The 54,731-nt window shown below is 58.1% G+C and carries 60 protein-coding genes (1 of these 60 running past the window's edge); 31 read left to right on the forward strand and 29 right to left on the reverse strand.

Translation table 11 applies throughout. The features are described from left to right. Nucleotides 1-114 precede the first annotated feature (114 nt). Nucleotides 115-627 carry a GNAT family N-acetyltransferase gene (locus RUESEDTHA_RS11300; protein ID WP_180886913.1) on the forward strand — a complete coding sequence of 171 codons (513 nt, stop codon included), beginning with the start codon at nt 115-117 and terminating at the stop codon, nt 625-627. Between the two features lie 176 nt (nt 628-803). Beyond that, nucleotides 804-971 carry a hypothetical protein gene (locus RUESEDTHA_RS11305; RefSeq protein ID WP_180886915.1) on the forward strand — a complete coding sequence of 56 codons (168 nt, stop codon included), beginning with the start codon at nt 804-806 and terminating at the stop codon, nt 969-971. A 48-nt stretch (nt 972-1,019) separates the two neighbouring features. Here RUESEDTHA_RS11305 and RUESEDTHA_RS11310 read toward each other — a convergent pair whose 3' ends face one another. The 3 genes from RUESEDTHA_RS11310 to mazG form a co-directional block, all read right to left on the reverse strand. Beyond that, complete coding sequence (locus RUESEDTHA_RS11310) at nt 1,020-1,469, reverse strand: GNAT family N-acetyltransferase (RefSeq protein ID WP_180886921.1); 450 nt, start codon at nt 1,467-1,469, stop codon at nt 1,020-1,022. Then, entirely contained in the window at nt 1,466-2,407 is a 942-nt protein-coding gene (locus tag RUESEDTHA_RS11315; RefSeq protein ID WP_180886922.1) for a nucleoside hydrolase, read from the reverse strand. Before RUESEDTHA_RS11315 ends, RUESEDTHA_RS11310 begins: the two co-directional genes overlap by 4 nt. A 64-nt stretch (nt 2,408-2,471) precedes the next feature. Beyond that, entirely contained in the window at nt 2,472-3,329 is an 858-nt protein-coding gene (gene mazG / locus RUESEDTHA_RS11320) for a nucleoside triphosphate pyrophosphohydrolase (RefSeq protein ID WP_180887300.1), read from the reverse strand. A gap of 66 nt (nt 3,330-3,395) precedes the next feature. Here mazG and RUESEDTHA_RS11325 point away from each other — a divergent pair, with 66 nt between their 5' ends. The 4 genes from RUESEDTHA_RS11325 (at nt 3,396) to RUESEDTHA_RS11340 (ending at nt 7,021) form a co-directional block, all read left to right on the forward strand. Then, the gene (locus RUESEDTHA_RS11325; protein ID WP_180886924.1) at nt 3,396-4,559 is read left to right on the forward strand and encodes a M20 aminoacylase family protein; all 1,164 of its coding nucleotides are present in this window, start codon (nt 3,396-3,398) and stop codon (nt 4,557-4,559) included. 12 nt (nt 4,560-4,571) lie between these two features. Next, nucleotides 4,572-5,537 (forward strand): agmatinase, encoded by a 966-nt coding sequence (gene speB / locus RUESEDTHA_RS11330; protein ID WP_180886925.1) that lies wholly within the window; start codon nt 4,572-4,574, stop codon nt 5,535-5,537. 63 nt (nt 5,538-5,600) lie between these two features. Continuing rightward, nucleotides 5,601-6,548, forward strand: a complete 948-nt coding sequence (gene speB / locus RUESEDTHA_RS11335) for an agmatinase (RefSeq protein ID WP_180886927.1) — start codon at nt 5,601-5,603, stop codon at nt 6,546-6,548. A gap of 65 nt (nt 6,549-6,613) precedes the next feature. Further along, nucleotides 6,614-7,021 (forward strand): DUF1499 domain-containing protein, encoded by a 408-nt coding sequence (locus RUESEDTHA_RS11340; RefSeq protein ID WP_180886928.1) that lies wholly within the window; start codon nt 6,614-6,616, stop codon nt 7,019-7,021. Here RUESEDTHA_RS11340 and RUESEDTHA_RS11345 read toward each other — a convergent pair. Beyond that, entirely contained in the window at nt 6,962-7,249 is a 288-nt protein-coding gene (locus RUESEDTHA_RS11345) for a hypothetical protein (protein WP_180886930.1), read from the reverse strand. The two genes, RUESEDTHA_RS11340 and RUESEDTHA_RS11345, sit on opposite strands and share 60 nt — an antisense overlap. Nucleotides 7,250-7,313: 64 nt before the next feature. On the opposite strand from RUESEDTHA_RS11345, the gene prfA reads away from it, so the two are divergent. The 3 genes from prfA to RUESEDTHA_RS11360 all read left to right on the forward strand — a co-directional run bounded on the left by prfA (nt 7,314) and on the right by RUESEDTHA_RS11360 (nt 10,024). Beyond that, nucleotides 7,314-8,369 carry a peptide chain release factor 1 gene (prfA, locus tag RUESEDTHA_RS11350; protein WP_180886931.1) on the forward strand — a complete coding sequence of 352 codons (1,056 nt, stop codon included), beginning with the start codon at nt 7,314-7,316 and terminating at the stop codon, nt 8,367-8,369. Next, the gene (gene prmC, locus RUESEDTHA_RS11355; protein ID WP_180886932.1) at nt 8,366-9,211 is read left to right on the forward strand and encodes a peptide chain release factor N(5)-glutamine methyltransferase; all 846 of its coding nucleotides are present in this window, start codon (nt 8,366-8,368) and stop codon (nt 9,209-9,211) included. The genes prfA and prmC overlap by 4 nt, the downstream gene beginning before the upstream one ends. Before the next feature lie 237 nt (nt 9,212-9,448). After that, on the forward strand, nt 9,449-10,024 hold the full coding sequence (locus RUESEDTHA_RS11360; RefSeq protein WP_180886934.1) for a DUF4167 domain-containing protein: 576 nt from the start codon (nt 9,449-9,451) through the stop codon (nt 10,022-10,024). Nucleotides 10,025-10,080: 56 nt separating this feature from the next. On the opposite strand, the gene rsmA is transcribed toward RUESEDTHA_RS11360, so the two are convergent. From rsmA to lptG, 5 genes are all read right to left on the reverse strand, one after another. Next, complete coding sequence (gene rsmA / locus RUESEDTHA_RS11365) at nt 10,081-10,923, reverse strand: 16S rRNA (adenine(1518)-N(6)/adenine(1519)-N(6))-dimethyltransferase RsmA (RefSeq protein ID WP_180886935.1); 843 nt, start codon at nt 10,921-10,923, stop codon at nt 10,081-10,083. Between the two features lie 84 nt (nt 10,924-11,007). After that, nucleotides 11,008-11,973: a 4-hydroxythreonine-4-phosphate dehydrogenase PdxA gene (pdxA, locus tag RUESEDTHA_RS11370; RefSeq protein WP_180886937.1), complete on the reverse strand. Its 966-nt coding sequence runs from the start codon at nt 11,971-11,973 to the stop codon at nt 11,008-11,010. Continuing rightward, nucleotides 11,970-13,223 (reverse strand): peptidylprolyl isomerase, encoded by a 1,254-nt coding sequence (locus RUESEDTHA_RS11375; RefSeq protein ID WP_180886938.1) that lies wholly within the window; start codon nt 13,221-13,223, stop codon nt 11,970-11,972. The genes pdxA and RUESEDTHA_RS11375 overlap by 4 nt, the downstream gene beginning before the upstream one ends. After that, nucleotides 13,214-15,376 carry an LPS-assembly protein LptD gene (locus RUESEDTHA_RS11380; protein WP_180886940.1) on the reverse strand — a complete coding sequence of 721 codons (2,163 nt, stop codon included), beginning with the start codon at nt 15,374-15,376 and terminating at the stop codon, nt 13,214-13,216. Before RUESEDTHA_RS11380 ends, RUESEDTHA_RS11375 begins: the two co-directional genes overlap by 10 nt. Then, nucleotides 15,376-16,476, reverse strand: coding sequence for an LPS export ABC transporter permease LptG (lptG, locus tag RUESEDTHA_RS11385; protein WP_180886942.1), 1,101 nt, complete (start codon nt 16,474-16,476; stop codon nt 15,376-15,378). Before lptG ends, RUESEDTHA_RS11380 begins: the two co-directional genes overlap by 1 nt. A 240-nt stretch (nt 16,477-16,716) precedes the next feature. Here lptG and RUESEDTHA_RS11390 point away from each other — a divergent pair, with 240 nt between their 5' ends. Genes RUESEDTHA_RS11390 through RUESEDTHA_RS11400 form a run of 3 tightly spaced genes read left to right on the forward strand, consistent with a single transcriptional unit; the run spans nt 16,717 to nt 19,729 of the window. Further along, complete coding sequence (locus RUESEDTHA_RS11390) at nt 16,717-18,183, forward strand: leucyl aminopeptidase (protein WP_180886944.1); 1,467 nt, start codon at nt 16,717-16,719, stop codon at nt 18,181-18,183. 4 nt (nt 18,184-18,187) lie between these two features. Continuing rightward, nucleotides 18,188-18,646 (forward strand): DNA polymerase III subunit chi, encoded by a 459-nt coding sequence (locus RUESEDTHA_RS11395; protein WP_180886945.1) that lies wholly within the window; start codon nt 18,188-18,190, stop codon nt 18,644-18,646. Between the two features lie 36 nt (nt 18,647-18,682). Further along, nucleotides 18,683-19,729, forward strand: a complete 1,047-nt coding sequence (locus tag RUESEDTHA_RS11400) for an aldo/keto reductase (protein ID WP_180886946.1) — start codon at nt 18,683-18,685, stop codon at nt 19,727-19,729. Between the two features lie 73 nt (nt 19,730-19,802). On the opposite strand, the gene RUESEDTHA_RS11405 is transcribed toward RUESEDTHA_RS11400, so the two are convergent. Continuing rightward, a complete protein-coding gene (locus RUESEDTHA_RS11405; protein ID WP_180886948.1) occupies nt 19,803-20,789 on the reverse strand; it encodes a GlxA family transcriptional regulator in 987 nt (328 codons plus the stop codon). A gap of 132 nt (nt 20,790-20,921) precedes the next feature. Between RUESEDTHA_RS11405 and RUESEDTHA_RS11410 the strand changes: the two genes are divergently transcribed. From RUESEDTHA_RS11410 to RUESEDTHA_RS11420, 3 genes are read left to right on the forward strand one after another with little or no spacing between them, the layout of a single operon-like run. Then, nucleotides 20,922-21,836: a 3-keto-5-aminohexanoate cleavage protein gene (locus RUESEDTHA_RS11410; protein ID WP_180886949.1), complete on the forward strand. Its 915-nt coding sequence runs from the start codon at nt 20,922-20,924 to the stop codon at nt 21,834-21,836. Between the two features lie 48 nt (nt 21,837-21,884). Then, complete coding sequence (locus RUESEDTHA_RS11415) at nt 21,885-23,366, forward strand: carnitine 3-dehydrogenase (RefSeq protein ID WP_180886951.1); 1,482 nt, start codon at nt 21,885-21,887, stop codon at nt 23,364-23,366. Next, nucleotides 23,363-24,124 (forward strand): SDR family oxidoreductase, encoded by a 762-nt coding sequence (locus RUESEDTHA_RS11420; RefSeq protein ID WP_180886952.1) that lies wholly within the window; start codon nt 23,363-23,365, stop codon nt 24,122-24,124. The genes RUESEDTHA_RS11415 and RUESEDTHA_RS11420 overlap by 4 nt, the downstream gene beginning before the upstream one ends. Here RUESEDTHA_RS11420 and RUESEDTHA_RS11425 read toward each other — a convergent pair whose 3' ends face one another. Together RUESEDTHA_RS11425 and RUESEDTHA_RS11430 are read right to left on the reverse strand one after the other, a co-directional pair. Next, a complete protein-coding gene (locus RUESEDTHA_RS11425; protein WP_180886954.1) occupies nt 24,125-24,307 on the reverse strand; it encodes a hypothetical protein in 183 nt (60 codons plus the stop codon). It abuts the gene before it with no gap. Between the two features lie 71 nt (nt 24,308-24,378). Then, on the reverse strand, nt 24,379-25,239 hold the full coding sequence (locus RUESEDTHA_RS11430) for a helix-turn-helix domain-containing protein (protein WP_180886956.1): 861 nt from the start codon (nt 25,237-25,239) through the stop codon (nt 24,379-24,381). 107 nt (nt 25,240-25,346) lie between these two features. Between RUESEDTHA_RS11430 and RUESEDTHA_RS11435 the strand changes: the two genes are divergently transcribed. The 3 genes from RUESEDTHA_RS11435 to RUESEDTHA_RS11445 are packed head-to-tail and all read left to right on the forward strand — an operon-like array spanning nt 25,347 to nt 27,351. Next, a complete protein-coding gene (locus RUESEDTHA_RS11435) occupies nt 25,347-25,550 on the forward strand; it encodes a DUF2061 domain-containing protein (protein WP_180886958.1) in 204 nt (67 codons plus the stop codon). Then, a complete protein-coding gene (locus tag RUESEDTHA_RS11440) occupies nt 25,543-26,427 on the forward strand; it encodes a fatty acid desaturase (RefSeq protein ID WP_180886959.1) in 885 nt (294 codons plus the stop codon). The genes RUESEDTHA_RS11435 and RUESEDTHA_RS11440 overlap by 8 nt, the downstream gene beginning before the upstream one ends. A 21-nt stretch (nt 26,428-26,448) precedes the next feature. After that, a complete protein-coding gene (locus RUESEDTHA_RS11445; protein ID WP_180886961.1) occupies nt 26,449-27,351 on the forward strand; it encodes a DMT family transporter in 903 nt (300 codons plus the stop codon). Here the strand turns inward: RUESEDTHA_RS11445 and RUESEDTHA_RS11450 are convergent. From RUESEDTHA_RS11450 to RUESEDTHA_RS11465, 4 genes are all read right to left on the reverse strand, one after another. After that, the gene (locus RUESEDTHA_RS11450) at nt 27,348-28,706 is read right to left on the reverse strand and encodes a DEAD/DEAH box helicase (RefSeq protein ID WP_180886962.1); all 1,359 of its coding nucleotides are present in this window, start codon (nt 28,704-28,706) and stop codon (nt 27,348-27,350) included. The genes RUESEDTHA_RS11445 and RUESEDTHA_RS11450 overlap by 4 nt on opposite strands. Nucleotides 28,707-28,890: 184 nt before the next feature. Further along, entirely contained in the window at nt 28,891-29,820 is a 930-nt protein-coding gene (locus RUESEDTHA_RS11455) for a glycosyltransferase family 2 protein (protein ID WP_180886964.1), read from the reverse strand. Then, nucleotides 29,817-30,575, reverse strand: a complete 759-nt coding sequence (locus RUESEDTHA_RS11460; RefSeq protein ID WP_180886965.1) for a hypothetical protein — start codon at nt 30,573-30,575, stop codon at nt 29,817-29,819. The genes RUESEDTHA_RS11455 and RUESEDTHA_RS11460 overlap by 4 nt, the downstream gene beginning before the upstream one ends. Nucleotides 30,576-30,611: 36 nt before the next feature. Next, the gene (locus RUESEDTHA_RS11465; RefSeq protein WP_180886967.1) at nt 30,612-32,216 is read right to left on the reverse strand and encodes a peptide chain release factor 3; all 1,605 of its coding nucleotides are present in this window, start codon (nt 32,214-32,216) and stop codon (nt 30,612-30,614) included. Nucleotides 32,217-32,325: 109 nt separating this feature from the next. Between RUESEDTHA_RS11465 and RUESEDTHA_RS11470 the strand changes: the two genes are divergently transcribed. The 8 genes from RUESEDTHA_RS11470 (at nt 32,326) to RUESEDTHA_RS11505 (ending at nt 39,748) form a co-directional block, all read left to right on the forward strand. Next, a complete protein-coding gene (locus tag RUESEDTHA_RS11470) occupies nt 32,326-32,688 on the forward strand; it encodes a nuclear transport factor 2 family protein (RefSeq protein WP_180886969.1) in 363 nt (120 codons plus the stop codon). Nucleotides 32,689-32,761: 73 nt separating this feature from the next. Further along, on the forward strand, nt 32,762-33,541 hold the full coding sequence (locus RUESEDTHA_RS11475; RefSeq protein ID WP_180887301.1) for an SDR family oxidoreductase: 780 nt from the start codon (nt 32,762-32,764) through the stop codon (nt 33,539-33,541). Nucleotides 33,542-33,544: 3 nt separating this feature from the next. Continuing rightward, on the forward strand, nt 33,545-34,657 hold the full coding sequence (locus tag RUESEDTHA_RS11480; protein ID WP_180886971.1) for a hypothetical protein: 1,113 nt from the start codon (nt 33,545-33,547) through the stop codon (nt 34,655-34,657). A 101-nt stretch (nt 34,658-34,758) separates the two neighbouring features. Next, nucleotides 34,759-35,805, forward strand: a complete 1,047-nt coding sequence (locus RUESEDTHA_RS11485; RefSeq protein WP_180886972.1) for a methyltransferase domain-containing protein — start codon at nt 34,759-34,761, stop codon at nt 35,803-35,805. A gap of 80 nt (nt 35,806-35,885) precedes the next feature. After that, a complete protein-coding gene (locus RUESEDTHA_RS11490; RefSeq protein ID WP_171121629.1) occupies nt 35,886-36,971 on the forward strand; it encodes an ABC transporter ATP-binding protein in 1,086 nt (361 codons plus the stop codon). Nucleotides 36,972-37,092: 121 nt separating this feature from the next. Next, entirely contained in the window at nt 37,093-37,875 is a 783-nt protein-coding gene (gene surE / locus RUESEDTHA_RS11495) for a 5'/3'-nucleotidase SurE (RefSeq protein WP_171134812.1), read from the forward strand. Continuing rightward, nucleotides 37,872-38,522: a protein-L-isoaspartate(D-aspartate) O-methyltransferase gene (locus RUESEDTHA_RS11500; RefSeq protein WP_180886974.1), complete on the forward strand. Its 651-nt coding sequence runs from the start codon at nt 37,872-37,874 to the stop codon at nt 38,520-38,522. The genes surE and RUESEDTHA_RS11500 overlap by 4 nt, the downstream gene beginning before the upstream one ends. A 62-nt stretch (nt 38,523-38,584) precedes the next feature. Continuing rightward, nucleotides 38,585-39,748: a M23 family metallopeptidase gene (locus tag RUESEDTHA_RS11505; RefSeq protein ID WP_180886976.1), complete on the forward strand. Its 1,164-nt coding sequence runs from the start codon at nt 38,585-38,587 to the stop codon at nt 39,746-39,748. A 63-nt stretch (nt 39,749-39,811) separates the two neighbouring features. Here RUESEDTHA_RS11505 and RUESEDTHA_RS11510 read toward each other — a convergent pair whose 3' ends face one another. Continuing rightward, nucleotides 39,812-40,483 (reverse strand): YafY family protein, encoded by a 672-nt coding sequence (locus RUESEDTHA_RS11510; RefSeq protein ID WP_180886978.1) that lies wholly within the window; start codon nt 40,481-40,483, stop codon nt 39,812-39,814. Nucleotides 40,484-40,504: 21 nt separating this feature from the next. Next, on the reverse strand, nt 40,505-40,810 hold the full coding sequence (locus RUESEDTHA_RS11515; RefSeq protein ID WP_180886980.1) for a hypothetical protein: 306 nt from the start codon (nt 40,808-40,810) through the stop codon (nt 40,505-40,507). A 219-nt stretch (nt 40,811-41,029) separates the two neighbouring features. On the opposite strand from RUESEDTHA_RS11515, the gene RUESEDTHA_RS11520 reads away from it, so the two are divergent. The 4 genes from RUESEDTHA_RS11520 to RUESEDTHA_RS11535 all read left to right on the forward strand — a co-directional run bounded on the left by RUESEDTHA_RS11520 (nt 41,030) and on the right by RUESEDTHA_RS11535 (nt 43,546). Beyond that, nucleotides 41,030-41,245, forward strand: coding sequence for a twin-arginine translocase TatA/TatE family subunit (locus tag RUESEDTHA_RS11520; protein WP_039531114.1), 216 nt, complete (start codon nt 41,030-41,032; stop codon nt 41,243-41,245). Nucleotides 41,246-41,251: 6 nt separating this feature from the next. Continuing rightward, nucleotides 41,252-41,710 carry a Sec-independent protein translocase protein TatB gene (gene tatB / locus RUESEDTHA_RS11525; RefSeq protein WP_180886982.1) on the forward strand — a complete coding sequence of 153 codons (459 nt, stop codon included), beginning with the start codon at nt 41,252-41,254 and terminating at the stop codon, nt 41,708-41,710. Then, nucleotides 41,707-42,585, forward strand: coding sequence for a twin-arginine translocase subunit TatC (tatC, locus tag RUESEDTHA_RS11530; RefSeq protein ID WP_180886984.1), 879 nt, complete (start codon nt 41,707-41,709; stop codon nt 42,583-42,585). Before tatB ends, tatC begins: the two co-directional genes overlap by 4 nt. 118 nt (nt 42,586-42,703) lie before the next feature. Then, on the forward strand, nt 42,704-43,546 hold the full coding sequence (locus tag RUESEDTHA_RS11535; RefSeq protein ID WP_180886985.1) for an ATP-binding protein: 843 nt from the start codon (nt 42,704-42,706) through the stop codon (nt 43,544-43,546). A gap of 61 nt (nt 43,547-43,607) precedes the next feature. On the opposite strand, the gene RUESEDTHA_RS11540 is transcribed toward RUESEDTHA_RS11535, so the two are convergent. The 10 genes from RUESEDTHA_RS11540 to alr form a co-directional block, all read right to left on the reverse strand. Next, a complete protein-coding gene (locus RUESEDTHA_RS11540) occupies nt 43,608-44,252 on the reverse strand; it encodes an SDR family oxidoreductase (protein ID WP_180886987.1) in 645 nt (214 codons plus the stop codon). A 42-nt stretch (nt 44,253-44,294) separates the two neighbouring features. After that, nucleotides 44,295-44,543 carry a hypothetical protein gene (locus RUESEDTHA_RS11545; RefSeq protein WP_180886989.1) on the reverse strand — a complete coding sequence of 83 codons (249 nt, stop codon included), beginning with the start codon at nt 44,541-44,543 and terminating at the stop codon, nt 44,295-44,297. 268 nt (nt 44,544-44,811) lie between these two features. After that, nucleotides 44,812-46,335, reverse strand: a complete 1,524-nt coding sequence (purF, locus tag RUESEDTHA_RS11550; protein WP_180886990.1) for an amidophosphoribosyltransferase — start codon at nt 46,333-46,335, stop codon at nt 44,812-44,814. A gap of 628 nt (nt 46,336-46,963) precedes the next feature. Then, nucleotides 46,964-47,581, reverse strand: a complete 618-nt coding sequence (locus RUESEDTHA_RS11555) for a CvpA family protein (protein WP_180886992.1) — start codon at nt 47,579-47,581, stop codon at nt 46,964-46,966. 41 nt (nt 47,582-47,622) lie between these two features. Then, nucleotides 47,623-48,987 carry a DNA repair protein RadA gene (gene radA / locus RUESEDTHA_RS11560; protein WP_180887302.1) on the reverse strand — a complete coding sequence of 455 codons (1,365 nt, stop codon included), beginning with the start codon at nt 48,985-48,987 and terminating at the stop codon, nt 47,623-47,625. Nucleotides 48,988-49,107: 120 nt separating this feature from the next. Then, nucleotides 49,108-49,752, reverse strand: coding sequence for a DNA repair protein (locus RUESEDTHA_RS11565; RefSeq protein ID WP_255431700.1), 645 nt, complete (start codon nt 49,750-49,752; stop codon nt 49,108-49,110). Between the two features lie 286 nt (nt 49,753-50,038). Next, on the reverse strand, nt 50,039-50,491 hold the full coding sequence (locus RUESEDTHA_RS11570) for a paraquat-inducible protein A (RefSeq protein WP_180886995.1): 453 nt from the start codon (nt 50,489-50,491) through the stop codon (nt 50,039-50,041). A gap of 409 nt (nt 50,492-50,900) precedes the next feature. Further along, the gene (locus tag RUESEDTHA_RS11575; RefSeq protein WP_180886997.1) at nt 50,901-51,647 is read right to left on the reverse strand and encodes an ABC transporter ATP-binding protein; all 747 of its coding nucleotides are present in this window, start codon (nt 51,645-51,647) and stop codon (nt 50,901-50,903) included. Next, complete coding sequence (locus RUESEDTHA_RS11580) at nt 51,644-52,426, reverse strand: ABC transporter permease (RefSeq protein ID WP_170383005.1); 783 nt, start codon at nt 52,424-52,426, stop codon at nt 51,644-51,646. Before RUESEDTHA_RS11580 ends, RUESEDTHA_RS11575 begins: the two co-directional genes overlap by 4 nt. Further along, entirely contained in the window at nt 52,423-53,457 is a 1,035-nt protein-coding gene (alr, locus tag RUESEDTHA_RS11585) for an alanine racemase (protein ID WP_180886999.1), read from the reverse strand. Before alr ends, RUESEDTHA_RS11580 begins: the two co-directional genes overlap by 4 nt. Nucleotides 53,458-53,685: 228 nt before the next feature. Between alr and RUESEDTHA_RS11590 the strand changes: the two genes are divergently transcribed. Next, nucleotides 53,686-54,228, forward strand: coding sequence for a GNAT family N-acetyltransferase (locus tag RUESEDTHA_RS11590; RefSeq protein WP_180887001.1), 543 nt, complete (start codon nt 53,686-53,688; stop codon nt 54,226-54,228). A 1-nt stretch (nt 54,229) separates the two neighbouring features. Here RUESEDTHA_RS11590 and RUESEDTHA_RS11595 read toward each other — a convergent pair whose 3' ends face one another. Continuing rightward, on the reverse strand, nt 54,230-54,731 hold the final stretch of the coding sequence (locus RUESEDTHA_RS11595; RefSeq protein WP_170383012.1) for a replicative DNA helicase. 989 nt of this gene lie beyond the right edge of the window; only the last 502 of its 1,491 coding nucleotides appear in the window; its start codon lies beyond the right edge, outside the window — the gene reads right to left on this strand; the stop codon is at nt 54,230-54,232.

Genomic DNA, 54,731 nt, shown 5'->3' on the forward strand with positions numbered 1-54,731 from the left:
ACCAACTGATCCGCATCGAGGAATCACTGGGCGAAGTCGCCGAATACGCGGGGGCTTCGATCCTGAAGCGGTGAATGGTAACCTGATCCTCGAAATTATTTCGAGGATCAGATTTTGCTTTCAATTATAGACCCCAAAACGCCGGACCACTTTGATGCGGTCCGGCGTTTGTGCTGGGAATACCGCGCATTTCTTCTGACGCTGGATGAAAAATCCCAACGCATTGTTCGAACATTCTACCCGCGTGAGAAATACGCCCGTTTGATGGATGCCATCGAGGTTGAGCACGCGGCACCCACAGGGGGTGTCAGGCTGGCATTGAAGGATGATCAGCCTGTCGGATGTGGGATGTTCCATACGATTGAACCCGGTGTGGCTGAAATCAAGCGTGTATTCGTGAACGAGAAGGCCCGAGGTACCGGTGCCGGGTACGCGATCATGAATGATCTGATCGATACCTGTCGCTTGAAGGGGTTCCGTTTTATTCGGATGGACACAGGAAAACCCCTTGAAGCCGCAACACGCCTTTATCTGTCGATGGGGTTTGAATTGCGTGACGCTTATTCGGAAATCCCCGAGGTTGCAGATGGTCATCTGCTGTTTTTTGAAATGGATTTGCAGGGATAGCGCCGGATTAGGCCAAAAAACAAAATATTTTTCGACCTTCTTTCCTGTTGTTATTGAAGAAAAAAATAAAAAAACCGCCACAAAAGTAAACAATATTGCACTTATGTGTGAACTTTTCCCTATTGGGAGGACCGGGTGGTCTCGTACCCTGACTGTATTACAGAAAGGAGAACACCATGACTGGTTCTAAATTCCTTCTCGTAGCGTCGGTAGTCGGCACTGTATTCTTGGCGGCCTGTTCAGCACCTGGCACATATCCGATCACCGGAGATCAGGTTTCGGCAAGTGACCCTGTTCGGGATATGGAATCGCCCACTTACATCTATCGTGGTGAAGCCCGCTAAGGCCTGCGCGTGACATCACGGGCGGTGACGTCCGTGATTGATCTGAATTCAGAGCTTCTTGCTCATTAACATATACCGATCGCGCGGTTTGAACCCGGTGCGCAGATACAGTTTCTGAGCTGCCTCGTTTGTGCGGTCGACCTCAAGATGCAGGGCGGTAAGCCCAGCTCCGGCCAGTGCCTTTGGCAGGTCTAGCAATACTTCGGATGCAATTCCGCGGCCGCGAACAGCGGGGCGAATGTAAATCTCGTCCACAAAGCCGTCCATGCCGCCGAATTCGACGGACCAACCGAATGTCAGGATGATGTATCCCAGCGGTGCCCGTCCGGGGCCGATCAGGTAGACACATCCGTGGGGGATGCCTTCTAACAACGGGGCAAGAGCGTTGCGGGTCTGATCCGCATCCTGAGCGATGCCTTCCTCTGTGTGGAATGCAGTGACCAAGCTCATCAAGCGGTCCAGATCTTCGGGGCGGGCAAGCCGCAGGGCAGCGCTCATAGTCGGGCCAGTCGTTCAGTCAACAGGGTAAAGAACCCGTCCGCGTCCACATCTCCTATGAATGTCGCGTTGGGTTTGCGATCGGTGACGTGCCACCAGTCGGCGACCGTCATACCCATCGTGAGTTCTGATTGGGTCTCAATCTCGACATTCACGAAACGACCCGAGAACAATTCGGGCTTGATCAGATACGCTGTGACGCACGGGTCATGCAACGGTGCCCCTTGGCTGCCGTATTTTTCCTTGTCAAAGCGTTCGAAGAAATCCGTCATCTCGGCCACGGCGATACCGACCTTGGTTCCCAGCGCGCGGAAGGCGTCGTTGCGGGGTTTGGTGACCAGCGCCTTGTGCGTGACATCCAACGGCATAACGACAATGGGGCGACCTGATTTAAACACGATATCAGCAGCTTCTGGGTCGACGTGAATGTTGAATTCAGCTGTGGGGGTAATGTTGCCAACCTCGAAATACGCGCCGCCCATCAGCACGATTTCCTGCACCCGATCCACGATATCAGGCGCTTTGGTAAAGGCGGTTGCGATGTTTGTCAGTGGCCCCAGGGGGCACAGCGTGACAGTTCCGGGTTCATGCGCGCGCAGGGTGTCGATAATGAAGTCGACCGCATGCCCGTCGGTCAGTTGCATCTGGGGATCAGGCAGGTCCGGTCCGTCCAGACCGGTTTTTCCGTGCACATGTTCTGCCGTAACCAGCGCTCGTTTCAATGGGCAGTCGCACCCGGCGTAAACCGGCACCTCGGTATGTCCAGCCAGTTCGCAGACAATGCGGGCGTTCTTGGACGTCAGGTCCAGCGGTACGTTCCCCGCGACGGCGGTTATGCCCAGAACCTCAATCTCTTGGGGGCTTGCAAGCGCCAGCAAGATGGCGACGGCGTCGTCCTGACCGGGATCAGTGTCGATGATGATTTTACGAGGGGGCATGGGTGTCTCCGGGGGGGCGTGAAGGTCGGACACTCGCAAGTGTCCCGGCACTTGTCCAGCCGTTTTAGGTATCCGCAGCCGCATCCACCGGCGGGAGTTTGCCATTAGCACGATGTTCTTCGGTTTTCACCTCGTCCCAAAGGGCGTCCATCTCGGCCAGATCGCTTTGTGAAGGCGTTTTGCCACGCGCCGCAAGGCGGGCCTCGACCTGCTCGAACCGGCGAGTGAACTTCGCGTTGGTGCGGCGCAGCGCGGCTTCGGGTTCAATCCCGAGATGGCGGCCCAGATTGACAATCACGAAGAGCAAATCGCCGAACTCATCCTCCAGCGCGTCAGCATCCATGCTGTCGCGGGCCTCTTCCAACTCGGCGGCCTCTTCGGTGATCTTGGCCAGCACGTGGCTGGCATCGGGCCAGTCGAACCCCACGCGGGCAGCGCGCTTTTGCAGCTTATGCGCGCGCAACAAGGCGGGCAGGTTAGCCGCCACTCCATCCAGCGCGCCTTTTTGCTCCTTGCCTGCGCGTTCCGCCGCCTTGATGGTTTCCCAATCCAGCGTCTGCTGCTCGGCAGACTTGTCGCGAGATTCGTTGCCGAACACGTGAGGATGACGGGTGACCATTTTGTCTGACATGGTGCGGACCACGTCCTGGAAGGTGAAATGCCCGGCTTCCTCGGCCATTTGCGCATGAAAGACGGATTGGAACAGCAGGTCGCCCAATTCGCCTTTCAGCTCGTCATAAGCTTCACGTTCGATGGCGTCGGCGACCTCATAGGCTTCTTCGATCGTATAGGGGGCGATGGTGGCGAAATCCTGTTCGATATCCCAAGGGCAGCCGGTTTGCGGGTCACGCAGGCGGCGCATGATTTCCAGCAGGCGTTCGATCCCTGCGTCGCTATCGTGGATCAGAGGATTTTCGGCCATTGCGAACCCTTTCGTTCCGGTGTCAGATGCATCCATTCCGCAGTCAGGATCAGGAGTCCACCCCAGATGCCCGTCGTCAACCGAATTGCCGATTTTGCCGCCGATATGACAGCTTGGCGGCAGCACCTGCATTCGATTCCCGAGTTGGAGTTCGAATGCCACGAAACCGCAGCTTTTGTTGCCGACAGGCTGCGTGAATTTGGCGTTGACGAGCTGCATGAGGGTATTGCCAAAACCGGGGTTGTCGCGATCATCAAAGGGCAGGGCGAGGGGCCGACAATCGGTCTACGCGCGGACATGGATGCCTTACCGATCCCCGAGGAAACCGGGGTCGAATATACGTCGACCAAACCGGGAAATATGCATGCCTGTGGCCATGACGGGCATACTACAATGCTGTTGGGCGCAGCGCGTTATCTGGCTGAGACACGAAATTTCCGCGGTCGCGTGGCCCTGATCTTTCAACCCGCGGAAGAGGAAGGCGGCGGAGCCGGCGTCATGGTCGAAGAAGGGCTAATGGACCGTTTCGATATTTCTCAGGTCTATGCATTGCACAATGCACCTGGTGTCCCCGAGGGGGCGTTCCAGACGACGCCCGGGCCGATCATGGCGGCTGTCGACACGTTTGAAATTCACATTCAGGGTCTTGGCGGCCACGGGGCCATGCCACACGAAACTCGCGATCCAGTGATGGCGGCCTGTGGAATTGCGCAGGCCATTCAGACCATTGTCAGCCGCAACAACTATGCGCTGGACGATCTGGTTATCTCGGTCACCCAGATTCACACCGGAACGGTCAACAACGTGATCCCGGATACTGCCTATATCAACGGAACCGTCCGCACCTTCGATCCGTCTGTTCAGAAGATGGTGATGGAACGGATGGAGCAGATCGTGCAGGGGCAGGCACAGTCTTATGGTGTTGAGGCAAGGTTGGATTATGAGATCAATTACCCCGCAACGATCAATGACGCAGACAAAGCCGGGTTTGCCGCCGATGTCGCGCGGGACGTGGCGGGCGACGAATGGGTGGTCACGAACATATCTGCGATGATGGGGGCCGAGGATTTCTCGTTCATGCTGAATGTGCGGCCGGGGGCATACCTGTTTCTGGGGCAAGGCGAAAGCGCCGGGCTGCATCATCCAAAATACAATTTCAACGACGAGATCGCGCCGGTTGGGGCATCCTTTTTTGCTCGGATTGTCGAAAAGGCGCAGCCGCTGGGCTGAATGGGGGAATAAATGGCACTGGAAGATGCAAAAAACCAGGTAGACGAGGCGTTTACCAATCCTGACCTCAAGGGGTTGTCTTACGAGAATACGTTTGGCGGGGCGACGTCCTTTCTGCGTCGATTGTATACCAAGGACCTGAAGGGCGTGGACATAGCCGTGACTGGCGTGCCGTTCGATCAGGCGGTGACCAACCGCCCCGGTACACGACTTGGCCCGCGCGCAATCCGCGAGGCCAGCACGCTGCAATCACCCGATGCGCCCTATGGTTGGCCTTTTGACGCGCTGAGCGAGCTTGCGATCGTCGATTACGGGGACATGGCCTATGATTATGCCAATATCCCGGCGTTTCCAGATACGCTGACCGATCATGTCCGGTCGATTCTGGCCGCCGATGTGGCCTCGGTGACATTGGGTGGCGATCACTATATCAGCTTCCCGATCCTCAAAGCTTATGCTGAGAAATTCGGGCCGATGTCCCTGCTGCAATTTGATGCGCATACGGACACGTGGGCAGATGACGACATGTCCCGCGTGGATCACGGGACGATGTTCTACAAGGCGGTGAAGTCGGGCATCGTGGATCCCAAGCGATCGGTGCAGGTTGGCATCCGGACCACCAACGAGGATACGCTGGGGGTCAACATCATCGACGCGCGCGAGGTTTATGAATCCGGCCCAGCTGCCGTCGCGCAGAAGATTAAGGGCATTCTGGGTGACAGTCCCGTTTACCTAAGCTTTGATATCGACGGTCTGGATCCCGCTTTTGCGCCGGGTACAGGTACACCCGTCTGGGGCGGGCTGAGTTCCATTCAGGCGCAGATCATCTTGCGCGATATCGCCGGTATCAACATCAAGGGCGGGGACGTTGTCGAGGTATCTCCGCCGTTTGATACATCCGGCGCAACGGCGATCGCCGGCGCGCATGTCGCCACGCAGATTATTTGCCTTTTGGGGTGGAACAAGTTGCAGCCTTAACCATTGGTTAGCCATCTTTCCTCTATCACGTTAACCAAAATAACGGATGGGAGAGTTACTGGCATGAAAGGCTTCAACCAGCCCCTCAGCGGCAATGATCTAGCACGGTTTTCCGGACCGAATACGTTCATGCGCCTGCCGCAGGTGGATACGTTGGCCGGGTTGGATGCGGCCGTTTTGGGTATTCCGATGGATATCGGTACATCTTGGCGGTCGGGCACACGGTTCGGGCCGAAACAGATCCGCAGCGAAAGCGCGATGATCCGGCCCTATAACATGGCCACATTTGCTGCTCCGTTCGACAGCCTGCAGATCGCCGATATCGGCGATCTTGCGATCAACACGTTCTCCCTGTCCGAAAGCCTCAAGATCATCAAGGAAAGCTATGATGCTATTCTGGCGCAAGACGTGACGCCGATCGCGATGGGGGGCGATCATTCGATCACCCTGCCGATTTTGCGGGCAATTGCGGCCAAGCGCGGGCCTGTGGCGTTGGTTCACGTGGATGCCCATGCAGATGTAGACGACGAAATGTTTGGTGAGCGAGAGACACACGGCACCGTCTTTCGCCGCGCCCACGAAGAAGGCCTGATCGTTCCTGCCAAGGTCTTTCAGGTCGGAATTCGCGGTTCGGGTTACTCAACGACGGATTTCAACGAAGCAAAGGAATGGGGATTTCGGCAGTTTCCGGCGTGGGAATTGTGGCAGCAGAACCTGACGGAAGTTGGCTCTCAGATACGCAAAACAATCGGGGATCACCCAACTTATATCACCTTCGACATCGGTAGCCTCGATCCGTCTTTCGCGCCGGGAACCGGCACGCCGGAAATCGCGGGGCTTACCACGCCGCAGGCCTTGCAGTTGATCCACGCACTCAGCGGTCTGACCGTTGTGGGGTGCGACTTGGTCGAGGTCTCGCCGCCCTATGACCCGACCGGCAACACGGCGCTGACGGCGGCTAACCTGTTGTTCGAGCTTATGTGTATCCTGCCGGGCGTGACGTCGCGGTAAAAGCCTGCCTCACGACTTGTCCAGGCCTGTATTCCGAATAAGGTTGCTAAAAGAATAGGGTCGGGATGAAGAAAATGCTCATTTTCCTTGTTGTTGCGGCGGTCTTCGCAGTGGGCGCTTATATTAGGTTGGCACCGTCCGATCCTACGCGATGGCACGTAGCGCCCACCGGACAGGCGGATCGCGATATGCAAGGCGGAGTGTTTCGCGTTTTGGAAGCCGGCCCCGACGGGCTGGCGCGTCTGGATGCAATTGCGCGTAACACACCCCGTACAACGGTTTTGGCGGGGTCAGTGGACGAAGGGATGGTCACCTATGTCACCCGCACCAAAGTGATCGGCTTTCCCGATTACACAACTGCCCAGCAGGATGGCGACACGCTGCGCATCCACGCGCGCCTGCGCTTTGGGCGCTCAGATTTTGGGGTAAACCGTAACCGTGTTGATGGGTGGCTGGCTGCGCTCAAGCCCTGAGGACAGGCAGCCTTCCTGCACTTCGCGCCACATCGGCACGTTCAATGACATTTGGCACTGAGCCATGAACATTCGGCCATCGACCTGCAGGCAGATCATCTCGCCCAAGTCGATGCGGTTGCCGGATGTATCGGTGCAATAGCAATCGCGCACCTTGCCATCCGGGCCAACATAGTCGGCCATCACAGGTGTGGAAAACAACATCAGGACAAGCGCAAACCATCTCATGCGCAGCAGCTTAGCATACGGTCGGCCCTTGACCAAAGCCCCGGATTGCTAGACACCCCCGGGGATGATCCCCGAAGAACGCCTAGAACAGATAACCCAGCGATTCCAATACCTCGAAGCGGCGATGTCAGACGGCGCGGCGGGTGGGGACATTGCGGGTTTGGCCAAGGAGTATTCCGACCTCAAACCGGTTGTCGAACAGATCACGGCCTGGCGACTGTTGGTGGCGGATTTGGCGGAAGCGCAGGCGATGCTGGCAGACCCAGATATGAAGGAGTTGGCCGAAGAAGAAATCCCAGACTTGCAGGCCCGCATCCCCGAAGCGGAACACGCGCTGCAATTGGCCTTGCTACCTCGTGACGCGGCCGATGCGCGCCCTGCGATGCTGGAAATCCGCCCCGGAACCGGAGGAGACGAGGCTGCCTTGTTCGCGGGAGACCTGTTGCGCATGTATCAACGCTATGCCGAGGCGCATGGCTGGCGTTTTGAGATCATCGAAGAACAGGCATCGGACCTTGGCGGAATCAAAGAGGTCGTGGCGCATATCAAGGGCGACAATGTCTTTGCGCGGTTAAAATACGAATCCGGTGTGCACAGGGTTCAGCGCGTTCCCGAAACCGAAAGCGGCGGGCGGATTCACACATCGGCTGCGACGGTTGCCGTGCTGCCCGAGGCCGAGGATGTGGACATCCAGGTTGACGCCAATGACATTCGTATCGACACCATGCGCAGTTCGGGTGCGGGTGGCCAGCACGTGAATACGACGGATTCGGCTGTGCGCATCACCCACCTACCGACCGGTCTTGTGGTGACAAGCTCCGAGAAGTCTCAGCACCGCAATCGTGAAATCGCAATGCAGGTTCTGAAGACGCGCCTCTATGATCTGGAGCGCCAGAGGATCGACAGCGAACGGTCCGCTGACCGAGCCAGCCAAGTGGGCTCTGGCGACCGGTCCGAGCGGATCAGGACGTATAATTTTCCACAGGGCCGGATGACTGATCACCGAATAAACCTGACTTTGTACAAGTTGGATCAGATCATGCAGGGCGATCTGGACGAGGTCATAGATGCGCTGACAGCCGATGACCAAGCCCGTCTGCTGGCTGAGATGGCGCAATGATTGCTGCGTTGACAGCGGCGCAGGCCATGGTCGCTGCAACGGCGCGGCTTCGGGCGGCCGGGGTTGCTGATCCGGCGCGTGACGCCCGTGTGTTGTTGGCCCATGCCGCGCGAATCGAAGCCAGCCGTGTCACATTGATCGCCCCTGAGGAGCTTTCGCCAGAAATCGCCGAACGGTACGACCAATTGATATCCTTGCGCGCCATTCGAGTGCCGGTCTCTCACCTGCTAGGGGAAAGGGAGTTTTATGGCCGCCGCTTTCGGGTCAGCGGCGATGTGTTGGACCCTCGACCGGAGACCGAGGCGCTGATCGAGGCGGCGTTGAGCGAACCTTTCGGTCATGTTCTGGACCTTGGGGTCGGGTCCGGGTGCATTTTGATAACCCTTTTAGCGGAAAGAACCAGCGCAACGGGGCTAGGTGTTGACCTAAGTGAGGCTGCTTGCCTGCAAGCCAGCGCGAACGCGGTTCAGCATCAGGTTCAAAACCGTGTCGAGATTATCAAGTCTGATTGGTTCGGGGACATTAACGATAAATTTGACCTGATTGTTTCCAATCCGCCGTATATTTCCCTGCCGGAAATGGCGGAATTGTCCCCCGAAGTACGTGAGCATGAACCGCGCATGGCACTGACGGACGAAGGCGACGGCTTGGGAGCCTACCGTCGTATTGCTGCCGGTGTTCCTGATTTTCTGTTACCCGGCGGGCGCTTGCTGGTCGAAATTGGGCCGACGCAGGGCCTGAGCGTTTCTGCGCTGTTTGATGCTGCTGGATTGGTCGACATAAGGATAATTCCCGATTTGGATGGTCGCGACCGTGTTGTATTTGCCAGAATGCCGCAGTGAATCTGTGCGCTGAGGCTGAAATACGCCGATTGATGTAAAAAAGCTGCGAAATTTAGTACAAACCCCTTGTCTGCGCGCGCCGGACATGTTTACTCAGGATTAGTCAGCGAGGTTGACGCCGTTACAGCGCTCCCCTGACGCCAAGCCCAAAAAGTCGACATCGCGTCACAGCAAAAGCCTTTGAGCAGTGCAAGACGCGAAATGTTCGACATCGAATGACAAGGCTGACGAAAGTAGATGAGATCTTCCAAATCCCGCTCGCGGGCCAAGAATAACCGCAATCGTCCCTCTGGAGGCAACGTAGTAAACCGGGTTTTCGACAGCTCGGGCCCAGAGGGTAAAGTGCGTGGCACGCCCCAGCAGATCATTGACAAGTACAACCAGCTTGCCCGTGACGCGCAGTTGTCGAATGACCGCGTGGCCGCGGAAAACTTCCAGCAACACGCCGAGCACTACTTGCGTCTTCTAAGTGAAGCGCAACGCGAAATGGAAGCGCGCCGCGAAGAGCAGGAGCGGCAGAACCGCGAACGCCAGGCCGAACGTGATCGCGAACGCGCTGAGCGTCAGGAACGCGAAGCTGCGCGCCAATCCGATCCGGCCGAAGCACCGCAGCCTGACGTGATGGATTTCACGCCCACAGCTGCTTCGCCTGAATCCGGTTTGGTGGAGACACCTGAAAATAAGGGCGCTGAAGGCGAAGCCGCCGAGAAGAAGGAAAAACCGCCGCGCCGTCCCCGTACGCGCAAGCCCAAGCCTGCGTCCTCAGAAGACGCATCGTCGGACAAAGGTGATGCGCCCGAGGCCGCCGAGTAATCAAAGGCACACGAAACAACACAAAGCCCCGAGGTTCGACCCGGGGCTTTTTTGATTCAACCGTTATCAACCTCGCGCGACAAGGCACAGAAGGCTTCGAGAGGCACCTGCTCGGCCCGTTCAGTTGGTTGAATCCCGGCCGCCAATAGCTTGTCTTCGATATTCGGGGCGACGCCCTTCAGCGATGCGCGCAGCATCTTGCGACGTTGGTTGAAGGCTGCGGCCACGACGCGGGATAGTGTGGCGGGGTTCGCAGGATAACGGGGTTCGGGCAGGGCGGTCAAATGGACCACGGCGCTTGAAACCTTGGGTGGAGGTGTAAACGCGCCGGGCGGCAGAGACATGGCGATGCGAGCCTCGGCGCGCCATTGCGCAAGGATGGCAAGGCGTCCGTAGGCTTTGCTGCCGGGCTGCGCCACGATCCGTTCGGCGACCTCACGCTGAAACATCAGGGTCAGGCTTTGCCAGAACGGGGGCCATTCGGGGGGGGTCAGCCACCGCACAAGAAGCTCAGTTCCGACGTTGTAGGGCAGGTTGGCTGCAACGCGGATTGGTGGCGTAAGATGAGCCAGTGGGTCAATCTCGAGCGCGTCCCCGTTGATGACGTCCAAACGGTCGCGATATGCGGCAGCGATGTCGTTCAGGGCCGCAATACAGCGGGTGTCTTTCTCGACCGCGACCACTTTTCGCGCGCCCTCGGACAGCAAACCCCGAGTCAGACCTCCGGGGCCAGGGCCGATTTCCAGCACATCGCACGCGGACAGATCTCCGGCCTGTCGCGCAATCTTGGCGGTCAGGTTCAGGTCCAGCAGGAAGTTCTGGCCCAGCGACTTTCGCGCTGAAAGCTGGTGGGTTGCGATGACCTCGCGCAGAGGGGGAAGATTGTCGATAGCGCTCATTATCAGATTACCGTGGCGCAGGAGGGATTGCGTGCGCCAGAGATTTTTTGCCTCCGGCGGGGATATTTTCAGCCAGGTGAAGGATCAAGAGCTTTTTGCCATGCGGTGGGCGAGTTTCAAAGCTTCGATCAGGCTGGATGGGTTTGCGATACCTTGCCCTGCGATATCAAGGGCGGTGCCGTGGTCGGGCGATGTGCGTATGAAAGGCAGGCCGAGCGTCACGTTTACGCCGCGGTCGAAATCCAGCGTTTTGATCGGGATCAGCGCCTGATCATGATACATTGCAACGGCTGCGTCATAACGGGCGCGGGCTGCGGCATGAAACATAGTGTCCGCAGGGTGTGGGCCGCTGACAGTGTAGTCTTCCGAAGGAAGCGCAGAAATCAGCGGGCCGATCCAGTCCAGCTCTTCAAGCCCCATCTTACCGCCTTCCCCCGCATGAGGGTTCAGCCCGGCAATGGCGATGCGGGGGTGAGCAATCCCGAATTGCTTTCGCAGCCCTTCGGCTGTGATGTCGATCGTGTCGCGCAACAGGGCTGGCGTGAGTTCGGACGGGACGCGGGACAGGGGAATATGGATCGTGGCAGGCACCACGCGCAACTTGTCACTGGCCAACATCATTACAACGCGTGTGCGTCCGGCCAGCGCTGCAAGAAACTCGGTATGGCCAGGATAGGCGAACCCGGCACCGTCAATCAGCGCTTTCTTGTGGATCGGCGCGGTGCAAAGGGCCGATGCCGCCCCTGACTGAACCAGTGACACGCCGCGCTTAATCGCATCTATGACGCCGGGCGAATTTGCGGCTGAGGGCGTACCGGGGCGATTGGGTTCGGGGAAGTCCAGTTGCAGAACAGGCATAGCCGAGGCGCTGATACGAAGGGCCTCTGCCGGGTCGCTGATTTGATGCACCGGAGTTCCCTGAGGAACATGCGCCGCGTCCCCGATATAGAAAAACGGGCAGGTATCTCGTAGTTCTGCCCATGCTTTTACCGCGATCTCTGGGCCTATACCGGCGGGGTCGCCGCAGCTGAGCGCGATCGGGGCGATCATTGCTCGATGATCGTTGCGTCCGCGCGTAGCTGCTCTAGCAGGCTTTCGGAAAAGGCCTGCAGCCGCTGCTGCGTCAGCGCATTGGCCACATCAACGCGTGAGGTTTCTTCGCCACGGTCTAGCGTCCGGGTGCACAACATCAGGAAACGGAGGGTTTGGCCGTTGTTGGCAGTCAGATTCGTCGAAACCTCGTTAAGATCCAGCTTGGCCAGTTCCAGTGCGACGTCCCGCGGAATTTCCGAGGGGCTGGCTTCGATCCGTTGCAGAACCTCAGCCGGTTGGTCTTGTGCAATTCCATAGAGGTCATCGCAGGTGTCAATCTCTTCCCGCAATTTGGCGGCACGCGCCAAGGTATCCGCGCTGCGACCGCCGGGAAGGTTGTAGATGGCATAGTCGATTTTGGAATAACGCGGCGCGCCAGACGCGACCTCGCGCAGGCCGCGCATCTGGAATAGCGCGATGGCGTTCGGCAGGTTGATGGGCTGCGTAATGTCCCCATTCTTGAGGCCAAGGATAACCGGCTGCAAGGCAGGGGGCAGATCGGTCAGGTTCAGCCATTCCAACCGACCGCCATTGTCCCGTGTGCCAGCGGCGGAATATTGAGTGGCTGCTGCTGAAAAGGCATCAAACCCTTCCAATTGCGCGATCTCTTCGGCCAACAACTCGGCCTGGGCGATGGTCTGCTGATTGACCGGAATGATGATCTCGGACATCAGTACCTGCAATCCACCGCCACCGGCTTGTCCCAGCGCCCGGTTGATTTCATCCTCGGACGGGCGCGCCTGCGACAGGAAACGGGCGCTGACATAGTCGCGCCACGAAAGCTGGTCTGCGACAAAATCCCTGACGGTTTCTTGGGACACACCCGCATCGGCAAGAAGTTGCAGGAATTGATCCGTCGACAACCGCCCGCGCGCAGCGAACTCGTCAATGCCGACCTGAACATCCTCTGGGTTGATTTCGATTCCCGCCTCTCGCATGGCTTGCTTGCGCAGACGGTCGTCGATCAGGGCATCGCGTACCTCGTCCTCGGAGGCTCCGGGGGCACCCAGAGCTAAAAGGAATTGCAGGCGCTGGTCCAGTTCATACCAGGTGACAATATCCTGATTAACCTTGATCGCAGGCGAGAACGGGCTTTGGGCTTGCGCTTCCATGGGCGCAAGACTCAATACCGCAACGGCCAGTGCCTGAGCCACCGAGGGCAGCCAACCGGAACGAACGAAACTGGAGAAACGTGAAATCAACTGCATCTTCTCTTGAACTGTTGTCCGCCACCTTCAACAGAATATCCTGTCAGGGCTACGGTAAAGCCGAATTCTGTCGAAGGCTCAATACTCGAAGACGAGGTAAATCGTCTACTCACGATCATATTTGCCTGTACACATTCGTTTTGGTAGGTCACGCCCAACCCATAACGGATCGGTTCGGACTCGGCGAGGTCATAGCGGGCGAATGCACGGGTCAGCCAGTTTTGGTCGATACGGTAACGACCATTGACGCGAACTTCCGAGATTTCGTCTTCCGCGTTTTCTGCTGGATCGGGTTCCTGCCAGACATAGGTACCCGACAGGCTGGTTGTTTCTTGGCTCCAGGCGGCGCGCAATTCTCCCTTGGCGAAACTGAAGTCACCGTTGAGCAATCCGCGCCCTGCCAAAGACCAGCCATTGGCCGTTTCCAACTGACCAGCGATCAACAGGTCTGATGTCGTTCCCTGCAAACCCGAGGTTACGTTGAATTCAGGGTCGGCATCCGCGCGAAAGACCTGACCAACCGTTGCCAGTGCGCGCCACCCCCTTGCCCCGTAGCGGGCCCAGTTTATGCCGACCACTCCGGTTGCGCCGTCTTCCCGGCGGTCGGGGGCCGGAAATCGAGAAAGGGACAAAAGGTTGCCTTGATCGAATTCCTGAAACGTACTTTCGTCGATCGGCACGTCATTGGTTGAAACATGGGTCCAGCCGACTTGTGCGATCGGCTCAAGGACTTGGGTCGCACCCGACTTTTCCCGCCGTGACATCGGGTAGCGCAGCGTCAGCGCCGCGCGTGGTGTGGTGCGGGTAACTTGACTGGGGAACCCGCTGTCATGACGAATATTGAATGTATCGACAGACGCGCCCAACCTGGCGTCCGCGCGCAGGCCCGTGGTGAATATCCAACTGCGAATCCATTCGGCATCGAAAGTTGCACGCGCGACATCACGGCCCGCGATGTCTTCGTCGCTAGTACGTTCATGCGCGTGTGCGATAAAGCCCAGCCGAACCTCGCCACCCACTGCGGTCGGGAAGTGGCGTTTCTGATAGTACAGATCGAACACGCGCGACGGGATTTCATCCTGATCTTCGCTGTCGCGCAAAGTCTGGTAGTGGATGAAGCTGGTGCGGAAAGCCGTATCCCGTTTGATCCGCTCCAGCGCGACCTCGCTGCGCAATCGGTCGAAATCGGGCAGGCCGTAGTCGGCCAAATACGCATCGTCAGACGTTGTCTTCAGGTCAAAGGTGAACCGATAGCCATCCTTCAGGTTGAATGCGCCATCCGCAAAAAGATACCCGCGCTGCTCGTCTGGTTGCAGGTCATCTTTGGTATAGGCGCCCAAGATGCGGATACGTCCACGTTTGAACGCCTGACGATACCGGAAGCCCAGCGTTTTGGTCTTGGACGATACATATGGCGTCAGCGTCAGGTCCTTGTGGTCACCCAACTTGAAGAAATACGGCACCTGCAGGCCTGTGCCCAGTTGCGACGTGGTTCGGACCGAGGGGACAAGAAAGCCCGTCGCGCGGTCCAGTGTGGGATCGGGAAGGCGCAGGTATGGAAAATAGAAAACCGGAAAGTCCAGAATTCTGAATTGCGCGCCCTCAAAATATAGCTGCCGTTCCAGTTGGTCATGGGTGACTTTGCGTGCACGAATCTGCCATATCGGAGGTTTCCCGTTGGCGCAGACGTGGCACGAGGTGGCCGAGACCTTACTGAATTGCGTATAACGCCCAGCCGCACGCTTGGCCTGGACCGATGCGATCTGGACTTGCTGCTGGAATACCATTCTAGCGCCGATGAGCAGGCCATTTTGGATGCCGCTGTCCAATTCCGCTGAATCCGCCAGCAGAGTTGTTGCGCCGCCCTGATCAATGCGGACCGGACCCTCAAGCAAAAGTTCGCCGCTGTCACGGTCATAGGTAATCCGTTGCGCAGTAACCTTGATGTCGCCTTGAAACGCTTCGACGTTGCCCTCGGCGACAAGCACTCTTTGCGGCGTAATGAAAATCCGATCTGCAACCAGAAGGGCTGGTTCTTCCTCTTGCGGCGTGCTTTGTGGCGGGCTGCCAGCGGGCTGATTTTGGGCGCCCGCGCCCAGCGGCACGGCCAACGCCAGAGCGCCGGACAAAAACAGGCAGGAGAGAAGCCGCATCAGCCGTCCTCCGCGTGCAGCAAAAGGCCGAGGGACAGCAAGATGGCTGCGAAGGGCGGTGCCCACGCCGCGACAAAGATAGGCAATTGTCCGTTTTCCCCCAGAATTTGGGCAAAGTTGCGCACGAAGTAGATGCCGAAACCCAAAAGTACCGCAGACAGGACCGCGATCCCGGTCCCGCCAAAGCGGACGTGACGCATGGTGAACGCTGCTCCGATCAGGACCATCGACACCAGAAAGATCGGTCGCGCGAGCTGCACTTGCAGCCAGACTTCGTATTGCTTGGTGGAAAACCCGGCTTCGCTAAGGTCACGAATAAGCTGTGGCAGATCGTAGACCGAAACAGCCCCTTGCCGCCCAAGTGTGTCCAAAATGCGCTCGCGCGTCAGTGATGTCGGGATTTCAAGCGTCGAATGCTCGACCGCGTTGGTTTCCGGGTTGATGCCCTGATCCAAGGACCAGACTTTGGCGTCGGACAAAGTCCACTTGCCGTCGTCGAGGACAGCGCTGTCAGCGGCAATCTGTTGCGTCGGCGTACCGTCCTGCGAAAATGCGATGACCGTCACTTCGTTCAGCTTCAGCGTATCGCCATTTGACGTGCCCCGCGCGTGGATCACAGACTGGCCGTTTTGTGAGCCTTGCCGCAGCCACATGCCTTCGCCGCTGATCGAAAAGGCTGACCCGCCGTTGTTGCGATACGAGTCAGACAGTCTTGTGTACTCCTCGGACGTGGCTGCTGAAATCGGGTTCAGCAGGGCAACGGCAGCCGCCCCGATCGCCAGGGCCAATACAGCAGGGGCCAGCAGCGCCCGAATACCCGACCGGCCAATGGCTCGGGTCACGACCAGTTCAGAGCTGCGCGCAAGGCCGACGAACAGCGCGATTGTCGAAAGAATCACCAGCAAAGGCAGCATTTCACTGATGGCTGCTGGCGTATTCAGTAACGTCAGATGCAGAAGTTGGCCAAAGGACAGGTCAACCTCGTCAAAGCGCCGCACCTGCTCAATCAGGTCGATTAGAATCAACAGTGTCAGGAAGATGCCGCCGATAACCAGAAAGCTTTGGATGAACCGGCGGGCAAAATAGCGGTCAAGGATCACGGGCGAAACCCCGCACGGGTTGGGCGCAAGGCGGGCACTGTCAGGTTCAAGCAGGAATCATTAAAGCATGCGCCACGAAGCGATGGCTTATGCCTGCCCTGTCTTGCCACTGTACTCTCCCCCGATCTTGCCGGAATTTTTTCGGGACTGTACTGCAATTGCCGGTCGGGGAAAACTGCTATCTGGTCAATAGCGCCAGTGCGGGCTAGGTCTTGGGGAACAGATTTTCAGGAGTTCGCAATGAGCAGTCTAATCCCGATCCAGTTTCAGGCTATTGACGTCGACGCAATGACGCAGGCTGAAGGCCGCGTTGTCATCATCATATCGCCGGACGGCAAGATGAGCCCCGCCGTTCGCCGCGCGAACCGTCTGACCCGTGGCACCGTGGCGCGTCTGGTTGAAAGCGACCGCTTTGCAAAGGTTAAGTCAGGGGATGTGCTGTCGCTTGCATGGCCAACCGGCATGGCGGCCGAGGCGCTGGACATTCTGGTTCTGTCGCGCCGTCCGGACGCGGCCGAGGCACGCAAGGCCGGCGCAAAGCTGGCGAAACTGGCCGACAACCGGGATGTGCTTGTGATGGCCGGTAATCAGGTTAGGTCCGAAGAACTGGCGCTTGGGATCGCTCTGCGCAGTTACGATTTCGATGCGCACAAGTCGAAAGAATCCGAACGCACCGCCAATGTCACGATCAGCCACCAAAAACCGGATGAGGTTGAGGCTGCGTTTGCACCGCTCTACGCCATTGCGGACGGGGTGCGGATGACGCGCGATCTGACCAACGAACCGGCCAATGTTCTGACCACGACCGAATTTGCCGACCGTCTGGCCGAGATGAAAGACCTTGGTCTTGAGGTTGAAGTACTGGAAGAAGACAAGCTGGCCGAACTGGGGATGCGCACGCTGCTAAGCGTCGGGCAGGGCTCGGTTAGCCCGTCCAAGGTTGTGGTGATGCAGTGGAACGGCGGCAATAAAGGTGACGCACCGCTTGCCCTTGTCGGTAAGGGGGTTGTGTTCGACACGGGCGGCATTTCACTGAAGCCCGCCGGTGGCATGGAAGATATGACCATGGATATGGGCGGTGCGGGTGTCGTCGCTGGCACAATGCGCGCGCTGGCCAAACGCAAGGCCAAGGCCAATGTGGTCGGGCTAGTGGGGTTGGTCGAGAACATGCCCTCGGGCAACGCAACGCGCCCGGGCGATGTGGTCAAGTCGATGAAAGGTGACACGGTCGAGATCATCAACACAGATGCCGAAGGCCGTTTGGTCCTGTGCGACGTTATGTGGTACGCGCAAGAGCGGTTCAGCCCCGTGGGCATGGTTGATCTGGCGACGCTGACGGGTGCGATTATCATCGGGTTGGGTCATGAAAACGCAGGGGTGTTTTCGAACAACGACACGTTCTGCAACGCCTTCCTGAAAGCGGCTGGGGCAGAGGACGAGGGTGCCTGGCGGATGCCATTGGGCAAGGCCTATGACGACCTGCTGAAATCGCGCATCGCCGATGTGAAGAACGTGGGCGGACGGCCTGCGGGCTCGATAACAGCGGCGCAGTTCCTTCAGCGTTTCGTGAAAGAGGAAACCCCTTGGATTCACCTTGATATCGCCGGCGTCGCCTCGGTCGCGGCCGAGACATCCTATGCGCCGAAAGGTGCAACCGGGTGGGGTGTGCGCGCACTGAGCCGATTTGTGCAGGACAATTTCGAGTAAGTCCGTGGGTGCCGTCTATTTCTACCACCTGACCCGCAAGCCGCTGGAACATACTCTGCCGGTTCTTCTGGACAAGGCGCGGCAGGCCGGGTGGAAGATCGCCGTGCGGGGTACCGATCCCGCGCGGATGGACTGGCTGGACGAAAGACTGTGGCTGGGGCCAGATGACGGGTTCTTACCCCATGGTAGGGCAGGAGGCCCGCATGATGCCAAGCAGCCCATTTTGCTGACGACCGAGATGCAGGCCGCAAATGGACCGTCTTGCGTGATGGCCGTCGACGGCGCACTTGTCGAACCGGATGAGGTGAACGCACTGGAACGTGTGTGCATCCTGTTTGACGGCAACGACCCGCAGGCGGTTCAACATGCCCGGGGGCAGTGGAAAGCGTTGACCGGCGCCGGATGCACCGCCAAATACTGGTCCGAGGAGTCGGGCCGATGGGAGATGAAGTCCGAGGCGTAATGCCTCTTCTTCAATGATATTTCAGGAGATTGAGAGATGGAAATGAAGCCCTTGGGCCGCACGGGTATCATGGTCACCGACCTGTGTCTGGGGACAATGACCTTTGGCACTCAGACCACCGAAGCCGATGCACATACGCAGATCGACATGGCACTGGACGCTGGTATCAACTTTGTCGATGCGGCTGAGATGTATCCGGTGAACCCCATATCGAAAGAGACTGTCGGGCGCACAGAAGAGATATTGGGTAACTGGAACGCCGCGCATTCGTCCCGGCGGGCTGATTATGTTCTGGCCACCAAGCATTCGGGGGCTGGTTTTGCGCATGCGCGAGATGGTGCGCCGATCTCGGGTCAGACAATCCCCGAGGCGATCGAAGGGTCGCTGCGCCGCCTGAAAACGGACTGCATCGACCTGTATCAGTTCCACTGGCCGAACCGGGGCAGCTATATGTTCCGGCAGAACTGGACCTATGCGCCGTCGGGTCACAACACCGACGAGGTGTTGGACAATATGCGGGAATGTCTTGAGGCGCTTCAGGCGCAGGTCGACAAGGGCAATATCCGCGCCTTTGGCCTGTCGAACGAAAGCGCATGGGGCACCGCACAATGGTTGCGTCTGGCCGAGGACGGAGCAGGGCCCCGAGTCGCTTCGGTGCAGAACGAATACTCGTTAATGTGCCGGCATTTCGATACGGATATGGCCGAGCTGAGTGTTCATGAGGATGTGGGTTTGATGGCTTTTTCGCCTCTGGCTGCCGGGTTCCTCACTGGAAAGTATCAGGGTGGCGCGGTGCCTGAAGGGTCGCGAATGTCATTGGTACCTGAAATGGGCGGGCGGCATCGAGCGCGTGCGTTTGATGCGGTGGAGGCTTATCTAGAGGTGGCCGCGCGCCATGGACTGGACCCTGTGCATATGGCGTTGGCCTGGTGCCAGACACGCCCATTCATGATGTCCGCGATCTTTGGTGCAACATCAGTCGAGCAACTTGCCCACATCCTGAGCGGCAAGGACCTGCAGTTGTCGGACGAGGTTTTGGCGGACATTACCGAGGCGCACCGCGCGCATCCAATGCCGTTCTAGGGGGCTCTGCCCCCGCCCGCGCGTGCCGCGCGACTCCCCCGGGATATTTTTAGCCAGATGAAGGGGGATCCGGTCAGTGATGTGTGGGGTGCGTCCGGTCTTGTCGCAGATCGCGGGCAGACAGGCCGTGGGCGGTACGGAAGGCACGGGCGAAACTGGACTGCGAGCCGAAGCCCGTGGCAAGCGCCACATCCATCAGAGGCATGTCGGTGTCGGTGACCAGACGGCGCGCCTCGGCCAGACGCAGTTGCAGGTAGTGATCTTGCGGCGTGGTGTTCAGGCGTAGACGGAACTGCTGCTGTAGTGTGCGGGGGCTGGTTCCGAGGGTCTCGGCGATGTCGGCAAGCGGCAAGGGTTCATCCAGTGACGATTCCATCAGGGTGTTGGCTTTGGCTGTCAGCGCCGTGTGGCGGTGCGGTGCGCCGATGCGACTTTGCGGTTTCGTCGGGGCAGGGGCGCCATCGTAGAGGAAAAGGCCGGACACCCGTGCGGCAAATCCTGCCCCGTGCCGGGCGGCGATTATGTGCAGCATCATTTCAACGGCCGGAATGGCCCCGCCGGATGTCAGGCGATTGCCCGAGACCGTGTAACGGTCAGGGCGCACGTCAACCTCGGGGAACCGGTCGGCAAAGTTGTCCAAATCTTCCCAATGCGTGGTGGCGGCATGACCGTCCAGAAGACCAGCTTCGGCGAGCAGCCAGGGGCCGCCGTCTATGCCGGCCATGGTTGCGCCGCTGCTGGCAATGCGGCGCAAACCGGCCAGCAGGCTGGGTGTCGCGTGGCGCGCCAGTTGGAACCCGGCAATCACTATCATTAGATCGCAACCCTGCAGGCGGGCCAGGGGAGCTCCGGGAACGGTCAGTGCGCTGGTCAGCATCGCGGGTTCCGCCGTTGCGGTTACATAGTCCCAGTCAAAGGCCGGGCGATCTGCTAGGCGATTGGCTGCGCGCATCGGGTCAACGGCCGAGGCGAAGCTTAGCGTGTTGCATTCGTCCAGCACCAAAACCGCCGTTTTCAGGGCGCGGTGTTCGGGCTGCAGTATGTTTTTTGCGGATTTCATCAAGTCTGATTCGCATTCTGGCAAGTGTTTTCACAAGGCTGCGTCAGACTCGGGCCCGAAAGCAAATCGGAATCCGGGGAGAAGTCTGGGGAAAACCCAAGGCAAAACCGGGTATAACTTGGGGAAAACGTCATGCCTCTGGAAATGAACCGCGAAGTCTTCATCACATGTGCCATTACTGGATCAGGCGGAACACAGGATCGCAGCCCACATGTGCCGCGCTCGCCGCAGCAGATTGCCGAAAGTGCGATTGCGGCAGCCAAGGCCGGGGCCGCCGTTGTCCATTGCCATGTGCGCGACCCGGAGACCGGAGTGCCCAGCCGCCGTCTGGACCTGTATCGTGAGGTTACGGACCGCATTCGCGACGCTGATGTGGACGTTGTGTTGAACCTTACTGCAGGGATGGGTGGGGACATCGTGTTTGGCGGGGTGGAAAGCCCGTTTCCGGTGGCTGAAGGGACCGACATGATCGGCGCGTCCGAGCGTGTGGCGCACATCGCCGAATGCCTGCCTGAGATTTGCACCTTGGATTGCGGCACCATGAATTTCGCCGAGGCGGATTATGTCATGACCAACACCCCCGGCGCATTGCGGGCCATGGGACAGATGATGACGGATATGGGTGTTAAGCCCGAGATCGAGGCCTTTGACACCGGCCATCTGTGGTTTGCCAAACAATTGGTGAAAGAGGGGATGCTGGCGCCAAACGCTTTGGTTCAACTGTGCATGGGTGTGCCATGGGGCGCGCCGGACGATCTGAACACCTTTATGGCGATGGTGAACAATGTGCCCGATGACTGGACGTTCAGTGCGTTTTCGTTGGGGCGGAACCAGATGGCTTATGTGGCGGCCTCGGTGTTGGCGGGTGGCAATGTGCGTGTGGGGTTGGAGGACAATCTGTGGTTGGACAAAGGTGTTCTCGCCGAAAACTGGCAGTTGGTCGAGCGAGCGGGGACCATCATCGAAAATATGGGGGCGAAGGTCATTGGGCCTGCTGAGGTGCGAGAGAAGCTTGGTTTGACCAAGCGTGCGCCTGTGGCGAAGTAGGCGTGGATTGGGGGTCAGCCCCCAAACCCCCGGGATATTTTTAGCCAGATGAAGAGGCGGATCGACGTGAAGACAGCGGCAATCATTGGTGGCGGCGTGATCGGCGGCGGGTGGGCTGCGCGGTTTTTGCTGAACGGGTGGGATGTGCGGGTTTGTGACCCGGACCCCGAGGCCGAGCGCAAGATCGGGGAGGTTCTGGACAATGCGCGGCGGTCGCTGCCGGGGTTGAGTGATGTGCCGTTGCCGCCCGAGGGCGTGCTGAGTTTCCATGCCGATTTGGCCGAGGCTGTGCAGGGCGCGGAGTGGATACAGGAAAGCGTGCCCGAGCGGTTGGACCTGAAGTTGAATGTTTACAGGGGGTTGCAAGAGGCGTGTGATCCGGGGACGATCATCGGGTCATCGACCAGCGGGTTCAAACCTTCTGAACTGCAAGAAGGTGCGCTGCGGCCTGAACAGATTGTGGTGACGCATCCGTTCAATCCGGTCTATCTGCTGCCTCTCATCGAACTGGTGCCGACGGACAAGAACCCGTCTGAGATGGTCGAGCGCGCGCAGGGGCTGCTGAAATCCGTCGGTTTCTTCCCTCTGCACATCAAGAAAGAGATCGACGCCCATATTGCGGACCGTTTCCTTGAGGCTGTCTGGCGCGAGGCGCTGTGGTTGGTCAAGGATGGCATCGCCACCACCGAAGAGGTTGATGAGGCGATCCGCATGGGGTTTGGCATCCGCTGGGCGCAGATGGGCCTGTTCGAGACCTACCGCGTGGCGGGCGGTGAGGCCGGGATGCGGCACTTTATGGCGCAGTTCGGGCCGGCGCTGAAATGGCCGTGGACCAAGCTGATGGACGTGCCCGAGTTCACTGATGAGCTGGTCGATATGATCGCCGATCAGTCGGATGCGCAATCGGGGATGCACTCGATCCGTGAATTGGAGCGCATTCGGGACAACAACCTTGTGGGCATGATGCGGGCGCTCAAGGCGCAGAACTGGGGTGCTGGGGCGGTCCTGAACCAGCATGATTCCGTGTTGAAGCCCGGTGCCTTGCCAACGATCGACCAAGCCGACCTGAGCCAGCCGATTCTGACCGTCGCGCGTGCAGTGCCGTTGGATTGGACGGACTATAACGGCCACATGAACGAGGCGCGCTATCTGGAAGCCTTTGCCGCCGCCACTGACCGGTTCATGGAGATCATGGGCTGTGATGCGGACTATATCGCCTCGGGCGGTAGCTATTTCACCGCCGAAAACCACATTCGGTATATCGACGAAGTACATGCGGGCGCGAAGATTGAGGTGCGCACGCAGTTGTTGCTGGGGCAGGGCAAGAAGCTGCATGTTTTCCACAGCATGTATGAGGGTGACAAGCTTCTGGCCACGGGCGAGAGCTTCCTGCTTCATGTCAGTCTTGAGACCCGCCGACCCAGTGCTCCGTCAGCCGAGATTGAGGCAGCGATGGCCCGGATTTCCGAAGCGCAGGCCGCCTTGCCGTATCCCGAAGGCGCGGGTGCTGCGATCCGCAAACCGTCATGAGCGGGCGTGTTCTGATTACAGCCGGCGCTTCGGGCGTTGGCCGGGCCATGGCCGAAGCGTTTGACGCGGCGGGTGCGCAAGTCTGGGTGGCGGACCTGGATCCCGACGCCCTGTCGCATTGCCCGTCGCATTGGCGAAAGTCCGAAATCAACGTGGCTGAGGAATTCACTGTCGCGGATATCTTCGCGAAGATCGAAGCCGAGTGGGGCGGGTTGGATACGTTATGTGCCAATGCAGGCGTTGCCGGGCCGACGGCCGTGGTCGAGGACGTGGGGATTGAGGATTGGCGGGCGTGCCTGTCCGTGAATCTTGAAGGTGCGTTCCTGTGCGCTAAGTACGCCGCGCCGATTATGAAACGTCAACAAAGCGGGGCTGTGGTGATCACATCTTCGACTGCCGGGCAATACGGATACCCCAACCGCGCGCCCTATGCGGCGGCGAAATGGGGGGTAATCGGTCTGGCCAAGACGCTTGCCATGGAGCTTGGGCCGTTTGGCGTGCGTTGCAACACGATCTGCCCCGGCGCTGTAGAAGGCCCGCGCATGGAAGGCGTGCTAGCGCGTGAAGCAGCGGCCAAAGGGATGACCCGTGACCAAGTGTATAATGGCTACGCGTCTGGCACTTCGATGGGGCGGTTTGTCGAAGGACGGGACATCGCGGATATGGCCGTGTTCCTTGCCTCAGATGCGGCACGGCTGGTGTCGGGGCAGGTGATCGCCGTGGACGGCCATACCGTCAACCCCGATCCAAAACTCTGACTATCCTTGATTTGGCCCGCGTATTTGGCGGATGGTCTGACGAACCGCCTGCCAGTCCTGCGCTTGCTGCATGTTTCCGGCGGCTTGGCATTCGCGCATTTTAAGCGCGGCTTCGGCCTCGGCCCGGTCACCATGCGCCGAATAAAGGGCGCGTGCGTATTGTGCAGTTTGTAGTGCGTCCATTCCTGTGGTCCTCCGTCTGTGGTCGGAATGCCCGTAAGTTCGCGCCAATTGACGATAACACAGGTTGGTGGCTAACGCATCTTTTCGCGTAACGACTTCAAATGGCTTGGGAAATCCCGTGCAGTCACGTCGGCCTCGCGGACCAGGGTGTCAAAGTGGCGCGTGAAGGTTTCGATCCGATCACGGTCTCGGAACGCCATATAATGACTTCCGGCATAAAACACACACAGCAGCGGGCCAAATATCGTGACGGGTGCAGAATAAAGCCGCTTTGCATCAAACAGATAGATGCGCATTCGTGGGTAGAGTTGTTCGCACAAGGCAAGCAGATGGTCGATCTGTTCCCGACGCGTCTGAAGATCCAACCCATGATAATAACCGGTCGCGTTCGCAAAGCTGTCGATTTCAAACAGCGGCATCGCGACTTCGTAATCTGATTGTGCCCGGCGCATCCAGGTCAGGCGGTCTTCTGACGCTCCGATTGCTTGATCTGCCGTTCTGCCCAGATGCGGCGCGTATTCCCATTCCAGTACTGCGCGGGTTTTCAACATGTCAGGTAAAGTTGCTGGAACATAACGGATTTTGTAGCCTGCAGCCTCTTTGTGCCATTCAAATATCCGTTCATCCACAAGGGCGCGTGGCGCTTCTGTCATGGTAAGTGAACTGGCCAGCAACTCGGCGGCGCTTTCGGGGCGGTCAGACAGGCTCAGCAGCCAATCTGCCGATACGCCCAAGGCCGATGCGCAACTGCCGACCACATGCGCGTTCGGCAAGCGCGCGCCATCAAGCGTCAAAAGCTGCGACACAGTTGAGCGGTCCACGCCGATCTCACGTGCCAGCGCGCTTTGACTGACCCGCCTTTCTTCCATGGCGCGGGCAAGGCGCTGTCGGAACTGTGCTGCGCGGTCTCGTTTGTCGATTTTTTTCTGCATGTGTTTAAAAATATCACATTTGATGAATTTTGTTAATCATATTCAGAATTTTCAACCTGACTTGTTGTCCGTAATTCTTGAGACATAACAAGAATATGGGTGACGGAATGGAAACACGACGAAGATCGGTCGTGAAGGCTGTGCTGTGGAATGCGATGGGGCTGATTGTCATGACCCTTGTTGGGGTGGTGGCAACAGGGTCCGCTGCAATCGGCGGGACATTGGCGATTGTGAACACCGCGATCGGTCTGACCTTTTACGTAATTTACGAGCGCGTTTGGGCAGGTATCACGTGGGGTCGCAATGTCTGAGCGTGAGGGGCCCGAGTGGATCACCTTCGCGCTAATTCTGACATGTTATGCAGCTTGGCTGGGCGTGATTTTCTACGCGCCTACATGGATGGCAATCCCGGCGATGGGATGTGTAGCTGCCATGCATTCCTCGCTGACGCATGAAGCGTTGCACGGGCATCCATTCCGGCAAAACTGGTTGAATGAGGCTTTGATGGCCTTGCCGTTGACGCTGTTCATTCCGTATCAGCGTTTTAGGGACCTGCATCTTGCCCACCACAGGGACGCAACCTTGACCGACCCGTATGATGACCCGGAGTCGAATTACCTCGACCCGAAGGTTTGGGGCCGTCTGCGCGGTTGGCAACGGCTGCTGCTGTCTGCGAATAACACTCTGCTGGGTCGTATCGTTCTGGGCCCGGCGATTGGGCAATATGTCTTCACGCGGGATGAGCTGCGCGCCGCCTTTCGCGGTGACTGGAATGTTCTGCGGGCGTGGGCGCTGCATCTTTTCGGAGTCGCTGTTGTTCTTGGGGTCGTTGCGCAGTCCGGTATGCCGATTTGGGCCTATGTCACGTCTGCCTATATCGGACTTGGTCTGGTGAAGATCCGAACCTTTCTGGAACACAGGGCACACGAAGATGCAGGTGCCAGAACCGTCATCGTCGAAGACCGTGGGCCTCTGGCGTTTCTGTTTCTGAACAATAACTTGCACGTGGTTCATCACATGAATCCTGCCGCGCCTTGGTACAAGCTGCCATCTTTGTATCAAGAGGGGAAAGACCGCTATCTGACCAGAAACAGCGCCTATGTGTATCGCTCTTACGCCGAAATTTTCCGTGCGTTCTTCGTGCGTGCGAAGGATCCGGTTGCCCATCCGCTCTGGCCAAGGGATTGATTTAAGGCCACAAGGGTCGGCATGAGCCTTTGGATTCCCGTCACTCTCGCGGCCGCTTCGTTTCAAACCGTTCGCTTCATGCTGCAAAAATCGCTGAGCAACGTGAAGCTGAGTGCGGCTGGCGCGACTTTTGCGCGGTTTGCGTATTCGATGCCTCTGGCGGTGCTAGGGTTGGCTGTGGCTTTGATGCTGACAGGGTATGGCCTGCCGCATCTGACCGCCAAATTTTGGCTGTTCGCCGTGATTGGCGGGACAACTCAGATTCTGGCGACGATCTGTGTGGTCGCTTTGTTCAAGCAGCGCAATTTTGCCGTTGGGATCACTTTCAAGAAAACCGAGGTTATCCAGACCGCCATTGTGGGATTTCTGGTCCTTGGGGATCAGGTGTCGGCGGGGGCGTTCGCGGCCATCATTCTGGGGCTGACAGCGGTTCTGCTGTTGTCGAAAAACCCAGGCGGGGATGGCGTGTGGTGGAAACACCTGACCAATCGCGCCTCGCGATTGGGGCTTGGGTCGGGTGTCCTGTTCGCGTTTTCCTCGGTCAGTTACCGGGGGGCGTCGTTGGAATTGGGTGATATCGACGCGTGGTTCCGGGCGCTGGTGACACTGGCTGTTGTGGTGTCGTTCCAGTTTCTCAGCATGGGGCTTTGGCTTTTGTGGCGGGACCGGGCTGAATTACGGGCTGTCTGGGACACGCGCCGGACCGGAGTATTTGTCGGCCTCACTAGCCTGAGCGGGTCATTTTGCTGGTTTCTGGCCTTCACATTGCAGAACGCGGCATATGTCAAAGCGCTGGGACAGGTCGAGTTGATTCTGAGCCTTTTCGCCACGCTGCTGTTCTTCCGCGAGACTATCACCCGGCGCGAGATCGCCGGGATGACATTGCTGGGCGCTTCAATAGTTGTGCTGGTGTTGTCGATTTAACCGGCGCGGCGCTCATCAAAGCTGAGCGCGATAAAGCTGGGCATATGATCGCCCATTCCTACAACAGTCGCGCCACCACCGTCGCGACGATTGCGGCCCTTGGGCTCTTTTTCCCTTTTACGGTCGCTCTTTTTGCTGTCGCTTTTCTTTTCATCCGACGGCTTGGCTTTTTTCTCTTGCTTGGGCTCGTCCGATTTCGGTTCGTCCTTGATCGGATTGTCGATCCGGGGAATTTCCTTCTGGATCAGCTTTTCGATCGCATCCAACGCCTTTTCATCGCGGCCCGAACAGATGGTGATTGCCTTGCCCTCACGACCGGCACGACCCGTTCGGCCAATTCGGTGAACGTAATCTTCGGCATGGCCGGGCACGTCAAAGTTGAACACGTGGCTGACCGACGGGATATCCAGACCCCGCGCGGCCACGTCCGAGGCCACCAACAAGCGCAGCGACCCGTCGCGGAACCCGTCCAGTGTTTTCATACGCTGCGACTGGTCCAGATCACCATGGATGGCGGCGGCGTTGTAGCCGTATTTCTTTAGCGATTTCGCGCAGATATCAACATCCGTCTTGCGGTTGCAGAAGATGATCGCGTTCGTACATTTGTCGCCTTCGGCGTCGATCAGCGCGCGCAGGACCTTGCGTTTATTGCTGGCCTCACGGTCGCGGCGACCACCTTTGAACATGACCACGCCCTGTTCGATTGTTTCAGACGCCGTCGCCTGGCGGGCAACCTCGATGCGGGCAGGGGCTGACAGGAACGTGTCGGTAATACGCTCGATCTCAGAGGCCATGGTGGCCGAAAAGAACAGTGTCTGGCGGGTGAATGGGGTCAGCGAAAAGATGCGCTCGATATCGGGGATAAAGCCCATATCCAGCATCCGGTCAGCCTCATCCACGACCATGATCTGAACGCCGGTCAGCAGCAGCTTGCCACGTTCGAAATGGTCCAGCAGACGGCCGGGCGTGGCGATCAGAACGTCGACGCCACGGTCGATCAGCGCCTCTTGTTCCTTGAAGCTGACGCCGCCGATCAACAGCGCTTTGGTCAGTTTCAGGTGCTTGGTATAAGTGTCGAAGTTCTCGGCTACCTGCGCGGCCAGTTCCCGCGTCGGGCACAGCACCAGCGATCGCGGCATCCGCGCACGTGCGCGGCCACGGGCCAGCAGGGTGATCATCGGCAGAGTAAAACTTGCGGTTTTGCCGGTACCCGTCTGGGCGATGCCCAGAACATCCTTGCCCTCAAGCGCAGGGGGAATCGCACCTTCCTGGATCGGCGTTGGGGTTTCGTATCCGGCTTCCTCAATGGCTTTGAGGACCTTCGGGTTCAGGTTCAGTTCGTTAAACTTTGTCATGTATGTCCGTTTTTGCGGACACTAGACCTGGCCCGCGCGTCAAAGGAATGCCGGGTCCGGATGACCATACGCAGCAGCGCGCATTTCGGCTTGGGCGGGGACATAACAAAAACGTCGATCAGCGTCAAATGAAGACACGTTAACGTAACGGCGCTCCGTGATAGTCTGGATTTCGCGCAACAATTCAGACGCTTCCGGGGAAGTGTTTCGCGAGCTTTTCGTCCAGATTAAGCGGGCGATGGCGGATCAACCCATGTTGTTCCAATCGCGCGTAAACCTCAGGGTCTGTGCCGCTGATTTCATCGTAAAACGCACGAAGCCCCGCTTCGCCACCTTCGGTCATTATCCAGTTCAGCAGTTCGTTCATGTTCAACCCGCCCTGTTCGCGTGGCACGTTCGGGGACATTCCCGCCCTGTATGATCCGCTTTGCATCCGAAATTGGACATGCGTCCGAAAATGATCCCAGTCAGGCGCGTGGCGGTGGCACAGGTCGATTCCGGGTAACTCGGTATTTACCGGGCGCATCTCTCCGTTCTGAAACAGGTTGTGGATGCGGAAATTGATCCGCGGCAGGCCGGTACGTACAAAGAGCTTGCCTTGAACATGGCTCAAGAACCCACCCAAGACAAAGGCACCGTAATTCGGATAAAGCGTCTGCATAATCCCGTCGCGGCCCTGACCGGTTGGAATATAGGCCTTGTACTGATCCTGCGTGCCCCCGATGGGTTCGATCGGACGGACGCGAACCGCGGGAACGTCATCGGAAATCTCTGCCAACTGTTCGTCAATAGGGGTCGCGGTCCACAGGAATTCGTCCAGATCAATATGAGTCAGCCAGTCAACTTGTGTTTTTCGATAGGTAAAGCTGGCATTCGCGGTCTGTCGCACCTGATGCGTATCGGGCCTTTCGCGTTGCCTGTAGGCCCAGAACCTAGCATCGCATATGCGAACCTCGACCTTCGGGTGGCGAATAAGCACATTGAAGGCGTCGGCGCAGGGCTCGTCCAGAAACAGAAAGATTTGATCGGCCCCAAGATCGAGGTGATAGGCCACAAACCGCAGGATGTCCTTTGCCGATCCCCGAACGGTTGATACGATGCCCCAAGTCGTCATTGCCGTGTCTTTTGCCGCGCCGCGCGCATCTCACGCATCAGTTTCAGGCGTCGGAATACGGTACCGGGGTCCGCGTTGAGCCTGTTCAGCAGATGATCGGCCAACGGTGCAATGGTTGGGTCGGTCAAAGCCTTGGACCAGATCGGCGCAATAAGGTTGATATCCAGTCCACCGCTGTCCAGCGAAAACCCTTCCATCCCCATTGGCAGGACGGCATCGACTTTACGTCGCAGGCGAAAGGCATCCGGGGGTGGGTGGCCGGAAAACAGACGTTCAAACTCATACAGTTTGACCAGACCAAACAACATGCGCAGGGTATGACCGACCTCACGTTGGGTCGGGTTTATGCCGTGATCTGCAAATGTCTGCACCGAGGATACCAGCCAACGCAGGTCCAATACCTGCAACAGATGCGCCGATTGCTCGACCCAGAGGCGCTGAAATAGGGTTGGGCATTGTGCGGGAAAATCCCTTTTGCGCAGGTTTGCGATCACCTGAGCGTTCAGGAATGCCAGTTCAGTCGAGCCCACAAACTCTTCCGCGATCCGCGCCCGTTTGCGCGCCCAAGATGTGTTGGGCGACCCCGGACCCAGCCGCACCGCATCCTCAGCAACGATTTGAACAGTCAAAGGATCCAGAGCGGCATCAGCAGGCGGCAGCGTTTCAGGGCCAAAGTCGAACGGGGCGCGGCGGCCCTCAAAACGGTCCAGCATGCCTGCCAGACCGTCGGAATAGGTCAGGTCAATCTCGCTCATGCTCGCGAGGTTGCAGAGGAGTGTTTGCCACTGCAATCAAACCATCATTTCCTTGGTCGCCGTCAGGTTCAATGCGGGATAGTCCCGCACTACCCGGTCGATATCCCATTGCAGGCGAGTCAGATAAACGATGTCGCCGTCATGGTCATGCGCGATGTGCTGTTTGTTGGCGTTGACGAATTTTTCAACCTCGACCTTGTCACCGCTGACCCAACGGGCCGAGGTGAACTGCGACGCTTCGAACCGCACGGGCAGGCCGTACTCCATCTCAATCCGATTGGCGAGAACTTCGAATTGCAGCGCACCGACCACACCTACGATAAAGCCAGACCCGATCGAGGGCTTGAACACTTTGGCCGCACCTTCCTCGGCAAACTGCATCAGCGCCTTTTCCAGGTGCTTGGCCTTTAACGGATCTGCCGCGCGGACGGTTTGCAGCAGTTCCGGCGCAAAGGACGGAATTCCGGTGACGCGCAACGCTTCACCCTCGGTCAGGGTGTCCCCGATGCGCAGTTGCCCGTGGTTGGGGATGCCGATGATGTCGCCGGCCCATGCCTCTTCGGCCAATTCCCGGTCCGAGGCCAGAAACAGCACCGGGTTCGAGATTGCCATGGGTTTTTTCGACCGTACATGAGTCAGCTTCATGCCGCGTTTGAAATGCCCCGAGGCCATTCGCACAAACGCTACGCGGTCGCGGTGCTTGGGGTCCATATTGGCCTGCACTTTGAAGACAAAGCCTGCGACCTTCTTTTCATCCGGCGCGATCTGACGCGGTTCGGCCGATTGCACCTGCGGCTGCGGGCCGTATGCGCCGATACCTTCCATCAGTTCCTTGACACCGAACGAGTTGATCGCCGAGCCGAACCAGATTGGCGTCATATGCCCCTCAAGCACTGCCTGCGGGTCGAGCTTGGGCAGCAATTCGCGCGCCATTTCGACCTCTTCCAGCAGTTTCTCAAGCAAGTGCTCGGGAACATGTTCGGCCAGTTTGGGGTCGTCCAAACCGTCGATCTGAATGCTTTCGGCCACTTTGTTGCGGTCGGCGCGGTCCATCAGTTCCAGCCGGTCGCGCAGCATATCGTAGCAGCCGATGAAGTCGCGCCCCACGCCAATCGGCCAGGCGGCGGGCGTGACGTCGATGGCCAGCATCTCTTGAATTTCGTCGATGATCTCGAACGTATCGCGGCTTTCGCGGTCCATCTTGTTACAGAAGGTCAGGATCGGCAGATCGCGCAGGCGGCAGACCTCGAACAATTTCTGCGTCTGGCTTTCCACACCTTTCGCGCCGTCGATCACCATGACGGCGGCATCCACGGCAGTCAGTGTGCGGTAGGTGTCTTCCGAGAAATCGCTGTGGCCGGGCGTGTCCACCAGGTTGAACCGGAAGTCCCCATAGTCAAATGACATGGCCGAGGCCGAGACCGAGATCCCGCGATCCTTCTCCATCTGCATGAAGTCCGATCGCGTGCGCCGTGCCTCACCCTTGGCGCGCACCTGACCAGCCATCTGGATCGCGCCACCATATAGCAGGAACTTTTCCGTCAGCGTCGTCTTGCCCGCATCGGGGTGCGAGATGATGGCGAATGTCCGGCGACGGGCGATCTCGGGCGGCAGGGAGGGTTGGTTCGAGGTATCAAGCATAATCGCGCGTATAGGCGGGGAATCCTGCCGAGGCAAGACAAAGGGGGTGGTTCGAATCGTACAGCTATGGCAATAAGAACATATAGTGAACAAAAAGTGGAGTGGATCAATGAATTTGAAAGAGATTGCCGATGAGCTGGTGGCTGGCTGTCGCGAAGACCGTGCCAAGGAAAATCTGGAAAAGCTCTATGCCGAGGATGCCGTTTCGGTCGAAGGGCAGGATTTCATGGATATGGGGCGCGAAACCCATGGCCGCGATGCGATCCGTGGTAAACACGAATGGTGGGAAGGTGCGCACGAGGTTTCGGGCGCTTCGGTGAGTGATCCAATGCCCCATGGCGAAGATCGCTTTGCGGTGATTTTTTCAGTGCAGGGCAAGGTAAAAGAAACCGGGGAAACCTTTGATATGCAAGAGGTTGGCGTCTATCATGTGGCGAACGGAAAAATTGTTCGGGAAGAGTTCTTTTACTGATCGTTCTTGAATTCTGGTCTTCCTTGTCTGGCCGGTGCTAGACATGGCAACAACAACAGATGGGGAGGATCAGATGGATCTGGGAATCAGAGGAAAACGCGCGCTGGTTTGTGCCAGTAGCAAGGGATTGGGACTGGGCTGTGCCGAGTCATTGGCCGCAGCGGGGGTCGATCTCGTGATGAACGCGCGCGGCTCCGAGGCGTTAGAATTTGAAGCTGCGCGGATACGCTCGGACTATGGCGTGGACGTGCAGACGGTGGCGTGCGATGTCACTTCACTGGACGGTCAGGAGCAGGTCATAAATGCTGCGCAGGGTGTTGATATCCTTGTGACAAACGCGGGTGGCCCCCCTCCGGGTATGTGGTCGGATTGGGAGCGTGAGGATTTTATCAAAGCGCTGGACGCCAACATGCTGACACCGATTGCCTTCATGAAAGCCTTGCTGCCGGGGATGATGGACAAGGGCTGGGGCCGCGTGGTCAATATCACCTCGCAATCCGTGCGCGCGCCAATTGCAGTGCTGGGCCTGTCGAATGCGGCGCGGACCGGGCTGACGGGCTATGTCGCCGGAACCGCGCGTCAGGTGGCCCCCCAAGGAGTAACGATCAACAATCTGTTGCCCGGCATTCATGCCACCGACCGTGCTGATGCGCTGGACAGCGGGGTTTCCTTGCAAAAGAACATCTCGATGGAAGACGCCCGTGCCGAACGCGCCGCCACGATCCCCGCGCGCCGCTATGGCACACGGCAGGAATTTGGCGCGGCCTGCGCTTTTCTGTGTTCTCAGCACGCGGGGTTTATCGTGGGTCAGAACATCCTGCTGGACGGCGGCGGGACCAACCTGACGATGTAAGCGATGGCGCAGAATTTTTCATTGAAAGATCAGCTGTTTAATGCAGAAAAGACCCGCTATCTGGCGGGGCTTTTCGCGGCGGCCGACCCCGGTTTCGATACGGATGCGTTTCAAGCAAAGGTCATGTCTCGCCTGCCTGATCTTGAGTTGAAGGAGCGTATGGCGTGGATCGCCACGTGCCTGCAGCAGGCTGTTCCCGGTGATCTGCCGCACGTTGCGCCGACGTTGCTGGCTGCCTTGCCACCCCCGTTAGACCCGACCAAGACAGATGATGACTTCGGGGACTTCATCTTTGCGCCTTTGGGCGATTGGGTTGTGGACGTTGGGTTGGACCATCCCGATCTGGCGCTGGACGTGATCGAAGAATTGACGCAGAGATTTTCGATGGAATGGGCCATTCGCCCATTCCTGAACCACCATCCTGATAAGGTGATGGCGCGTTTGGAAGATTGGTGCGATCACGACAGCTATCACGTGCGCAGACTGGTTAGCGAAGGAACGCGACCAAGGCTGCCGTGGGGGCAGGCGGTCGGGCTGAACCTGACTGATCCGTTACCATTGCTGGACCGGCTGCACGCGGACAGGACCCGTTACGTGACGCGCTCGGTCGCCAATCATCTGAATGATATCACAAAGAAGGACCCCGAACTGGTTCTGAGCCGCTTGCAAAGCTGGTCGCAGGACGCGCATCAAGACGCTGACGAATTGCGATGGATGACAACGCACACTTTGCGCGGGCTAGTCAAATCGGGCCATCCCAAGGCCATGAAGATGCTGGGCTTTGACCCAGAAGCCGAGGTTTCGGTAAACATAGCTGTTCTTGGTGAGGCCAGGATTGGCGGGGCGTTGGAGTTTGATGTGGCTTTGACCGGAGAGGGCGACCAACCCGTTTTGGTGGACTATATTGTTCACTTTCAAAGGCCTGGGGGAAAAACTTCAGCCAAGGTGCATAAGCTCAAGCAATCGGCATTGCGCGACGGGGCGTTAAAACTGGGAAAGAAGCACAAGCTCAAAGCCGATGCGACAACCTTTAAGCTGGTCCCCGGCGCACACCGGTTGGAAATTCAGGTAAATGGTCGGGTGCGCGCGGGCATCGATTTCGAACTGCTGGGTTGAAGCGGGCAACTCACAGTTCTGTTAAATGTCGGAGGCTTGGATTGCACCTGACAGCGCTCTGATCTAGCTGATGTCTGTCGCGAAACAGAGGGAAGCTCGGGATGAAGCATGAGTCGGTGCAGAATTACTATGGCGAAGTCTTGCAAGGCAGTTCAGACCTGCAGACCAACGCATGTTGCACGCCGGATGACATGCCGGATCACGTAAAGAAAATTCTTTTGCAAATTCATGACAATGTGCTGACCCGATACTATGGATGCGGGCTGATCGCGCCGCTGGATCTTGAGGGGATGAGCATTCTCGATTTGGGTTGCGGGGCCGGGCGCGATGTCTACGCTCTGTCCGCGATGGTCGGCGAAAATGGCCGCGTGGTTGGTGTGGATATGACGCCCGAGCAACTGGACGTCGCCCGCGCGCATCAGGATTATCACGCACAGGCGTTCGGCCATGGCGCGTCGAATGTTGAATTCCATCACGGCTATATCGAAAAACTGGACGAACTGGATCTTGAGCCCGGCTCGTTCGACATCATCGTTTCGAACTGCGTGATCAATCTGGCCACAGACAAAGAGGCGGTTTTGCGCGGGGCGCACCGCCTGCTGAAAGAAGGCGGCGAGATGTATTTCTCGGACGTCTACGCCGATCGACGGGTGCCCCAGGTTATGGCCGAGGATGAGGTTCTGTACGGTGAATGCCTCTCCGGGGCGCTGTATTGGAATGATTTCCTGTCGATCTCGCGCAAGGCAGGTTTTGGCGACCCACGCCGTGTGACTCACCGACCGCTGACCATTGAAAACCCGGTTCTGGAGGAGCGCGTGGCGCCGTTGAAGTTCCTGTCCGCGACGTATCGTCTGTTCAAGCTGCCAGAGCTGGAACCGGCTTGCGAGGATTACGGGCAGGCGGTGATCTACAAGGGCACCATCCCTCACGCTCCGCATCTGTTTGAGTTGGATGACCATCATGCGATTGAAACTGGCAAGGTCTTTCCGGTTTGCGGTAATACGTGGATGATGTTGAAAGACACACGATTTGCCCGGCATTTCGACTTTGTCGGCGATTTCTCGACCCATTATGGCATTTTCGAAGGGTGTGGCGGCGAAAGCCCGTTTGAAGCCGCCGGAGAAGCTCTGTCCGGTGGGTGTTGCTGATCCCTTGCGCCTGAGGGGCGGGGTTGCTATCCCCGCCCAAGTCCGATGGAATTGATCGGGAAAGGCAACGGGGTCCATCGGTGACAGTAGACGCAACTCCTCCACGTCTGGAAATTCGCAATCTGGTCGCGCGCTATGAAGGGCGGGTTGTGGTTGACGATGTCTCGCTGACCGTTCAGGCGGGGCAGGTCACCTGTCTGCTGGGGCCGTCAGGTTGTGGCAAGTCGACGACGTTGCGGATGATCGCCGGGGTCGACATGCAGGAATCCGGTGAGATTTACGTCGACGGGAAACTGATTTGCGACACCGTGTTTCGCGTGCCTCCGGAACGCCGCGAAATTGGGTTGATGTTTCAGGACTTTGCCCTGTTTCCCCATCTCAGCGTGGCGGACAACGTCGCTTTTGGCTTGAAAGGGCGCAAGGACGAAAAACGCGCCCGCGTCGAAGAACTGCTGCGCAAGGTCGACATGATGCGGTTCATCGACGATTTTCCGCATCATCTGTCAGGGGGTGAGCAGCAAAGGGTGGCATTGGCGCGTGCTCTGGCACCACGCCCGCGTATCATGTTGATGGATGAACCCTTTTCGGGGCTGGACAATCGGCTGCGCGATGGCATCCGGGATGAAACGCTTGCGATCCTCAAGCAGGAAGACGCGGCTGTGGTTCTGGTCACCCATGAACCCGAAGAGGCCATGCGCATGGCAGACGAAATCGCGTTGATGCGACGGGGCAAGATCGTTCAGCAAGGCGCGCCCTATAACGTCTATACGCGCCCGGCTGATAAGGCGGCCGTGGCCTTTTTTAGCGATCTCAATACTTTAAGGTCGCAAGTGAATGGGGCCTTGGCGGACACGCCGTTTGGGCAGTTTCTGGCACCCGGCGTCGCTGATGGCACGAATGTCGAGATCGTTTTCCGCCCTCAGCACGTTCGCTTGGACTTTGATCGCAACGGCAAAGGGCCACTTCCAACGGCGACAGATGGTGTCGCGGCCCGAGGCGTGGTCGAGCGTTCGCGGTTTCTGGGTAACGAAAGCCTTGTTGAGTTTCGCATGGATCATGACGGTTCGATCCTGAAAGCGACGGTACCCAACGTCTTTGTGCCCCAGCCGGGGCGCGTTATGTGGCTGACGGTGCGCCGGGACCGCTGCTTCGTTTTCCCCGAGTGACGCCTGTAACCACAGTTTAGGGCCAAGTGGTGCGCGAAAGCCGCAGATTGCGTGCGCGGGTCGCTTGCCGCCGCGCAGGGGCGGGTCTATCAAGGAAAAAACGCAGGGACGGATGGGGCATATGCGTATTCTTCTGACCAACGATGATGGAATAAACGCTCCGGGGCTTATCGCGCTCGAGGCGATTGCCGCAGAACTTGCAGGGCCGGATGGGGAGGTTTGGGTCGTCGCGCCGGCATTCGAACAATCCGGCGTTGGTCACTGCATCAGCTATACGCATCCGATGATGATGGCCCAGTTGGGTGAACGTCGGTTTGCGGCTGAAGGGTCGCCAGCCGATTGCGTGCTGGCTGGCTTGCACGACGTGATGAAGGATGCGCCGCCGGATTTGGTTTTGTCGGGTGTGAATCGTGGAAACAACTCGGCCGAAAACACGCTGTATTCTGGAACCGTGGGCGGCGCGATGGAAGCCGCCTTACAAGGTATCCCAGCGATCGCGTTGTCGCAGTATTTCGGCCCGCGCAACCTTGGGCTGGACGATCCCTTTGAGACAGCAACCCGGCACGGCGCCGACCTTGTGCGGAAAATTCTGGATGCTACCCCAGCAGAACAGGGCGATTACCGGCTGTTTTATAACGTGAATTTCCCTCCGGTTCCTGCGGATGAAGTGCTAGGTACTCGGATCGCGCCGCAAGGGTTCCGCCGGGATACACATTTCTCGGTCGAACCTCATAGCTCTCCTTCGGGGCGGCGCTTTTTGTGGATCAAAGGGGGCTATCAGCACAACCCGACCGCGCCCGGAACGGACGCCGCAGTAAATCTGGCCGGTTATATTTCGGTTACGCCGATGCGCGCGGACCTGACCGCGCATGACACGCTTGAGGCATTGAAGTCGATCGAATGAGCGGACCAAGCGCAGAAACCATTATGCAATTTCTATTTGCCCTGCGCTCGCGCGGGGTGACGGATGCACGTGTTCTGGCCGCGATGGAGCAGATTGATCGTGGAAAGTTCGTCAAAGGCCTGTTTTCTGAGCGTGCCTATGAAGACACGCCGTTGCCGATTGCCTGTGGTCAAACAATAAGTCAGCCGTCAGTAGTTGGGCTTATGACGCAGGCGCTGGACGTGCGGCCGCGCGATACCGTTTTGGAAATCGGCACAGGGTCAGGATATCAGGCCGCCGTCCTGTCCAAGCTGGCGCGCCGGGTTTACACCGTCGAGCGTCACAAGCGGCTGGTCCGCGAAACCGGGGAGTTGTTCCGCGATATGGGGCTGACCAACGTGACAGCAATGCTGTCGGATGGATCCTTTGGCCTGCCGGAGCAGGCGCCGTTCGACCGCATCATTGTGACGGCGGCGGCGGAAGACCCTCCCGGGCCGCTCTTGGCGCAGCTCAAAATCGGCGGTATCATGGTTTTACCGGTGGGGCAGTCGGATGCGGTTCAGACGTTGATCCGCGTACGGCGAACCGAGACCGGCCTGGACTATGATGAATTGTTGCCCGTTCGTTTCGTGCCTCTGCTAGAGGGGTTGGGAAAAGAAGGGGCGTAAAGGATTACTTTGCAATTACACCGGAACCCCGGCCAACAGGGGCAGGTGATGAGGACAGCAAAATGAGAGCAGTTTCCAAGTCAGCGATACGACGCTGCGCAACCGGAGCCGCGGCTCTGGCCCTTTTGGCGGGATGTGAAGGCCCGCTCGACTATGATCTGCGCGGGCAGGTCGGCGGGTTTTCGACAACCGATGCGGCGCAATCCGCGACGACAAGCCGTCCGGCGCCGGATGCACGCGGCGTGATCAGCTATCCAACATATCAGGTGGCCATAGCGCGCCGTGGTGACACGGTGAGGGATGTTGCCGCGCGGGTCGGGTTGCCTGAGGGCGAGCTTGCCACCTTCAACGGCCTCAAGCCGACGGACACACTGCGTGATGGCGAGGTTGTCGCCCTGCCTCGGACGGTGGGTGCCGCAAGTACGGTGGATATCGCCACGATCGCCGGAACGGCTATTGACGACGCGCCGACGGATGGGTCTGTTCGAACGTCGACTCTGGAGCCTGCGCAACCTGCCGCGGCACCAGCCCCGGCCCCAGAAACTGCTGGCCCAGAACCGATCCGGCACAAGGTCAAGCGGGGTGAAACAGCCTTTACGATCTCAAGGCTTTATGATGTGCCGGTGGACGCGCTTGCCGATTGGAACGGCTTGGATTCAGACTTTACCGTGCGTGAGGGGCAGTTCCTGCTGATCCCGATCAAAAGCCAACCTGCGCCGCAACAGGTAAGCCAACCGGCAACCAATGTCACGCAGCCGGGGCAGGGGTCTCCGACGCCCACTCCGCCAAGCGCGACGCAACCTTTGCCGGAAGAAGTGATCGCGCCAGCAAAGCCTGCACCTGATGTCACGGCCGAAGCCCCAACCAACCAGAGTAACTCCCTGTTGGGTCTGCCCGTCACGGGGACGATTATCCGTACCTATAACAAGGGAAAGAACGAGGGCATTGATATCGCGGCGGCACCGGGAACTGCGGTGAAAGCCGCCGAAGCCGGTACGGTGGCCGCGATCACCGCAGACGCTGATCAGGTGCCGATCATCGTGGTGAAGCACAAGAACGACTTGCTGACCGTTTATGCAAATGTTGAAAACATTACGGTGAAAAAGGGTGATCGCGTACGCCGGGGCGAAAAGATTGCTGCATTGCGTGGCGGCGACAATGCCTATGTCCATTTCGAGGTTCGGAAAGGGTTCGAAGCCGTCGATCCGGAACCATACCTGAACTAAAGAGAATGGCCCTGATCGGGCCATACCTACGGTGGGGATATTTTTAGCCAGATGAAGCGCGGATCACGCTTCGGGGTCGTAGTCGCACAGTCTTTTGCCGGGTTCGTCGGCAAATATCTCTGGCAAGGGGTGAACGGATTCGATCAGGTCTACGCGGAAGACGCGGAAGGCTGCTCGTACTTCGCACCATGCTGTCAGGGTCCAGACGCGGCCCCAGTACTCCATATGCAGGGGGCGGATCGTGCGGTCGGTCAGCGCGCCGTCGATGCGGCGGTAGGACAGGTGGAGCTTTTGGCGCGACTTGATGGCGGATCGGATTGGCGCCATATGCGCTAGCCCGCGCGCGGCATCGGCAAAGGGATAAACGGCGAATTTCCAGGCGTCGGCCTCGGCCACGACCTGTGTGGGCAATACGGCATCAATCTTGTCGGCCAGCGTTTCGGCGGCGGCTTTCAGATCCGGGTCGGCGGCTTCGGCCACGATCGCCATGCCAAGGTTCAGTGCTTCAAGCTCGGCCGGGGTCAGGTTCAGGGGGGGCAGGGTGATCTGTTCGCGCACCATGTAGCCTACGCCGCGTTCTCCCTCGACCGGGACGCCCGAAGCGACCAGAGTATCCATGTCGCGATAGATCGTGCGAACCGACACCTCAAGCCGGTCCGCAATGTCCTGCGCGCGGTGCAGTTTGCCGTCGCGCAGAATCTGGATGATGTCGAACAGGCGGTCAGTGCGGCGCATGACACGCCGTTCCGACCGCGATCAGACGGTCATGTTCCATAGCACATTCTCATGGCGCATCTGGAGGCTTTCCGGATTGATCGCAGCCATCAGATCTGCGCAAAAGTCCTGCTGCGGGAATTGCGCGGCGGCGTCTTTGGCCGCTTTCATATCCGTCCAGACAACGTAGTCGGTCCAGCGGCCATCCTCGCCCTGACTTAAGTGTCGGTGGGTGAAGCCGGGGGCAGACCGAACAAAGCCTTCGGAGGCCTGGCTGAGTTTCACAAACTCTTCCGGCGTGGTGCCATTGGCGAGGCTGAAGGTGACGATTTCTGCAACATGGGTCATTTGAGTCTCCGTTGACCAGGTTTCGATGTCCTTTGCCTAGTCGACTACAACTGACATAAACCTGTCAGTTGAAAAATGCGAGTCTCAAAAATACGCGTATGGCGATCAAATTTACTGCCCAAATTGCAAGCCTTCACTTTTGCAAACGGGGATCCGGGCGTAGACACGAACTCAGATCACATTCCCGGCGCAGTGCGTCGATGTACAAGGAGATATGACATGCTCAACAATATCGGCCTTCCCGGTCTTCTGCTGATTGCGGTTGTGGTGCTGGTGCTGTTTGGCCGCGGCAAGATCAGCTCGCTCATGGGTGAAGTGGGTAAAGGTATCACTTCGTTCAAAAAGGGCGTCAAAGAAGGCGCGGATGAGTTGGAACAGGACGCGTCCGAGCTGGCAAAGGACGTCACGCCCGAGACTGACAAAGACAAGGCATAAGACCAGATGTTTGATCTGGGCTGGACCGAGCTTCTGGTCATTGGCATCGTGGCCCTGATCGTTGTGGGCCCAAAGGACCTGCCTGTGCTGTTCCGCAATGTTGGCCGTTGGGTCGGCAAGGCACGTGGTATGGCGCGCGAATTCAGCAGTGCGATGAACGAGGCCGCAGATCAGGCTGGTGTCAATGAAATCAAAAAGGGGCTGAACGCGGCGTCCAATCCGGTTGGCACAGCCATGGACGGCGTGAAAGAAGCCGCACAGGAAATGGCCAAGAGCATGGATCCGACCAAGTTCGACCCCGACAGCGAAACCGGCAAACTGGCGGCAGAACGGGCAGAGCAGGCGAAAAAGATTCAGGCCTCGACCGCGCGCGCGGCTGCCGAACGCAAGGCCAAGGAAGCTGCTGAAGCTTTGGCCAAAGCGGAAGAAGCCGAGGCCGCGCTGAATACCGAAAGCAAGACATGACCAAGACCGACGAGATCGAGGACAGCTCGGCCCCATTGATCGAGCATCTGGCGGAGCTGCGCACGCGGCTCATTCACTGCGTCGTGGCGTTTCTGATTGGTATGATCATCTGCTTTACGGTGGCCACCCCGCTATTCAACTTCCTGACACGGCCCTTGTGTGACGTTCTGGCCGAACGCGGGCAAGATTGCGGGCTGATCTTCATCTCGCCGCAGGAAGGTTTCTTTGTGGCCATCAAGGTCTCGCTGCTTGGCGGGTTCATTCTCGCGTTCCCCTATATCGGGATGCAGATGTGGCGGTTCGTTGCTCCGGGGTTGTATAAATCCGAAAAGAACGCGTTCCTGCCGTTCATGCTGGCCTCGCCCTTCATGTTCCTGCTGGGTGCAAGTTTTGCCTTCTACGTCGTTACGCCGTTGGCCTATGACTTCTTCCTTGGGTTCCAGCAGTTCGGGGCCGAAGGTGAGGCAGTGACCGAAGGAGCAACTGCCGCCCCACTGAGCGTGGTTTTCCAAGGCTCGGCGCAGGAGTATCTGAATCTGACGATCAAGTTCATTGTGGCCTTTGGCCTGTGCTTTCAACTGCCGGTTCTGCTGACCCTGATGGGGAAGGCGGGACTGGTGACGGCCGAAGGTCTGGGATCAGTCCGCAAATACGCCGTGGTCGCCATTCTGGTGCTGGCCGCGCTGGTGACTCCGCCGGACGTGATCACTCAGGTCATTTTGTTTGTGGTGGTCTACGGGCTGTATGAAATCTCGATCTTCCTCGTCGCCCGCGTCGAGAAAAAGCGCGAGGAACAGCTGCGCGCCGATGGCTATTACGATGATGATGAAGAAGAGGCGGATGCCGAGATCATTCGCGACGAAGACGGTAAATAACCGCACTTTGAGCTGAAAATCAGGCGCGCCACCGCTGGGCGCGCCTTTTTCTTTTCTGGACCTTGTTGCGCAAGCCAGAACATGGTTTGAAATCCCGACGACAAGACCGGAGGCCTCCATGGACGACCAAGCCCTGAACCGCATTGCTGACGCTCTGGAACGGATGGCCCCAGCACCCTTGGCCGCACCTGATTTCAGTGCGGCCCCAGCCTTTGTCTGGAATGTGGACCCCGACTGGCTTGAGCCGGTGACCAAGGTCAACCGGGTTGATCTGGACCTACTGGTTGGGATCAACCGGTCCCGAGACACGCTGCTGGACAACACGCGGCGTTTTGCATCCGGATTCAAAGCCAACAATGCGCTTCTGTGGGGAGCGCGCGGGATGGGAAAATCCAGCCTTGTCAAAGCGGTCCACGGCACCTTGCAATCCGACCATCCCAACCTGAAATTGGTGGAACTCCAGCGCGAGGATATGAGCTCGGTCGCGCGCCTGCTGAACCATTTGCGCGCCGCGCCGTACCGGTTCATCCTGTTCTGTGACGATCTCTCGTTCAGCCATGATGATCAGCATTACAAGTCGCTCAAGGCCGTGTTGGATGGCGGCATCGAAGGCCGCCCGGAAAACGTTGTTTTCTATGCTACTTCGAACCGCCGCCACCTGATGCCACGGGACATGATCGAAAACGAACGCTCCAGCGCCATCAACCCGTCCGAGGCGGTCGAGGAAAAGGTCTCACTGTCGGATCGCTTCGGGCTGTGGCTGGGCTTCCACCCCTGTGATCAGGACGAATACCTCGCCATGATCGACCGCTATTGCACCGCCTACGGAGTCTCGGTCGACGCAGACACCTTACGCGCCGAAGCGATCGAATGGCAGGCCACACGTGGCGCGCGCTCGGGCCGCGTGGCGTGGCAATTTTTCGTCGATCTGGCAGGGCGCACCGGCACCCACATAGGCTGATCCGCCCGCTTCATCTGGCTGAAAATATCCCCGCCAGAGGCATGGCCCGAAAGGGCCATTCCTAGAGCAGAGCCAATATCCGCGCGGCTTCGTCTGCCGTGGGTGTCAGCGCGGCGCGATCCTCACCGGGGTGGAATCTGGCCCGAACCGCCGTTGGCATTGGCGCGGGCTCAACGATGGAAACGCGTGGACCGGTGCGTTCGGTTTCGGCTGCCCAACTACGCGCCAACGCGATCTGGGCCGCTTTGGTCGCACCATAGATACCATAGAATTTCTGGCCCGCCTTTGGATCGTCGAAAAACACGGCATGCCCGGTTTCACCCAACAAAGGAGCCACGTATGGGATCAGTATGGACGTCGCCGTCGCGTTGATGCTTGCGGCCTTTGTCCATTCTTTGGGATCTACAAAATGAACGGGTGTCAGCGCCGAGGTGTGGATAGCAGTATGCGCCCACAAGTCCACCTTGCCCCAACGGTCATGGATGCTGCGGCACAGGGTGGCCATTGCGTTTGGATCGGCGATATCCATGGGGGCCAGCGTCGCTGAGCCACCTTTGGCCTGAATGCGGTCGTCCAGTTCTTCCAACCCGCCGGTCGTGCGGGCGACGGCAACAATGTGATACTCCGGCGCGAGGGCCTCGGCTAAAGCAGCACCCAGGCCGCGCGAGGCCCCGGTGATAAGGGCGATTTTGGTCTGATCGGTCATGGATGCGGTTTGGACCCCTGGGCGCAAAGCGTCAAGACAGGATTAGCTGCCGGGGATGGCGATCCGCTTGGTTTGGCCGCTTTGTCGCAGCATCACTCCCTCGTCATCAATGGCGACCACGGTGCCCGAAGCAATACGGCTACCCGGTTTGACCTCTTTCACGCGGCCTGATGACAAGCGCACCAAAGCACGCATATCGGCTTTGGAGCCAAAAATTCCAAGTAAGGAAACTGAGTTCTTTTTTAACGCGCCCTTCTGCGTGGCAGCGCTTTTGACGGTGGCGTTTGACATGAACTGCGGCCGGGGCGCATGACCCCAACCCCTTATGTTGAGTGGTTGGTGACAGGGGGCTATCAAAGGCGCGGCCGGAACAAAAGATGCGGTTGTCAGGCCGTTCCGTCACATCCCAGGCCGGCCTAGCGAACCCATTGCGAATGCGCCTCCTTCGCCAGAGGGTTGTGCGCGGAAATCAACCAATCGTTCCCTCGATGGGCACCAAAAATGGCCCGATCGCCTAAGCAATGCGGGCCATTGTCACAACTGATTCGCGATGTAGCTCTTAGCCAGAGGCCAGCTTGGCCGCGTTCCACGACCCGCCCGGTATCTGCATGTCCTCGCGCTTTTTGCTGACCCGAGTGCTGTTTTCCAGCGTGTCTAAATAGTCTTCGCTGACGCTGCCGGTGATGTACTTGCCGTCAAAGCATGAACAGTCAAATGCTTCGATCTCGGGGTTGCCTTCCTTCGCCGCCCAGATCAGGTCGTCGAGGTGCTGATAGAACAAAGCGTCTGCACCCAACTCCTGCCGAATTTCTTCGATCTCTTTACCGTTGGCGATCAATTCATGCTTGGTGGGCATGTCGATCCCATAGACGTTGGGGTATTTCACCGGAGGCGAGGCGCTGGCGATATAGACCTTCTTCGCACCGGCCTCACGGCACATCTGTACGATCTTTTTAATCGTGTTGCCGCGCACGATGGAGTCGTCGATCAGCAGCACGTTGTGCCCATCGAATTCCAGCGGTACAGCGTTCAGCTTGCGGCGCACGGATTTCTGACGCTCTTCCTGACCGGGCATGATGAAAGTACGCCCGACATAGCGGTTTTTCACCAAACCTTCGCGATAGGGAATACCAGTGATTTTCGCAGCCTCAAGCGCGACAGGGCGGGCGCTGTCGGGAACCGGGATGATCCGGTCAATCTCAAGCCCTGAGTCCTGAATTTGTTTGGCCAGAGTCTGCCCCATGCGCATCTGGGTTTTGTAAACCGATACGCCGTCCAGCAACGAATCCGGACGAGCAAGGTACACATATTCAAAGATACAGGGCGTCAACTTGCCTTCGACGGCCTGAAACTCGTGTTTGTTTCCGTCAAGGTCGATCAAGATCGCTTCGCCTGGACGCAGGTCACGCAACTTGCTGAACCCGTTGATCCCAAAAGCAACATCTTCCGAGGCAAAGGCATAGTCATCCCCGTTGCCACCTTCCTTGCGGATCGCAACGGACAGCGGGCGGATGCCATGCGGGTCACGAAACGCCAACATGCCGACCCCGGCGATCAGGCAAATGACGGAATAAGCGCCCTGAACACGCTCCATCGTCATCTTCACACCGGCGAAGATGTTGCGGATTGGATCCGCATTGCCGTTAACTTTGATGGCATCGGCCACTTTGTCGGCCAAAACGTTCAGCAAAATCTCGGAATCTGATGTCGTGCGCAGGTGGCGGCTGTACTTGCCCGTTACCTTTGCACGCTGTTGGGCGGTATTGGTGATGTTGCCGTTGTGGACCAGATAGATGCCGTAGGGTGCGTTCACGAAGAATGGCTGCGCCTCAGACGCGCTGAGCGACCCGGCGGTCGGATAACGGACGTGGCCAATCCCGACCTTGCCCAGCAGGGTTTCCGCGTCCTTGGCGTTGAACACGTCCTTGACCAAACCGTTGGCCTTTTTCTCGCGAAAGAACTCTCCGGTATAGGTGACGATCCCCGAGGCATCCTGACCCCGGTGCTGCAACATCAGCAGCCCGTCATAGATTTCCGCAAACACATCATGCGTTCTGCTTGCGATCCCCAAAATCCCACACATGTACGGGCTCCAATTTCTATGACGTTTTGACGTGCGACGCGGTTTGGAACGGGCGCATGGGAGTATCTATGCTTTGTGATGCCCGACCAATCCAAGGGTCAGACGCGCCCGCGTCATGAAGGGTTGGCGCGAAGAAAAACAGATACAGCAAGATCGGTGGCTCCGATTCCATGTCAGTTCGGCTCTCACATAATGCCTTACGGTGCCGGTGTCATCAAAGGATCACATTTGCGATTTGACGCAGGTGGATTTTGTCACAATGCGCATCAAAAGGTGACGTGCGGTGCGGCTTATGCTGTCAATTCCGCAAGAATGATTGTCTGATAAAGAAAAATATCGGGCAGGGTTTTGAAACATGTGGCAGCACAAACAAGGACAAAAAAAAGAAGAGCCGTCCAAGCGGCGGTGCCATCGTTGTCGTGGTATGGGGCGCGCCCCTTGCCCGATTTGCAATGGGGCGGGCGAGGTTGTCAAAAGCCGCGATGTCTATGGAAAACCTGTCTACAGCAACTGTACGGGCTGTTTCGGCCTAAAGAACGTCCGCTGTACGGTCTGCGCTGGCGAAGGCTTCACCTGAAGCAAAGCCTTACGGCCAAAGAAAAAGCCCGGTCTGAGCCGGGCTTTTTTGTTATTCGTTCGTTGTTGGTGTCGTCGTTTCTTCGGTCGGAGTAGAGCTTTCGGTGGGGGTTGACCCTTCTGTGCAGCTTGCGACCAGTTCTTCGTATTGCTGGGTGACCCAACCCAAAGCGGCCTCGGGGTTTTGCTCTTCGATCTTTTCCCCGAATTGTTCGAAAACCTTGGCTGAACGGCTCTCATCCACGATGGTATAGGATTGGCCAGTCATGACCGTGTCGTAGACGAAGAACGCGATGGCGACCAACAAGATGCCGCGCGCGATGCCGAAAAAGAACCCAAGTGCCTGATCAAGACCACCCAGCGCCGAGCGTTGCACGACCGAGGAAAACAGGGGCGCAAATATGCTGACCACAATCAAAGCCACTGCAAATACGGCTGCGAACCCGGTTATGACCGACAATTCACAACTGTCGCGCAGGAAATCACCAACGACGGGAATTTCTTTTATCAGCGGCACGACTTGGGGTGCGAAAATAAAGGCAAGAACGGCAGCTGCGACCCAACCCGCAATCGCCAGAACTTCTCTCAAAAGGCCGCGGGAATAGGCCAAAAGGCCCGACACCACGACAATCAGGGCAACCACCCCATCAATAATAGTAAAACCTTCCATGGCCCTCGCCTGTATTTTTTTCAGCCTCTCAAGGCGTTACCTTAACCTGCTCCGAAGGTTTCGCCAACAAACCCTACCAAATCAGAGGGTCGGGTGAGTGTCAGACCTGCCACACTACCTGTTTTGCCACCTGCCGGAGCTATGGCTGATGTGAAACCAAGTTTCTGGGCTTCTTTCAACCTATTTTCGGTTTGAGAGGCTGGCCTAAGTGCCCCGGATAACGAGATTTCTCCGAACACGACCGTGTCTGCGGGCAGGGCAGAGTCCTCGCGCGCGCTGAGCAATGCGGCCGCAACCGCAAGGTCGGCTGCGGGTTCGCTGACTTTCAGGCCGCCAGCCACGTTGAGGTAAACATCCAACCCTGTAAATGGTACTCCGCACCGCGCCTCTAGCACGGCCAGGATCATAGCCAGTCGCCCACTGTCCCAACCTACAACGGTACGCCGCGGCTGAGAATGTGGGGAGGGCGCGACAAGTGCTTGTAATTCAACCAAAACTGGGCGCGTGCCTTCGATCCCCGCGAATACTGCCGAACCGGGGCTGGGTGCGCCACGCTCGGACAAAAACAAGGCAGAAGGGTTCGTGACCTGAGCCAGACCTTTGCCCGTCATTTCAAACACGCCGATCTCATCTGCAGGGCCAAAACGGTTCTTGACCGCGCGCAGGATACGGAACTGATGACCGCGTTCGCCCTCAAAATACAGCACCGTATCGACCATATGTTCGACGACCCGCGGACCTGCGATTTGACCCTCTTTCGTGACGTGGCCGACCATGATGATCGAAATCCCGTGTCGTTTCGCAAACGTGGTCAATTCATGCGCTGCAGCCCTTACTTGTGACACCGAGCCGGGGGCGCTGTCGACATTGTCGGCCCACATGGTCTGAATCGAGTCGATAATGGCAAGGCCGGGCTTTTCAGCCTCGAGCGTGGTCAGGATGTTGCGCAGATTGGTTTCCGCCGCCAGTTGCACCGGTGCGTCTTCTAGCCCAAGGCGACGCGCGCGCATCCGCACCTGTGCGCTGGCTTCTTCGCCGGACACATAGATGGTCTTGACGCCAGCGCGCGAGAACCGGGCGGCAGCCTGCAGCAGCAGGGTCGACTTGCCGATACCGGGATCACCGCCCACCAGCAAAGCCGAGGCCGGAACAAGGCCACCACCCAGAACACGGTCCAGTTCATCAACCCCGCATAGCGTGCGGGGCGGGGGTGTTTCCTCGGTCGACAGGTCCGTGAGTGCGATGGGCTGGCCGCGCTTGCCGCCGAGGGATTTTTTTGCCGGGCCAGCAGAAAGGGGGACATCCTGCGCAATCGTGTTCCATTCGCCGCAACTGTCGCATCGCCCGGACCAACGGGAATGGGTGGCACCACAGGCCGAGCAAGAAAAAGAAGTCGTCTTCGCCATGCCGTCCTTGGTGCCCGAGGACGGTCGGTTCTTCAAGCCCTTATGGGCTTTCCTCTCCGACGGTGGCGGGCTGCGTCCTCAGACCCGACGGGTCATCGTCCACAGCAGGCGCTGACGCGCCTATTCCGCCGCGCGTGGTGGTGACATTGCAATAACGCTGGATGCCGAAGTTTCACGATCTTCGGGCGGTGTCTGCAATTGGGCTGACAGCTCTGGCAGAAGTTCGAACAACTCATCGCGCAGCCGAGCGAGCTGAGACTTGGCGATGGATTCTTCGATTTCGATATCGCGCGTCCACTGACGCAGTTCCTGCTGGATGGTCTGTGCGTCGCCGATCCGCTGCTGGAATTGCTCGATCTCTTCCTGACGTTGCTGCAGGAACATACGCGCGCGGGAAACTTTGGCGTCGCCATAGGTTTCAGCCAGCTCGTGACTGATCTGGCTCATCTGTGCGGCCAGTTCCAGGATTTCCGGTTCAAGCGATTGCAGGTCGGGATGGTGGCGCAGAAACGCCATCCGTTCCTTGACCGCATCGAATTCCGAGGACAGCAGAAAGGTATCCCCACGGTCAGCCGCATGCGCCAACTGGTACGCGTAAGAGATGTCCTGCATGTTCAACGAAAACTTCCGATGGGCGTTTTCCAGCGCCATCATTCGCGCATTTGCCGGCAGATAGAACGCCAGCATGAGAATCAGTGCGGTCAGTCCAATCTGTATGAACATACCCGCATCAACATAGGTTCCCGTGCCAAAACCGGCTTGCATGGACAACCATGGCAGTACGCCGAACGCAGAAAGTATTGTCGTTGAAACAGAGAACAGTGCCGCAGCACAAATCAGCAAAAAAGTAAGTCTTAAAAACGCATTCTGAAATTGCAAAGTCATATTATGGAGGGCGGTCATGATAGACGAACTCCTTCTCAAACCGGTACAAACCAGGCCAGAGCGGGATGCAATTAACACACGCAGATTGATCCGCTGCGGACCTGAAACTACTAATTGTTGCTGCTCGAAATATTAAGATGATACCCAGATGAAGGTTTTCAATCAATTAGGTCTGAGGTTTTCGTGAATTGGATGTCATTTCCGTAATGTATCCCAGCGCGATTGAGGCCAGAATGCAGGCTGTAAACAAGTACAATCCCCAAGCGGTTTCGATCGTGGCATAGGAAATGCCCTTGGCCAACGTGATGTAAAGCGCGATCAGGAAGATGTCGGCCATCGCCAGTTTCCCCATGATATTGAGCGCGGGTTGAACGCGGGCGTCCAGCAGGTCCCACTGCACCAGAGCCGTGCCAATCGTCTTGATATAGGGCGCGAACAGGGCAAAGACGGTGACGATCAGCGCAAGGAAGATATCGGATTTCCACAGGGATTGGAGGCCGGTAATGACGCTGATTTCGGACAGGCCGAAAATGGGGAGGAGACCGGCTCGCATCAGTGGGGCAAACCACGCGATGGGGTAGAGGATGAGGAGCGAGAGGGTGGCGAGGCGGAGGGGCATAGGCAGTCACACTATCTTGCTTAACGAAATAGCATCAACGCAATTAAACAAATGACGTAAAGCCAAACCAATCCTAAAGAAGAAACGCATATAACCCTAATACTCGTTTGAGCTTCTTTGATAATTCCTATCAGCCCGATGGACAGCAGTATTGGGCCTAAGAAAGAAATGCCCATCATTAGAAAAGCTACTGCAAAAACCGCGGGACCACCGTCTATTGTTTCCGCGGAAGATTGGGCGATGAAGATCAGATAGCTAATGACACCGACGACGAGTAGTAAATATACTGCAAGTGGGCGTCGGTGGTTTCTAACGAGTGAAATGACGCTAGCAAGCGCGATCAGAAATAGAGCGAAAACCGGCAGTAAGAAAACTACGGATTCCCAGCGCAAGAAGCCTGATGGCGACATTATCGCACTGCCTCAATCGGCCCCTCTGCGCTCCCACTAATAAACTGCTCCACGTACGGATCGCCGGACGCATCCATCTTCTCAACCGGACCGGTCCATTGGATGACGCCTCCGTGCAGCATCGCCACATTGTCGGCAATCGCGCGGACCGAGCTCATGTCGTGGGTGATGGTCATGGCCGTCGCGCCCATCTCAGTCACGATTTCGCGGATCAGGTCGTTGATGACGCCGGACATGATCGGGTCCAGCCCGGTTGTGGGTTCGTCGAAAAAGATGATCTCGGGCTCGGCGGCGATGGCGCGGGCGAGGCCCACGCGTTTCTGCATCCCGCCCGACAGCTCAGACGGGAACCGGTCGGCCACGTCGGATTTCAGACCAACCCGGCGCAGTTTCTCGATCGCAATCTCGCGCGCATATTCCGGGGGGCGTTTTAACGGGCCACGCAGCAGGCGGAAGGCAACGTTTTGCCAGACGGGGAGCGAGTCAAACAACGCTGCCCCCTGAAACAGCATCCCGAACCGCGCCAGAAACGCATCCCGGTCGCCCTTTGTCGCGTCCTTGCCGTCAACATAGATCATGCCACTGTCGGGTTTGATCAGGCCAAGAATACATTTCAGCGCCACGGACTTGCCGGTGCCCGACCCGCCGATGATGACCATCGAGGTGCCCTTGGGGATATCTAGGCTCGTGCCGCGCAGAACCTGATTGGAGCCAAAGGCTTTGTGTACATTTTCCATCCTGATCATACCGAGAAGAACACCCCTGTCAGAATGAAGTTTGCGGCCAAAATCATGATTGCAGCAGATTCGACCGATGATTTGGTCGCCCGACCGACGCCTTGCGCGCCGCGCCCCGAATTCATGCCGTAGTAGCAGCCCATGATTGCCGCGATCAGGCCAAAAGCCGCCCCTTTGACCAGCGACGAGACAATGTCGCGTGTTTCAAGAAAATTGACCGTGTTTTGCAGATAGGTCGCTGCGTTGAAGCCCAGATTCTCGGTCGCGACGACATACCCTCCGGCGATGCCGATGATATCCCCAATGCCTACCAGCAGGGGCACGGTAATTAGCGCGGCCAGAACGCGGGGTGCGGTCAGGTATTTCATCGGATGGGTCGACAGTGTCACCAACGCGTCGATCTGTTCGGTCACCTTCATGGTCGCAATCTCAGCCGCGATGGACGAGGTAACACGGGCGGCGATCATCAGGCCGACCAGAACCGGACCAAGCTCGCGCACCATGCCTATTGCAACGATTTGCGGTACCACGGCCTCGGCGTTGAAACGCGCACCGCCTGCATAGATTTGCAGCGCCAGCGCACCGCCGGTGAAGATGGCGGTCAATCCAACAACGGGCAAAGACAGCCATCCGATATTCATCAGCGCAACGGCAAATTCGCGCGGATAATATGGCGGCCTAAAGATGTGCGAGATGGCATCAACGGTAAACAAGGCCACCTTGCCAAAAGTCGCAAGCAGGGTCAGCACTGCGCGCCCAAGACCGCCCAGCAAGTCCAGCGCACTCATTCCACGTAGCCTCGGGAATATCGCGCGCCCAACGATGTAAGGATTTCATATCCGATGGTGCCAGCGGCCTCGGCCAGATCATCGACAGTCTGGTGACCGTTCAGGATACGCATACGCTCGGGGTCATTGGGCAAATCGGTGACATCGACGGTAATCAGGTCCATCGAAATGCGTCCAACGACCGGGCAGGGCTGACCGCCGGCAAACGCGTCGATCCCGCCGCCAATCGCCCTGTGCAGCCCATCCGCATATCCCGCCGCGACTGTTGCAATGCGCGAGGGCCGCCGGGCCGTCCAACTGTTGCCATAGCCAACCGTTTCTCCAATTGCCAGTTGGCGAACCTGAATGACAGGCAAGTCTACGGTCACCACCGGTTTCGCTTCAGCGAAGGGCATTCCACCGTACAGACCGATCCCCGGGCGGCAAAAGTCGAAATGGAATTCGGGGCCAAGCAGCGTTCCCCCAGTGGCCGCCAGCGAACGCGGCGCGGAAATTCCATCGGTCATCTCGCGGAAGGTGCGCAACTGCTGCTGGTTCATGGGGTGGTCAGGCTCGTCCGAGCACGCCAGATGCGACATGACCACAAGCGGTTTCATCGGCTCGATCCTGGGGCGCAGTTCCGCCCAATCCGCGGGCTCAAGGCCAAGACGGTTCATACCGCTGTCCAGTTGAACACCGAACGCCTGATCGGGCAGGGCTTCGACATGGCGCAGGAACTGCTCTGGTGAATTGATCAAAGGTGTCAGGTCATGGTCGCGCAACAGATCTGTGTCGCCTTCCATGTGGCCCGAGAACACGCCGATCATTGGCACAGGACCGACGGCCTGACGGACGGCGGCCCCTTCTTCCGCGGCCGCCACAAAGAACTTGCGCACGCCTTCTTCGGCCAGCGTTGCCGAAACGGGCTCGGCCCCAAGGCCATACGCGTCGGCCTTGACCACGGCTCCGGTCTCGACATTGGTTTTCGCGTCGAGCGCCTGCCAATTGCTGGCCAGCGCATGAAGGTTGATCGTCAAACGTGCGGTACTCATGGCTCTGTTCATGACATTGGATCGCGGCAGGTCAAGGGGGTACGCGCCGATTATTGCCTCGATTGACGGGAACGTGGGCGGCATGCGGCCAGTATTTCGAAACGGGCGCGCCAATTTGCCGGTCGGGTTTTCGTTTTTACGGGTGCTCTATTGTGTTTAACCTGTGATCAACAGCGGTCAGCCATGGGAATCGTTCACTTGGGCTGCGACTGCGGGAAAAGGGCGAACATGATCAAATTTACGTCGGGATACGCCGGTTTTGAGGTGCAAATACCACCGTTTTACGGGGCCGTTTTCACAGCCTCGGAGGGAGTCGCCGAAGGCAAGGCATTGACGTCGTTGGTGCAGGATTTGATGGCGACGTCCGATGATGATGATCTGCGCTGCTATCTGGCCAGCGAAGGTGAAGAGCTTTTGGGGTGCATCCTCTTTTCGCGCCTGTTTTACGATGAAGACCCGCGAAACGTCGTTTTGATGTCACCAGTCGCTGTAAAAACCGATCACCAGAAAGCGGGGATCGGGCAGAGGTTGATCCGATTTGCGCTGGACGACTTGAAGGGGCAAGGCGTTGATTTTGCGATATCTTACGGCGATCCTGCCTATTACGGAAAAACAGGGTTCAAACCGATGGCTCAGGATTTTGCCCGACCGCCCCAGACTTTGAGCCAACCGCACGGATGGATTGGGCAGTCGCTGACTGAGGGCGACGCGGCACCTCTTTCTGGTCCGTCGCGCTGCGTTCCTGCATTTGATAAGCCCGAGCTGTGGTAGGTCAGTAACCCTCGATCTGGCCGTCCTGCTGCCAGGGTTTGACCAGATTGCCAAAGCGGGTGAATTGCGCTTCGAACGACAGTTCGACGGTGCCGATGGGACCGTGTCGCTGCTTGCCGACAATGACTTCGGCCTTACCGTGCAGACGCTCCATCGCTTGCTTCCACTCTTCCATCTTTTCCAGCTCATGATCGCCGGGCTTTTCGCGTTCCTTATAATATTCCTCGCGGAACACGAACATCACCACGTCGGCGTCCTGTTCGATCGAGCCCGATTCCCGCAGGTCCGACAGTTGCGGGCGCTTGTCGTCTCGGCTTTCGACCTGACGGGAAAGCTGCGACAGAGCGATGACCGGGATGTTCAATTCCTTGGCGATGGCCTTCATGCCCATCGAAATCTCGGCAATTTCGTTCACCCGGTTGTCGGACATACCCCGGCAGAGTTGCAAATAGTCGATCACCAGCAGGTCCAGCCCATGTGTCCGCTTCAATCGCCGCGCGCGG

The organism is Ruegeria sp. THAF57, assembly GCF_903914075.1.
Taxonomy (GTDB): domain Bacteria; phylum Pseudomonadota; class Alphaproteobacteria; order Rhodobacterales; family Rhodobacteraceae; genus Ruegeria.

Bases quoted from the DNA above. Each gene is read 5' to 3' on its own strand.
- tatB (WP_180886982.1), top strand. From the start codon at position 41,252: ATGTTTGATCTGGGCTGGACCGAGCTTCTGGTCATTGGCATCGTGGCC.
- RUESEDTHA_RS11445 (WP_180886961.1), top strand. From the start codon at position 26,449: ATGAGCCTTTGGATTCCCGTCACTCTCGCGGCCGCTTCGTTTCAAACC.
- RUESEDTHA_RS11500 (WP_180886974.1), top strand. From the start codon at position 37,872: ATGAGCGGACCAAGCGCAGAAACCATTATGCAATTTCTATTTGCCCTG.
- RUESEDTHA_RS11325 (WP_180886924.1), top strand. From the start codon at position 3,396: ATGCCCGTCGTCAACCGAATTGCCGATTTTGCCGCCGATATGACAGCT.
- purF (WP_180886990.1), bottom strand. From the start codon at position 46,335: ATGTGTGGGATTTTGGGGATCGCAAGCAGAACGCATGATGTGTTTGCG.
- speB (WP_180886927.1), top strand. From the start codon at position 5,601: ATGAAAGGCTTCAACCAGCCCCTCAGCGGCAATGATCTAGCACGGTTT.
- RUESEDTHA_RS11425 (WP_180886954.1), bottom strand. From the start codon at position 24,307: ATGGACGCACTACAAACTGCACAATACGCACGCGCCCTTTATTCGGCG.
- RUESEDTHA_RS11340 (WP_180886928.1), top strand. From the start codon at position 6,614: ATGAAGAAAATGCTCATTTTCCTTGTTGTTGCGGCGGTCTTCGCAGTG.
- RUESEDTHA_RS11465 (WP_180886967.1), bottom strand. From the start codon at position 32,216: ATGCTTGATACCTCGAACCAACCCTCCCTGCCGCCCGAGATCGCCCGT.
- prfA (WP_180886931.1), top strand. From the start codon at position 7,314: ATGATCCCCGAAGAACGCCTAGAACAGATAACCCAGCGATTCCAATAC.
- RUESEDTHA_RS11460 (WP_180886965.1), bottom strand. From the start codon at position 30,575: ATGAGCGAGATTGACCTGACCTATTCCGACGGTCTGGCAGGCATGCTG.
- RUESEDTHA_RS11400 (WP_180886946.1), top strand. From the start codon at position 18,683: ATGGAAATGAAGCCCTTGGGCCGCACGGGTATCATGGTCACCGACCTG.
- RUESEDTHA_RS11510 (WP_180886978.1), bottom strand. From the start codon at position 40,483: ATGCGCCGCACTGACCGCCTGTTCGACATCATCCAGATTCTGCGCGAC.
- RUESEDTHA_RS11570 (WP_180886995.1), bottom strand. From the start codon at position 50,491: ATGCCCCTCCGCCTCGCCACCCTCTCGCTCCTCATCCTCTACCCCATC.
- RUESEDTHA_RS11310 (WP_180886921.1), bottom strand. From the start codon at position 1,469: ATGAGCGCTGCCCTGCGGCTTGCCCGCCCCGAAGATCTGGACCGCTTG.
- speB (WP_180886925.1), top strand. From the start codon at position 4,572: ATGGCACTGGAAGATGCAAAAAACCAGGTAGACGAGGCGTTTACCAAT.
- prmC (WP_180886932.1), top strand. From the start codon at position 8,366: ATGATTGCTGCGTTGACAGCGGCGCAGGCCATGGTCGCTGCAACGGCG.
- RUESEDTHA_RS11380 (WP_180886940.1), bottom strand. From the start codon at position 15,376: ATGCGGCTTCTCTCCTGCCTGTTTTTGTCCGGCGCTCTGGCGTTGGCC.
- RUESEDTHA_RS11410 (WP_180886949.1), top strand. From the start codon at position 20,922: ATGCCTCTGGAAATGAACCGCGAAGTCTTCATCACATGTGCCATTACT.
- rsmA (WP_180886935.1), bottom strand. From the start codon at position 10,923: ATGAGCGCTATCGACAATCTTCCCCCTCTGCGCGAGGTCATCGCAACC.
- RUESEDTHA_RS11480 (WP_180886971.1), top strand. From the start codon at position 33,545: ATGGCGCAGAATTTTTCATTGAAAGATCAGCTGTTTAATGCAGAAAAG.
- RUESEDTHA_RS11440 (WP_180886959.1), top strand. From the start codon at position 25,543: ATGTCTGAGCGTGAGGGGCCCGAGTGGATCACCTTCGCGCTAATTCTG.
- pdxA (WP_180886937.1), bottom strand. From the start codon at position 11,973: ATGATCGCCCCGATCGCGCTCAGCTGCGGCGACCCCGCCGGTATAGGC.
- RUESEDTHA_RS11535 (WP_180886985.1), top strand. From the start codon at position 42,704: ATGGACGACCAAGCCCTGAACCGCATTGCTGACGCTCTGGAACGGATG.
- RUESEDTHA_RS11515 (WP_180886980.1), bottom strand. From the start codon at position 40,810: ATGACCCATGTTGCAGAAATCGTCACCTTCAGCCTCGCCAATGGCACC.
- RUESEDTHA_RS11575 (WP_180886997.1), bottom strand. From the start codon at position 51,647: ATGATCAGGATGGAAAATGTACACAAAGCCTTTGGCTCCAATCAGGTT.
- RUESEDTHA_RS11540 (WP_180886987.1), bottom strand. From the start codon at position 44,252: ATGACCGATCAGACCAAAATCGCCCTTATCACCGGGGCCTCGCGCGGC.
- RUESEDTHA_RS11420 (WP_180886952.1), top strand. From the start codon at position 23,363: ATGAGCGGGCGTGTTCTGATTACAGCCGGCGCTTCGGGCGTTGGCCGG.
- mazG (WP_180887300.1), bottom strand. From the start codon at position 3,329: ATGGCCGAAAATCCTCTGATCCACGATAGCGACGCAGGGATCGAACGC.
- RUESEDTHA_RS11405 (WP_180886948.1), bottom strand. From the start codon at position 20,789: ATGAAATCCGCAAAAAACATACTGCAGCCCGAACACCGCGCCCTGAAA.
- surE (WP_171134812.1), top strand. From the start codon at position 37,093: ATGCGTATTCTTCTGACCAACGATGATGGAATAAACGCTCCGGGGCTT.
- RUESEDTHA_RS11315 (WP_180886922.1), bottom strand. From the start codon at position 2,407: ATGCCCCCTCGTAAAATCATCATCGACACTGATCCCGGTCAGGACGAC.
- RUESEDTHA_RS11435 (WP_180886958.1), top strand. From the start codon at position 25,347: ATGGAAACACGACGAAGATCGGTCGTGAAGGCTGTGCTGTGGAATGCG.
- RUESEDTHA_RS11360 (WP_180886934.1), top strand. From the start codon at position 9,449: ATGAGATCTTCCAAATCCCGCTCGCGGGCCAAGAATAACCGCAATCGT.
- RUESEDTHA_RS11545 (WP_180886989.1), bottom strand. From the start codon at position 44,543: ATGTCAAACGCCACCGTCAAAAGCGCTGCCACGCAGAAGGGCGCGTTA.
- radA (WP_180887302.1), bottom strand. From the start codon at position 48,987: ATGGCGAAGACGACTTCTTTTTCTTGCTCGGCCTGTGGTGCCACCCAT.
- RUESEDTHA_RS11580 (WP_170383005.1), bottom strand. From the start codon at position 52,426: ATGAGTGCGCTGGACTTGCTGGGCGGTCTTGGGCGCGCAGTGCTGACC.
- RUESEDTHA_RS11455 (WP_180886964.1), bottom strand. From the start codon at position 29,820: ATGACGACTTGGGGCATCGTATCAACCGTTCGGGGATCGGCAAAGGAC.
- tatC (WP_180886984.1), top strand. From the start codon at position 41,707: ATGACCAAGACCGACGAGATCGAGGACAGCTCGGCCCCATTGATCGAG.
- RUESEDTHA_RS11475 (WP_180887301.1), top strand. From the start codon at position 32,762: ATGGATCTGGGAATCAGAGGAAAACGCGCGCTGGTTTGTGCCAGTAGC.
- RUESEDTHA_RS11390 (WP_180886944.1), top strand. From the start codon at position 16,717: ATGAGCAGTCTAATCCCGATCCAGTTTCAGGCTATTGACGTCGACGCA.
- RUESEDTHA_RS11565 (WP_255431700.1), bottom strand. From the start codon at position 49,752: ATGCAAGCCGGTTTTGGCACGGGAACCTATGTTGATGCGGGTATGTTC.
- RUESEDTHA_RS11415 (WP_180886951.1), top strand. From the start codon at position 21,885: ATGAAGAGGCGGATCGACGTGAAGACAGCGGCAATCATTGGTGGCGGC.
- RUESEDTHA_RS11305 (WP_180886915.1), top strand. From the start codon at position 804: ATGACTGGTTCTAAATTCCTTCTCGTAGCGTCGGTAGTCGGCACTGTA.
- RUESEDTHA_RS11520 (WP_039531114.1), top strand. From the start codon at position 41,030: ATGCTCAACAATATCGGCCTTCCCGGTCTTCTGCTGATTGCGGTTGTG.
- RUESEDTHA_RS11345 (WP_180886930.1), bottom strand. From the start codon at position 7,249: ATGAGATGGTTTGCGCTTGTCCTGATGTTGTTTTCCACACCTGTGATG.
- RUESEDTHA_RS11375 (WP_180886938.1), bottom strand. From the start codon at position 13,223: ATGCAGTTGATTTCACGTTTCTCCAGTTTCGTTCGTTCCGGTTGGCTG.
- alr (WP_180886999.1), bottom strand. From the start codon at position 53,457: ATGAGTACCGCACGTTTGACGATCAACCTTCATGCGCTGGCCAGCAAT.
- RUESEDTHA_RS11590 (WP_180887001.1), top strand. From the start codon at position 53,686: ATGATCAAATTTACGTCGGGATACGCCGGTTTTGAGGTGCAAATACCA.
- RUESEDTHA_RS11430 (WP_180886956.1), bottom strand. From the start codon at position 25,239: ATGCAGAAAAAAATCGACAAACGAGACCGCGCAGCACAGTTCCGACAG.
- RUESEDTHA_RS11555 (WP_180886992.1), bottom strand. From the start codon at position 47,581: ATGGAAGGTTTTACTATTATTGATGGGGTGGTTGCCCTGATTGTCGTG.
- RUESEDTHA_RS11450 (WP_180886962.1), bottom strand. From the start codon at position 28,706: ATGACAAAGTTTAACGAACTGAACCTGAACCCGAAGGTCCTCAAAGCC.
- RUESEDTHA_RS11470 (WP_180886969.1), top strand. From the start codon at position 32,326: ATGAATTTGAAAGAGATTGCCGATGAGCTGGTGGCTGGCTGTCGCGAA.
- RUESEDTHA_RS11505 (WP_180886976.1), top strand. From the start codon at position 38,585: ATGAGAGCAGTTTCCAAGTCAGCGATACGACGCTGCGCAACCGGAGCC.
- RUESEDTHA_RS11485 (WP_180886972.1), top strand. From the start codon at position 34,759: ATGAAGCATGAGTCGGTGCAGAATTACTATGGCGAAGTCTTGCAAGGC.